At 39.3% G+C, this 57,671-nt stretch carries 59 protein-coding genes, 1 tRNA gene, 1 riboswitch and 3 other annotated features (2 of these 64 only partly in view); of the genes, 51 read left to right on the forward strand and 9 right to left on the reverse strand.

What is annotated here, in order from left to right; translation table 11 throughout:
* Nucleotides 1–420, forward strand: the end of a protein-coding gene (locus F0342_RS09025; protein ID WP_149155626.1) for an ABC transporter ATP-binding protein. The gene continues 1,386 nt to the left of window position 1, outside the view; 420 of the gene's 1,806 nt are visible here — the last part of the coding sequence; its start codon lies off the left edge, out of view; the stop codon is at nucleotides 418–420.
* A gap of 90 nt (nucleotides 421–510) precedes the next feature.
* Here the strand turns inward: F0342_RS09025 and F0342_RS09030 are convergent, their stop codons facing one another.
* A complete protein-coding gene (locus tag F0342_RS09030; protein ID WP_149155627.1) occupies nucleotides 511–687 on the reverse strand; it encodes an aspartyl-phosphate phosphatase Spo0E family protein in 177 nt (58 codons plus the stop codon).
* Nucleotides 688–953: 266 nt separating this feature from the next.
* Here F0342_RS09030 and F0342_RS09035 point away from each other — a divergent pair, with 266 nt between their 5' ends.
* The 4 genes from F0342_RS09035 to F0342_RS09050 all read left to right on the forward strand — a co-directional run bounded on the left by F0342_RS09035 (nucleotide 954) and on the right by F0342_RS09050 (nucleotide 3,394).
* Entirely contained in the window at nucleotides 954–1,661 is a 708-nt protein-coding gene (locus F0342_RS09035; protein WP_149155628.1) for a cytochrome c biogenesis protein CcdA, read from the forward strand.
* A 123-nt stretch (nucleotides 1,662–1,784) separates the two neighbouring features.
* Entirely contained in the window at nucleotides 1,785–2,144 is a 360-nt protein-coding gene (locus F0342_RS09040) for a response regulator (protein ID WP_149155629.1), read from the forward strand.
* Nucleotides 2,145–2,264: 120 nt separating this feature from the next.
* Entirely contained in the window at nucleotides 2,265–2,744 is a 480-nt protein-coding gene (locus F0342_RS09045; protein WP_149155630.1) for a CcdC family protein, read from the forward strand.
* 170 nt (nucleotides 2,745–2,914) lie between these two features.
* Nucleotides 2,915–3,394 carry a site-2 protease family protein gene (locus F0342_RS09050; RefSeq protein ID WP_149155631.1) on the forward strand — a complete coding sequence of 160 codons (480 nt, stop codon included), beginning with the start codon at nucleotides 2,915–2,917 and terminating at the stop codon, nucleotides 3,392–3,394.
* A gap of 145 nt (nucleotides 3,395–3,539) precedes the next feature.
* On the opposite strand, the gene F0342_RS09055 is transcribed toward F0342_RS09050, so the two are convergent.
* Nucleotides 3,540–3,965 (reverse strand): DUF2621 domain-containing protein, encoded by a 426-nt coding sequence (locus tag F0342_RS09055; protein ID WP_149155632.1) that lies wholly within the window; start codon nucleotides 3,963–3,965, stop codon nucleotides 3,540–3,542.
* 200 nt (nucleotides 3,966–4,165) lie between these two features.
* Between F0342_RS09055 and F0342_RS09060 the strand changes: the two genes are divergently transcribed.
* Entirely contained in the window at nucleotides 4,166–5,491 is a 1,326-nt protein-coding gene (locus F0342_RS09060) for an ATP-binding protein (RefSeq protein WP_149155633.1), read from the forward strand.
* 51 nt (nucleotides 5,492–5,542) lie between these two features.
* On the opposite strand, the gene F0342_RS09065 is transcribed toward F0342_RS09060, so the two are convergent.
* Nucleotides 5,543–5,639: transfer RNA gene (locus F0342_RS09065), tRNA-Sec, on the reverse strand.
* 303 nt (nucleotides 5,640–5,942) lie between these two features.
* On the opposite strand from F0342_RS09065, the gene F0342_RS09070 reads away from it, so the two are divergent.
* The 22 genes from F0342_RS09070 (at nucleotide 5,943) to metH (ending at nucleotide 30,962) form a co-directional block, all read left to right on the forward strand.
* On the forward strand, nucleotides 5,943–6,470 hold the full coding sequence (locus tag F0342_RS09070) for a hypothetical protein (RefSeq protein WP_149155634.1): 528 nt from the start codon (nucleotides 5,943–5,945) through the stop codon (nucleotides 6,468–6,470).
* 107 nt (nucleotides 6,471–6,577) lie between these two features.
* Complete coding sequence (locus F0342_RS09075) at nucleotides 6,578–6,715, forward strand: YvrJ family protein (RefSeq protein ID WP_148969227.1); 138 nt, start codon at nucleotides 6,578–6,580, stop codon at nucleotides 6,713–6,715.
* A 455-nt stretch (nucleotides 6,716–7,170) separates the two neighbouring features.
* A complete protein-coding gene (locus tag F0342_RS09080; protein ID WP_149155635.1) occupies nucleotides 7,171–8,316 on the forward strand; it encodes an exonuclease SbcCD subunit D in 1,146 nt (381 codons plus the stop codon).
* A complete protein-coding gene (locus F0342_RS09085) occupies nucleotides 8,313–11,447 on the forward strand; it encodes an AAA family ATPase (RefSeq protein ID WP_149155636.1) in 3,135 nt (1,044 codons plus the stop codon). The genes F0342_RS09080 and F0342_RS09085 overlap by 4 nt, the downstream gene beginning before the upstream one ends.
* A gap of 123 nt (nucleotides 11,448–11,570) precedes the next feature.
* Nucleotides 11,571–11,918 (forward strand): Ger(x)C family spore germination C-terminal domain-containing protein, encoded by a 348-nt coding sequence (locus F0342_RS09090; protein ID WP_149155637.1) that lies wholly within the window; start codon nucleotides 11,571–11,573, stop codon nucleotides 11,916–11,918.
* Between the two features lie 113 nt (nucleotides 11,919–12,031).
* The gene (locus F0342_RS09095; RefSeq protein ID WP_149155638.1) at nucleotides 12,032–12,328 is read left to right on the forward strand and encodes a hypothetical protein; all 297 of its coding nucleotides are present in this window, start codon (nucleotides 12,032–12,034) and stop codon (nucleotides 12,326–12,328) included.
* Nucleotides 12,325–13,146, forward strand: a complete 822-nt coding sequence (coaW, locus tag F0342_RS09100; RefSeq protein ID WP_149155639.1) for a type II pantothenate kinase — start codon at nucleotides 12,325–12,327, stop codon at nucleotides 13,144–13,146. Before F0342_RS09095 ends, coaW begins: the two co-directional genes overlap by 4 nt.
* 82 nt (nucleotides 13,147–13,228) lie before the next feature.
* Nucleotides 13,229–13,825: an SCO family protein gene (locus F0342_RS09105; RefSeq protein WP_149155640.1), complete on the forward strand. Its 597-nt coding sequence runs from the start codon at nucleotides 13,229–13,231 to the stop codon at nucleotides 13,823–13,825.
* A 402-nt stretch (nucleotides 13,826–14,227) separates the two neighbouring features.
* A complete protein-coding gene (gene selB / locus F0342_RS09110) occupies nucleotides 14,228–16,114 on the forward strand; it encodes a selenocysteine-specific translation elongation factor (protein ID WP_149155641.1) in 1,887 nt (628 codons plus the stop codon).
* A gap of 7 nt (nucleotides 16,115–16,121) precedes the next feature.
* Entirely contained in the window at nucleotides 16,122–16,595 is a 474-nt protein-coding gene (locus F0342_RS09115; protein WP_149155642.1) for an NUDIX domain-containing protein, read from the forward strand.
* Between the two features lie 78 nt (nucleotides 16,596–16,673).
* Entirely contained in the window at nucleotides 16,674–17,231 is a 558-nt protein-coding gene (locus F0342_RS09120; protein ID WP_149155643.1) for a VanZ family protein, read from the forward strand.
* A gap of 146 nt (nucleotides 17,232–17,377) precedes the next feature.
* Complete coding sequence (locus tag F0342_RS09125) at nucleotides 17,378–18,100, forward strand: phospholipase D-like domain-containing protein (protein WP_149155644.1); 723 nt, start codon at nucleotides 17,378–17,380, stop codon at nucleotides 18,098–18,100.
* Nucleotides 18,073–18,591: a phospholipase D-like domain-containing protein gene (locus F0342_RS09130; RefSeq protein ID WP_188048459.1), complete on the forward strand. Its 519-nt coding sequence runs from the start codon at nucleotides 18,073–18,075 to the stop codon at nucleotides 18,589–18,591. The genes F0342_RS09125 and F0342_RS09130 overlap by 28 nt, the downstream gene beginning before the upstream one ends.
* A 101-nt stretch (nucleotides 18,592–18,692) precedes the next feature.
* On the forward strand, nucleotides 18,693–18,860 hold the full coding sequence (locus F0342_RS24775) for a hypothetical protein (protein ID WP_188048460.1): 168 nt from the start codon (nucleotides 18,693–18,695) through the stop codon (nucleotides 18,858–18,860).
* A 263-nt stretch (nucleotides 18,861–19,123) separates the two neighbouring features.
* On the forward strand, nucleotides 19,124–19,780 hold the full coding sequence (locus tag F0342_RS09135) for an HAD hydrolase-like protein (RefSeq protein ID WP_149155646.1): 657 nt from the start codon (nucleotides 19,124–19,126) through the stop codon (nucleotides 19,778–19,780).
* A 13-nt stretch (nucleotides 19,781–19,793) separates the two neighbouring features.
* Entirely contained in the window at nucleotides 19,794–20,420 is a 627-nt protein-coding gene (locus tag F0342_RS09140) for an NUDIX hydrolase (protein ID WP_149155647.1), read from the forward strand.
* Between the two features lie 96 nt (nucleotides 20,421–20,516).
* Nucleotides 20,517–21,143: a metal-dependent hydrolase gene (locus tag F0342_RS09145; protein WP_149155648.1), complete on the forward strand. Its 627-nt coding sequence runs from the start codon at nucleotides 20,517–20,519 to the stop codon at nucleotides 21,141–21,143.
* Between the two features lie 66 nt (nucleotides 21,144–21,209).
* Nucleotides 21,210–21,452 (forward strand) — a binding site (T-box leader).
* 60 nt (nucleotides 21,453–21,512) lie between these two features.
* Nucleotides 21,513–22,511 (forward strand): tryptophan--tRNA ligase, encoded by a 999-nt coding sequence (locus tag F0342_RS09150; protein WP_149155649.1) that lies wholly within the window; start codon nucleotides 21,513–21,515, stop codon nucleotides 22,509–22,511.
* Between the two features lie 123 nt (nucleotides 22,512–22,634).
* Nucleotides 22,635–22,744, forward strand: a riboswitch (SAM riboswitch).
* Nucleotides 22,745–22,834: 90 nt separating this feature from the next.
* Nucleotides 22,835–23,959 carry a methionine biosynthesis PLP-dependent protein gene (locus F0342_RS09155; protein ID WP_149155650.1) on the forward strand — a complete coding sequence of 375 codons (1,125 nt, stop codon included), beginning with the start codon at nucleotides 22,835–22,837 and terminating at the stop codon, nucleotides 23,957–23,959.
* Nucleotides 23,952–25,136, forward strand: coding sequence for a cystathionine beta-lyase (gene metC / locus F0342_RS09160; RefSeq protein WP_149155651.1), 1,185 nt, complete (start codon nucleotides 23,952–23,954; stop codon nucleotides 25,134–25,136). The genes F0342_RS09155 and metC overlap by 8 nt, the downstream gene beginning before the upstream one ends.
* A 548-nt stretch (nucleotides 25,137–25,684) precedes the next feature.
* On the forward strand, nucleotides 25,685–27,535 hold the full coding sequence (locus F0342_RS09165) for a bifunctional homocysteine S-methyltransferase/methylenetetrahydrofolate reductase (RefSeq protein WP_149155652.1): 1,851 nt from the start codon (nucleotides 25,685–25,687) through the stop codon (nucleotides 27,533–27,535).
* Nucleotides 27,516–30,962 carry a methionine synthase gene (gene metH / locus F0342_RS09170; protein WP_149155653.1) on the forward strand — a complete coding sequence of 1,149 codons (3,447 nt, stop codon included), beginning with the start codon at nucleotides 27,516–27,518 and terminating at the stop codon, nucleotides 30,960–30,962. Before F0342_RS09165 ends, metH begins: the two co-directional genes overlap by 20 nt.
* A gap of 210 nt (nucleotides 30,963–31,172) precedes the next feature.
* Here metH and F0342_RS09175 read toward each other — a convergent pair whose 3' ends face one another.
* On the reverse strand, nucleotides 31,173–31,370 hold the full coding sequence (locus F0342_RS09175) for a hypothetical protein (RefSeq protein ID WP_149155654.1): 198 nt from the start codon (nucleotides 31,368–31,370) through the stop codon (nucleotides 31,173–31,175).
* Between the two features lie 415 nt (nucleotides 31,371–31,785).
* On the opposite strand from F0342_RS09175, the gene F0342_RS24780 reads away from it, so the two are divergent.
* The 4 genes from F0342_RS24780 to F0342_RS09190 all read left to right on the forward strand — a co-directional run bounded on the left by F0342_RS24780 (nucleotide 31,786) and on the right by F0342_RS09190 (nucleotide 34,580).
* Complete coding sequence (locus tag F0342_RS24780; protein ID WP_188048461.1) at nucleotides 31,786–31,968, forward strand: hypothetical protein; 183 nt, start codon at nucleotides 31,786–31,788, stop codon at nucleotides 31,966–31,968.
* Entirely contained in the window at nucleotides 31,961–32,806 is an 846-nt protein-coding gene (locus tag F0342_RS09180; RefSeq protein WP_149155655.1) for an STAS domain-containing protein, read from the forward strand. Before F0342_RS24780 ends, F0342_RS09180 begins: the two co-directional genes overlap by 8 nt.
* A gap of 172 nt (nucleotides 32,807–32,978) precedes the next feature.
* Entirely contained in the window at nucleotides 32,979–33,959 is a 981-nt protein-coding gene (locus F0342_RS09185; protein WP_149155656.1) for a ring-cleaving dioxygenase, read from the forward strand.
* A 15-nt stretch (nucleotides 33,960–33,974) separates the two neighbouring features.
* Entirely contained in the window at nucleotides 33,975–34,580 is a 606-nt protein-coding gene (locus F0342_RS09190; RefSeq protein WP_149155657.1) for an alpha/beta hydrolase, read from the forward strand.
* A gap of 44 nt (nucleotides 34,581–34,624) precedes the next feature.
* Here F0342_RS09190 and F0342_RS09195 read toward each other — a convergent pair whose 3' ends face one another.
* Complete coding sequence (locus F0342_RS09195; RefSeq protein WP_149155658.1) at nucleotides 34,625–35,542, reverse strand: hypothetical protein; 918 nt, start codon at nucleotides 35,540–35,542, stop codon at nucleotides 34,625–34,627.
* A gap of 244 nt (nucleotides 35,543–35,786) precedes the next feature.
* On the opposite strand from F0342_RS09195, the gene F0342_RS09200 reads away from it, so the two are divergent.
* The 3 genes from F0342_RS09200 to F0342_RS09210 all read left to right on the forward strand — a co-directional run bounded on the left by F0342_RS09200 (nucleotide 35,787) and on the right by F0342_RS09210 (nucleotide 38,438).
* Complete coding sequence (locus F0342_RS09200) at nucleotides 35,787–36,860, forward strand: bifunctional transcriptional activator/DNA repair enzyme AdaA (RefSeq protein ID WP_149155659.1); 1,074 nt, start codon at nucleotides 35,787–35,789, stop codon at nucleotides 36,858–36,860.
* A 51-nt stretch (nucleotides 36,861–36,911) separates the two neighbouring features.
* Nucleotides 36,912–37,619 (forward strand): DNA alkylation repair protein, encoded by a 708-nt coding sequence (locus F0342_RS09205; RefSeq protein WP_149155660.1) that lies wholly within the window; start codon nucleotides 36,912–36,914, stop codon nucleotides 37,617–37,619.
* Nucleotides 37,620–37,832: 213 nt separating this feature from the next.
* A complete protein-coding gene (locus F0342_RS09210; RefSeq protein WP_149155661.1) occupies nucleotides 37,833–38,438 on the forward strand; it encodes a YitT family protein in 606 nt (201 codons plus the stop codon).
* 38 nt (nucleotides 38,439–38,476) lie between these two features.
* Here the strand turns inward: F0342_RS09210 and F0342_RS09215 are convergent, their stop codons facing one another.
* Entirely contained in the window at nucleotides 38,477–39,253 is a 777-nt protein-coding gene (locus tag F0342_RS09215) for an MBL fold metallo-hydrolase (protein ID WP_188048462.1), read from the reverse strand.
* Between the two features lie 176 nt (nucleotides 39,254–39,429).
* On the opposite strand from F0342_RS09215, the gene F0342_RS24785 reads away from it, so the two are divergent.
* The 9 genes from F0342_RS24785 (at nucleotide 39,430) to F0342_RS09255 (ending at nucleotide 47,980) form a co-directional block, all read left to right on the forward strand.
* Nucleotides 39,430–39,606, forward strand: coding sequence for a hypothetical protein (locus F0342_RS24785; RefSeq protein WP_188048463.1), 177 nt, complete (start codon nucleotides 39,430–39,432; stop codon nucleotides 39,604–39,606).
* A gap of 162 nt (nucleotides 39,607–39,768) precedes the next feature.
* Nucleotides 39,769–40,065, forward strand: a complete 297-nt coding sequence (locus F0342_RS09220) for a TIGR04104 family putative zinc finger protein (RefSeq protein WP_188048464.1) — start codon at nucleotides 39,769–39,771, stop codon at nucleotides 40,063–40,065.
* A 107-nt stretch (nucleotides 40,066–40,172) separates the two neighbouring features.
* Nucleotides 40,173–41,174 (forward strand): DUF3231 family protein, encoded by a 1,002-nt coding sequence (locus F0342_RS09225; RefSeq protein WP_149155664.1) that lies wholly within the window; start codon nucleotides 40,173–40,175, stop codon nucleotides 41,172–41,174.
* Between the two features lie 327 nt (nucleotides 41,175–41,501).
* Nucleotides 41,502–41,735: a hypothetical protein gene (locus tag F0342_RS09230; protein WP_149155665.1), complete on the forward strand. Its 234-nt coding sequence runs from the start codon at nucleotides 41,502–41,504 to the stop codon at nucleotides 41,733–41,735.
* Between the two features lie 317 nt (nucleotides 41,736–42,052).
* On the forward strand, nucleotides 42,053–42,850 hold the full coding sequence (locus F0342_RS09235; RefSeq protein WP_149155666.1) for an alpha/beta fold hydrolase: 798 nt from the start codon (nucleotides 42,053–42,055) through the stop codon (nucleotides 42,848–42,850).
* A 254-nt stretch (nucleotides 42,851–43,104) separates the two neighbouring features.
* Complete coding sequence (locus tag F0342_RS09240; protein WP_262481682.1) at nucleotides 43,105–43,869, forward strand: YwaF family protein; 765 nt, start codon at nucleotides 43,105–43,107, stop codon at nucleotides 43,867–43,869.
* 58 nt (nucleotides 43,870–43,927) lie between these two features.
* Nucleotides 43,928–44,479 (forward strand): glycerol-3-phosphate acyltransferase, encoded by a 552-nt coding sequence (locus tag F0342_RS09245; RefSeq protein WP_262481683.1) that lies wholly within the window; start codon nucleotides 43,928–43,930, stop codon nucleotides 44,477–44,479.
* 34 nt (nucleotides 44,480–44,513) lie between these two features.
* Complete coding sequence (locus F0342_RS09250; RefSeq protein WP_149155669.1) at nucleotides 44,514–46,124, forward strand: aminotransferase class V-fold PLP-dependent enzyme; 1,611 nt, start codon at nucleotides 44,514–44,516, stop codon at nucleotides 46,122–46,124.
* The gene (locus F0342_RS09255; RefSeq protein ID WP_149155670.1) at nucleotides 46,121–47,980 is read left to right on the forward strand and encodes an LTA synthase family protein; all 1,860 of its coding nucleotides are present in this window, start codon (nucleotides 46,121–46,123) and stop codon (nucleotides 47,978–47,980) included. The genes F0342_RS09250 and F0342_RS09255 overlap by 4 nt, the downstream gene beginning before the upstream one ends.
* Nucleotides 47,981–48,262: 282 nt before the next feature.
* On the opposite strand, the gene F0342_RS09260 is transcribed toward F0342_RS09255, so the two are convergent.
* Nucleotides 48,263–49,516, reverse strand: a complete 1,254-nt coding sequence (locus F0342_RS09260; protein ID WP_149155671.1) for an ATP-binding protein — start codon at nucleotides 49,514–49,516, stop codon at nucleotides 48,263–48,265.
* 400 nt (nucleotides 49,517–49,916) lie between these two features.
* Between F0342_RS09260 and F0342_RS09265 the strand changes: the two genes are divergently transcribed.
* The 7 genes from F0342_RS09265 to F0342_RS09295 all read left to right on the forward strand — a co-directional run bounded on the left by F0342_RS09265 (nucleotide 49,917) and on the right by F0342_RS09295 (nucleotide 55,899).
* Nucleotides 49,917–50,819, forward strand: a complete 903-nt coding sequence (locus F0342_RS09265) for a YitT family protein (protein WP_188048466.1) — start codon at nucleotides 49,917–49,919, stop codon at nucleotides 50,817–50,819.
* Between the two features lie 200 nt (nucleotides 50,820–51,019).
* Nucleotides 51,020–51,331, forward strand: coding sequence for a hypothetical protein (locus tag F0342_RS09270; protein WP_149155672.1), 312 nt, complete (start codon nucleotides 51,020–51,022; stop codon nucleotides 51,329–51,331).
* A gap of 45 nt (nucleotides 51,332–51,376) precedes the next feature.
* Nucleotides 51,377–52,198 (forward strand): undecaprenyl-diphosphate phosphatase, encoded by an 822-nt coding sequence (locus F0342_RS09275; RefSeq protein ID WP_149155673.1) that lies wholly within the window; start codon nucleotides 51,377–51,379, stop codon nucleotides 52,196–52,198.
* A 71-nt stretch (nucleotides 52,199–52,269) separates the two neighbouring features.
* Nucleotides 52,270–52,491: a binding site (T-box leader), on the forward strand.
* Between the two features lie 34 nt (nucleotides 52,492–52,525).
* Nucleotides 52,526–52,748 (forward strand) — a binding site (T-box leader).
* 50 nt (nucleotides 52,749–52,798) lie between these two features.
* Complete coding sequence (gene thrS, locus F0342_RS09280) at nucleotides 52,799–54,022, forward strand: threonine--tRNA ligase (RefSeq protein ID WP_149155674.1); 1,224 nt, start codon at nucleotides 52,799–52,801, stop codon at nucleotides 54,020–54,022.
* Nucleotides 54,023–54,217: 195 nt separating this feature from the next.
* Nucleotides 54,218–54,946: a UMP kinase gene (gene pyrH, locus F0342_RS09285; RefSeq protein ID WP_149155675.1), complete on the forward strand. Its 729-nt coding sequence runs from the start codon at nucleotides 54,218–54,220 to the stop codon at nucleotides 54,944–54,946.
* A 45-nt stretch (nucleotides 54,947–54,991) separates the two neighbouring features.
* Complete coding sequence (locus F0342_RS09290) at nucleotides 54,992–55,480, forward strand: GNAT family N-acetyltransferase (RefSeq protein WP_149155676.1); 489 nt, start codon at nucleotides 54,992–54,994, stop codon at nucleotides 55,478–55,480.
* Nucleotides 55,480–55,899: a GNAT family N-acetyltransferase gene (locus F0342_RS09295; protein ID WP_149155677.1), complete on the forward strand. Its 420-nt coding sequence runs from the start codon at nucleotides 55,480–55,482 to the stop codon at nucleotides 55,897–55,899. Before F0342_RS09290 ends, F0342_RS09295 begins: the two co-directional genes overlap by 1 nt.
* 46 nt (nucleotides 55,900–55,945) lie before the next feature.
* On the opposite strand, the gene F0342_RS09300 is transcribed toward F0342_RS09295, so the two are convergent.
* Nucleotides 55,946–56,239 (reverse strand): 4a-hydroxytetrahydrobiopterin dehydratase, encoded by a 294-nt coding sequence (locus tag F0342_RS09300; protein ID WP_149155678.1) that lies wholly within the window; start codon nucleotides 56,237–56,239, stop codon nucleotides 55,946–55,948.
* A protein-coding gene (locus F0342_RS09305) for an aromatic amino acid hydroxylase (RefSeq protein ID WP_149155679.1) crosses the window boundary here: on the reverse strand, nucleotides 56,236–57,671 show its 3' portion. The gene runs 292 nt beyond the window's last position; the window shows 1,436 of its 1,728 coding nt (coding positions 293–1,728); its start codon lies beyond the right edge, outside the window; the stop codon is at nucleotides 56,236–56,238. Before F0342_RS09305 ends, F0342_RS09300 begins: the two co-directional genes overlap by 4 nt.

The following is a 57,671-nucleotide window of genomic DNA, read 5'->3' on the forward strand; positions in this document are numbered from 1 at the left end:
ACATTCGTTCAAGCCAATACTTTTATAGAAAAACTACCTGATGCATATAGGCATCCAGTGGTTGAAAGGGGATCAACATTTTCGAGTGGCCAAAGGCAATTAATCGCATTTGCGCGAACCATCGCAACCCGACCGAAAATCCTTATCCTGGATGAAGCAACGGCCAACATCGATACGGAAACGGAAGAAGCTATTCAAGAGGCGTTATCAAGGATGAGAAAAGGAAGAACAACGATTGCCATTGCTCACAGGCTTTCTACCATTCAAGATGCAGACCTGATCCTGGTCCTTCATCAAGGAGAGATTGTAGAGAGAGGAAGTCATCAGGAATTACTTGTTCAAAAAGGCATTTATCATAAAATGTATCTTCTACAAAATGGTTTAGCAGATGGCATAGAAGATGCCGTATCTGGTTCTTAAACGTATAAAAGGCAGACCATATAGATGAAGAGTCTGCCTTTTGATCGTTAATATTTATATTAGAATAGTATAATTGTAATCAATAATGCTTTAGCTTATTTGAGGTGAGCATTTTTTTATGTATAGGGAGTTGTAGCTATTTAACAGACGATCAAGTTCCTGACTAAATTGAATAGCTTGAGGTGACGTGAGTCCATTTTCAGCAACAATATCAATTAATTGAGCACGCTTTTTTTCAATTCGTTCGAGAAGCTCTTTTTTAGACACGGCTGTTTCCTTTCTTTTGTATTTCCTTACAAAGGGAATACAAAACTAGTAATAACTGTAACTTTTTATTAGTATAACGAAAATCGAACTGTTTTTCAAAGCAAAATTATTGGTTTTTATAAAAAGAAAAGAGAGTTTAACACATTTGAAAAAGTAAAATGTGCATGTAATATAATGGTCACAAATCTTTCACACAAACATTCCTCATAGAAACCGGTTTTGTTTGATAGAATAGAGATATATACTGAAATGTAGGAGTTGTAAAAATGTCTGATATTAATATTTTCTTAGCATTTGGGGCTGGTTTCCTAAGCTTCATCTCTCCATGCTGCCTTCCATTATATCCCGCTTTTCTTTCTTATATAACAGGAATGAGTGTTAATGAGCTCAAAACGGATAATGCGATGCTTCAAAGAAGAAGTTTATTACATACGTTATTTTTCTTAGTCGGTTTCTCGGCAATCTTTATAGCAATCGGTTTCGGCACTTCCCTTATCGGAAACTTCTTTTTGGATTATAAAGATCTCATTCGTCAGCTTGGGGCTATCTTCATTGTCGTATTTGGATTGGTAGTCGTCGGAGTATTTACCCCTGAAACATTGATGAAGGACCGTCGCATTGAATTCAAGAATAGACCGGCAGGCTTTTTTGGCTCCGTATTAATCGGAATGGCATTCGCGGCCGGTTGGACACCATGTACCGGACCGATTCTTGCTTCCGTTCTGGCCCTTGCCGCCTCTAATCCAGGTTCGGGCGTTATGTATATGACAGCTTACGTATTAGGATTTGCCATTCCGTTTTTCATTCTGTCATTCTTTATCGGAAGAATGCAATGGATCAGAAAAAACAGTGGGAAGATTGTAAAGGTAGGAGGGTATGTGATGATTGTGGTAGGGGTCATGCTGTTCTTTGATTGGATGACTGTCATTCTAGCTTACCTTACTTCTGTATTTGGAGGGTTCACTGGGTTTTAAACCAACAATGTAATAGAATTGAATATACAGTTCATTACGTTTTATGGTATAGTTAAAATGGATGAAACAGGAAATAATATTCAACAATAGACACCGGGTAGCGTATACGAGGAGGAAACATCTGTGGCAACGATACTTGTAGTGGATGATGCGAAATTTATGAGAATGACACTTGGAAGCATGCTTTCCTCTGGCGGTCACGAAGTCATAGGAGAAGCAGAGAATGGACTTATAGCCGTAGAACAGTATCGTGAGCTTCAGCCCGATCTTGTGACAATGGATATCACGATGCCTGAACTAGATGGAATAGAAGCGGTTAGGAGAATTTTATCCGAGTTCCCCCAAGCTAAAGTAATCATGTGTTCAGCTATGGGACAGCAAAAGGTAGTGGTGGAAGCCATTGAAGCGGGAGCAAAGGACTTTATTGTGAAACCCTTTGACGAAGTACGGGTAGAGGAAGCCATCAAAAGAGTATTAGGATGATAAAATCGAAAGAGAGGTTAAGGACTATTTAATCTCTCTTTTTTGTGTTTTCGTTTTTCTTTCATTTGGGCTATAATAGGGAAGGTATGAAAGTAGAAAATAAAAGGTTGATGATGGTTTATGATGATTGCTTCATCCATTGTTGCGATTTGCATGGGTTTTATGGTGATATTTATTAGAATGAAGGCTCAGAAAAAGCCTGTTAGCAGCAAGAAGATTATCTTACCTCCTTTGTTTATGAGTACAGGGGCGTTAATGTTCTTATTTCCTGTTTTTCGAGTCACTTTAGGAGAATTTCTAGAAGCGATTACCGTAGGAATGATCTTTTCTATATTGTTGATTAAGACTTCCAAATTCGAAATTCGTGATAATGATATTTATTTAAAACGGTCTAAAGCGTTCGCGTTTATTTTGATAGGACTCCTATTAATACGAATTCTCGCCAAGTCCATTCTTAGTGCATCGATTGATTATGGTGAACTTAGTGGAATGTTTTGGATTCTTGCCTTTGGTATGATTGTCCCGTGGAGAATCACCATGTATCTTCAGTATAGAAAGCTGCACCAGGAGCAACAAGACGTAACAACGAATTCAATTTAATTCCTAAGGAAAAAAAGCAGGGTGATTCCTATCACGCTGCTTTTTTTTTGTAAATTTCTTCACATAAGATTACGATTTCTTTACAAAGCAAACCAATATGCTTAGGGTTGAATCATTTAGGGCAAAGAGAGAGATGAAGAAAATCACAAGAGATATTGGTGGGATAAGTATTGTTTACGCTGGCAGATATTTGGACGTTCTTCCTTGCATTCTTTTTAACATTGCCATTGGTCACCATCGTCCACGAGGCAGGTCATATCTTCGTCGCTCGCATATTTGGTGCAAAGATAAAATTTTGCATTGGAACCGGAAAGCATTTAATGAGCATTGGTCCATTGGAAGTGAAGAGAATGTATTTTATGGAAGGTTGGTGTCAATATACAGAATTGAAGTATAACAAGGTGTGGGTTCATGTGTTTATTTATATGTCTGGGAGTTTATTTAACCTGTTTGCAATTTTAGCCATTAACTTCCTGATATTTGAAGGGGTCATTCCTGTTCACATCTTTTTCTATCAATTTGTGTATTTCTCCGTTTATTTTATATTCTTTTCATTGTTTCCGTTTCGGAATGGAGAGGGGAAACCAAGTGATGGACAAGCAATACTTGACGTCATTAGATACGGAAAGGCAGAGGATCCCATTGATTAATCATATAAAAAGGTAAACGACTATCGTTTACCTTTTTTTTGCTTTCTTCCATTTGTAAAATAGAAATGCCGCACCTATGATAAAAATTAAATATAGCACAATCGGAATAATTAGTATCGATCCCATCCTTTTTCCTTCCTGTCACCTAGAATAAATGTTCGTAAGGGGTTACATCTATTTGCATTTCGTTTAGTTTTTTTCGAAGAAACTTATGATCCCGTTTCGGAGTCGCCAGGATATACCCTCTTATGACTAATTCCTGAGTAATGGAAGAGGCTCTGTCTTTTAAAGCCAATTCTCCAATTTTACCTGCAATTTTTTGCTTCGCTACGTCTCTAAATAATTCGGGTACGGGTGTGACCAACTCATTGAGCATTTTCTTTTCCTCATCACCCCATAAATGGATGGTTTCATTCACATAATGCTCTTCCCAGTCCAAATCGGATTTTCCATCCTCTTTAGGAAATCTCTTTAAGAATTTCCTGAACATAAAGAATCCACCAATAGCAAATGAAGCCACTAAAAATACGACCCAAAACAGTATGAAATATAAGAACCAACCTTCAAGCATGCTTTCACCTCAATTTTTCAAAAAGCGTATGTATCGTATTCATTATAGACAAGGGAAAAGCTTGTGACAAGAATATCGCTGTTTTTACAAAAGAAGTCTATACTGTTCTTAATTAGAAATGATATACTATTAAATAACAAATATCGCGAAAATTCTTTCTATTTCGATTCTCGTGCTTGGATGGATAGGGGGCTCACAGGATGATATATAGAGGGAGAATAGTATCAGTGCTCATTGGACTTTTACTAGTCTTGACATGGGATTTTATTTATTACTTTGTTCTGCATTATCCAGTGGATTTGAAAGTGGATTTGGTGTTCACTCTATTAATTCTCTTCATTAGCTACTATATGGGGAAAAATTATGACACAAGCTATAAAACTTTAGCTGCCCTGCGAAAGAGTGAGGAGAGAGTGAAGCTTCTAAATGAAGAAATGCAGCATGTGCTTCAGAGCATCGATGAAGTTGTCTTTCATACCAATTCCAAAGGAGAGTTTCAATTTCTGAATCAATCCTGGGAAGACTTCACGGGGTATACGGTTAAAGAAAGTTTACATAAGAATGCACTTCATTTTATATCCCTACATGAACGTCATGAAATCCTTCGAATGATAAGACAAAGTATAAGCATGAAAAAGGAGAAAATGAAAATGGACTTCTCTTATCAGAAGAGGGATGGTCAGTTTCGTTGGGGTGAAGTGAATGTTAAGTTAAACTACAATGAATACGGTGAACTTCTTGGAACGGTAGGAACCATCTCAGACATTACCGAAAGAGTACATAATGAAGAAGAATTGATTGAAATGAATGAAACGTTAGCCATAGAATCTCAAAAACTATCAGTCGCCGGGCAATTAGCAGCCGGAATTGCACATGAGGTACGTAATCCCCTAACGTCGATCAACGGTTTCTTACAGTTATTAAGAGATGATGCCGATGAGAAGACGAAGGAATACTTAGGAATTGTCTTTTCTGAAATTAAGAGGATTGAACTTGTGCTCAGCGAATTATTGATTCTCGCAAAGCCGCAATCCGTTACATATAGACGAATCAATATTATTGAGACCCTTGATCATGTTGCGAAATTATTAAATACGAATGCCATTTTATATAATATTGAAATCCAAACCGATTTTCATGAAAGGGAGCTCCATATTCGTGGAGATGAAAATCAGCTAAAGCAAGTATTTATTAACTTACTTAAAAACGCCATAGAAGCGATGCCTCATGGAGGAACGATTACGATAAGTGCAGACTTGACCTCTTATAACAAGGTTCAATTAACCTTCAAAGATGAGGGAGTAGGCATGAAAAATGAAACGCTGGATAAACTCGGGGAGCCTTTCTTCACAACGAAGACGAAGGGCACGGGCTTAGGCCTCACCATATGTTTGAGAATTCTTCGTGATCATGGAGCGGATATCAGGGTGCAAAGCGAGCAGGGAGAAGGAACCACCTTCCATATCATGTTTGAAGCTGTTCAAGCTTCAGAGAGAAAAAGGAGGGAAACCTTACAAAACCAATGAAATAAGAGCCCTTATGGAACGATCATAAGGGCTCTTTCATGTGTGAAGATATGGCGGGACTGCCTGGGAATCGAACCCAGCGGAGACGGCACGCGCCTCCCAAGAGGTTTTGAAGACCTAGGCATGCACCAGCTCTACAATCAGCCCCGAAAATAAGTATATATATGTTATACCATGGAAGAAAAACTTGTTCAAATGTTTTTAGAATCTATAGGTACCATTGGCCTGTGTGTAAAGTGTGATAATCAGATAGTAAACAAGCTATATATTTGAAAAATTTATAAGATTTAAACTTTGGAGAAATTAGAAAATTCTTCTTTACCAGTCGATTCTCCCCGTGATAAGATACTTTTTGCCGGCTTATCATAAATTGAAGTAAGCGATTTCCTATAGGAATTGCTTACCTTCTATACTTGAACATGTTGAATGAGACAGAGAGGGGAAAACAAGTATGAAAAAAGTATGGTTTTTAGGTCTGGGTCTATCATTAGCACTGGTTGGATGCTCCGATTCAGGTTCTGATGAAGCTAAAAAAGAGGAAACAACAAATGCGAAGGAAGAAAACGCAAATGTTGCTGGAGATTTAATGGATTTTTATTTGAATTTAACAACAACCGTCAATGGTGTTGATATTGATCTTAATGGATATGAAAAAGCGATTGCAGGAGAAGAGCCTCCTGCAGGAGAAGAGTTGGAAAAAATGAAGGAGGCTGCTGCAGCATCTGCAACTGATTCTGCTAAAGCAGTAGAAGGCATGGAGATTCCAGGAAGTCTTGGTGATCATAAAGATGCGGTGGAATCATTCCAATCGACCTTGACAGAATCATATAATATGAAAGCTGAAGCACTCTCTAAAGAAGGCGAAACAGATTTAACGGCAGCCAATGAAAAATTAAACGAAGCAGAAATCCAAATCAAAGAAATTCTTGATGAAGCTGGGTTAGTAAGCTCAAGCTTAATCAGTGATTTAAACGGGTAATCAAAAAAAGCGAATCCAGAACCTTCTGGATTCGCTTTTTTTCGATAAACAATACGTAACCTTTTCCTTATAAATTTCCTATATTAAAGTCGAGAGGAGGGAAAGGGATGGAGACCATTATCGCTTTTGTGTCTGAGGTGGGGTTTCCGATAGTTGTCACAATGTATCTCCTGTATCGTATTGAGACGAAGCTGGATGCCGTGATTACATCGATCCAAACACTGCCACAGCAGTTAAAAGAATAATAGAAGAGGCTGGGACAAAAGTTTTTTATCCTAAGTCAAACCCGAACAAACCTGCTTCTTAGTGTGCAGAATTGTTCGGGTCTATTATTTATTTTCGAATCATTTGATTTTAGCTGTTTCCAGCGGTTGATTGGAGTGCAAGACGAAGACTCCTGCGGGAAAGTAGCTTATGTGAGACCCCGCAGGCTTGCCGAGGAGGCTCACGGGCTACCCGCGGAAAGCGTAGTCTTGCACGGAAATCATTAGCGGTATGAAGAACCTACACTTCTATTGTTTGTCTTTTTATCGTGGTTTTTTAGTTTTGTCCCAGCCTCTTTCTTGTTTTTGGAAATCCATTAAGGTATAGGTTAAAGTGAGAACAAATGTTCCTTGGAAAGACATTTCCTTTCACGTATAACTTCATAGTTTGATATAATTTAAGGAGATACTCATTGACCGGAGAGGAGACAACAGTGATGAAATTCATTCACACCGCCGATTGGCATTTAGGTAAATTGGTTCATGGCATATATATGACAGAAGAACAACGATACATATTAGAGGAGTTTATTGAACTTGTGAAAAAGGAAGAACCTGATGCAGTTGTCATTGCAGGTGATCTTTATGACCGATCCGTTCCTCCTACAGAAGCTGTAGAGTTGTTGGACGAAGTTTTATACCGAATTAACGTAGAATTAAAGACACCGATTGTAGCTGTTTCTGGAAATCATGATAGTGCGGAACGACTATCATTCGGTTCATCATGGTACAAGCACAGTCAATTTCACTTAAAAGGAAAACTGACAAATGACTTTACTCCAATCACAATTAAAGGGGTTCATTTCCACTGCGTTCCTTATGCTGAACCTGGTAATGTCAGACAAATACTAGAAGACGATTCGATTAACTCCCATCATGCTGCGATGGAGGCCATTGTGAAGAGAATCGAAGAGAAAATGAAACCAGATGAGCCGCATGTTTTTGTTGGTCATGCGTTTGTGCTGGGAGGGAAAACCACAGATTCAGAGCGAACCCTTTCTGTTGGGGGATCTGGCTGTGTCGGTGCAGATGTGTTTAAGTCCTTCCATTATTCAGCACTGGGTCATCTTCATAGTCCAGATGCTATAAAGCATGAAACAATTCGATATTCAGGGTCTCTATTAAAATACTCATTTTCTGAAGCGAGTCAGCGAAAGTCAGTGAGCATCGTAGAGATGGATGGGGATGGATCCTTCCGTTTGCGGGAAGAAGTGCTAAAGCCGAAGCAAGATATGAGAGAACTCCAGGGACTGATGGAAGAGCTTCTGGACCCTGCATTCTATCAATCCCAGAAAGTCGATGACTATCTAAAGATCACGTTACATGATGAAGGTACGTTAATCGATCCCATAAATCAATTGCGACAAGTCTATCCGAACGTCTTACATCTGGAAAGGAAAATGGATCTCACTGATGCCAAAAAGAAAAATACTTTCAAAGTATTGGAGGATAAGAAAAGGTCGGAACTGGATATGTTTAAAGAATTCTACGGAGATATGACCACAGGTGAATTTACCAATGAAAAGGAAGAAATCCTTAAGAACGTTATTGATAAAGCCAGAAAGGAGGTCGATCAAGTATGAAGCCTCTTCAATTAGTGATGCAAGCCTTTGGACCCTATGCAGGCAGAGAAACGATTGATTTTCGTTCGTTGGGGAACCGCACAATGTTCGTGATATCAGGGAAGACAGGGTCAGGGAAGACGACTATCTTTGATGGAATTTCCTATGCCATTTACGGTAAAGCAAGCGGTGAAGATCGCAGTCCGACTGAACTGAGAAGTCAATTTGCAAGTAATGATGTTATTACGGAGGTAGAGCTTACATTCAGTTTAAGAGGCAGATCGTATCGTATTTGGCGCTCTCCTCAGCAGGACAAAAAGAAAGCAAGAGGAGAAGGCTACACAACCATCAATGCCCGGTCTGAATTATACGTATATGATAAAGATGGGAAAGAACAGCTACTAGCGGCTAACGTCAGAGACGTGGATGAGAAAATCAAAGGGTTAATTCAACTAGATGCCAATCAATTCAGGCAGATTCTTATGATTCCTCAAGGAGAGTTTCGAAAGCTCTTAACTTCAGACAGTAAAGATAAGGAGCTTATCCTGCAACGTCTATTCCATACAGAGCTTTATAAGACCATCCAGGAAAAACTGAAATCTGAGGCAGACGATTTAAAAAAGTCGGTAGAATCCTCTATGGAAGAACGAATAAGGGAATTACTTAAAATTCATTTTGAAGAAAATGAAGAGCTTCATTCACTATTATTAGAAAATCCATTGAGAGACCACCATATTCTTCAACTTCTCCCTGCTCACATAGAAAGCATGGAAATAAGGGAGAAAGAAGTGCAGCTTAACTATGAAAGTGTGCAGGAAAAAAGAGATGCCCTCAAAAAGCAGCTTCAAGAGGCAGAAGGATTGGTCAATCAGTACGAACTTCAAGAAAAACTAAGAGCTGAGAAAGAATCCCTTTTAAAATTAAAGCCTGAAATCGAATCAATCGATAGGGGCATTTTATTAGCCCAGCGAGCCTCCCGTTTAGTTCCACAAGATGAGTATTGCCATAAACTTAATCGAAACTTGAAGGAACTGAAGGGTCAATTAGCTCAACTTATAGAAGAAAAGAATGAAATTTCAGAAAAGCTTATATCAGCTAAAGAAACATTCAAGGAAGAAAAAAATAACGAAAATCTCAGAGACGACATTTCAAAGAAAATCACTCAACTTGAAGAAATGGAAAAAGATATAGATTCTCTGGATATGTTGATGAAAGATACTAAAGAAATGAGAGAAAGATATGAGCAACAGCAAGACATCGTCCAAAAACTGACAGAGCAGATTTCATTTTTACAAGAAGGTATAAAATCCAGGGAGAATCGACTTGAAGAAGGCGAAAATGGTCAAGCAGATTTATTTCAATTTGAAAAATCTTTGCAAGAGAATCAATCCTTTTTAGAACAGGTAAATGAAATAGAGAAGTTGGATCAAAAATTTCAAATTGTCTATATTCAAGAGCAAAAATTAAAAGAACAGTATCGTCACCTTCAGAGACAAAGGTTGGATGCGTCAGAAACTCTGGCTCATTTGGAAGAAAAGTGGCACTCTGCTCAAGCTGCACACCTCGCAAAAGGGCTGGTTGACCACGCTCCTTGCCCCGTTTGTGGCTCAGAGCATCATCCTCACCCAGCCGCCAGTGTTGATTCGTTACCCTCTCAGGAAGATTTGAAAGTGGCGAAGGAAAAGCAGGAGGAACTCAACCAGAAAGAGAAAAGGATGAGCCTTGCGATCGCTCAAGAGGAAACAAAAATGCAGGGTATTCAGGAACAGATAGACGATTTCGTTCGAAAAATTCGTGAAAAGAAAAGCGACTTTAATCGGAACGAAATAGATGATACTCTATCTCAAGTGAAATCAGAGATTGAAGCCTTGAAAAGTACAATGGCTGAAAAGAAAAGTGAAGTCGAACAATCAAAGGTAATGAGGGAAGAAGTAAGAAAAGGAAGGGAAAAGCTAGAAGAACTGGACGGCTCAAGATTGAAAAATCTAGACAAGCTACAGGGGCTGAACACTCTGTTCCTTACGAAGGATACTACCCTTCAAAAAGTGAAGGAAGATATTCCTTATGAGCTCCGATCAAAAGATCAATTTAACAAAGTGTTAAAAGAGCAGAAGCAAAAAAGAGAAGAATTGAAGACGGCATACGAGCGTGCCCAGAAGCAATACTATGAGCTTGAGAACATGTATAGCGTAAAAGAGTCACAAGTGAGTGACAATGACACCCATATTGAAAAAGTTAATGCAGAGTTGAAAACAGAACGTGAAGCATTTCTTACGCTTCTTACAGAACAAGGTTTTTCAAACTATAAAGCATTCCAGGAAGCTAAAAAGTCTGAAGCAGAAATCCTGGGTCTTCAAGAAAAAGTGAAGACGTATGGTGAAGACCTGCGTTCCGTTTCCGATCGTCTACATGACATCGAAAAGCATTTACAGGATAAACATAAGCCTGATGTGAAAAGCATTGAAGAAAACATATCTCGTGTTACCGAGGAACTTAAGCTTGTAAATGATAAACTTAATAAAATCATGACAAATACGAAAGAGAATAAGCTTATTCTTGCAAGGGTGACATCCATTAATGAAGGAATAAAGCATTTAGAATCCAGATATCAAATGGTCGGGCATCTGGCAGAAGTGGCCCGGGGGCAAAATGCAAATCGCATAACATTTGAAAGATATGTGCTTGCATCATTCCTCGAAGATATTCTTCAAGTGGCAAATGAACGATTAATCAAAATGACGTCCGGGCGATATCAGCTGATTCGAAAAACGGATAGAAGCAAAGGAAACGTCCAGAGTGGTTTAGAGCTTCTCATATTTGATCAGTACACAGGTCAGGAACGACACGTTAAAACGTTATCCGGAGGGGAGAGCTTCAAGGCATCGTTAGCATTGGCCCTCGGACTTGCAGATGTCGTGCAGCAGTATGCAGGTGGCGTCTCACTTGAAACAATGTTTATTGATGAAGGATTTGGAACACTGGACCCGGAATCTCTGGACCATGCAATTGAAGCACTGATGGACATTCAAAGCAGTGGCCGACTAGTAGGGTTGATTTCACACGTTCCAGAGTTAAAAGAGAGAATCGACGCCAGATTAGAGGTCATATCCTCTCAAAGCGGAAGCATGACGGAATTTCAATTTCTTGCTTAGGCTTATAGTTTAATGCATTTCTTAAGGGGATACTATGAACCGATGGGCACAGCATTCATCCCAAATATAAGTATTGATAAAAAATCCTGGACTACATTTAAACTTTTGACGAAGTAGCCTAAAATAAAATATAAGAAAGAAAAAGGTGATTTTCCCACATTTTCACTTGAAGTCAGCGTGAAAGCAGAGCTAATTGAAAAATTACAGGAGGCTCCATATAAAGAAGTGAAAAGTACACTGGAAAAGTCTTTGGAAAATGAAATTGAAAAAGTGTATAACATTGGGCTGGACAAACAAGTGGATTTACTGAATGTAGGTGAAAAATGGTATAGGTACCATCCACCAAAGTTTAGGAAGCTTGAAGAACAGCCTTCATTTTATTTAACAGGCAATTCATTAGACAAAGTGAAAGTAAAGGTGGATATCACTCATTTCAACGCATATCGTTACGATCACAAAAGCTTGGAATAAGATTAAGGCGGAAAAACACCAAAATAAATTGGTGTTTTTCCCATTTTCTCTTTTATTTTCCAGATCAATTGAATACCATGGAAATAGTAATAATTTGAATGGAGGCATCATTGATGAAAATAAGTATTTACATATTATTATTGTTAGTATCTGCCGTAGTTGCAATTGGATGGAGCTGGAAGAGACTGTTGGATTTCAATACCTATAAAAAACCATTCTTGGAGGGAGTCGCTCTTCAATTTTTATTTCTTCTTTTTGCATCGGTATGGTGGCTCATTACAGAGGATACTTCAGATGGTGTCATAGGTGTTTTCTATTATTTTCTTGCTTTCCTTACGATAATGGTCGTTCATGGTTTTACCCTGCACTATTTATTTTCTAAGAAAAAAATGCAGGAACGGGAAGAATGAGTGTGATCGGGGTCGATGCTGGTGGAACGTTAACCAAGATCGTGTATGAGGAAAATGGCGGGCTTCATTTTAAAACCTTTTCTAGTGAGCAGCAAGAGAGTGTGCTGCAGTGGCTTACAATCCTGGCCCAAAATCATAAGCTTTATATAACGGGAGGAAAAGCAGAGAAGTGGGGAGAAACCTTTCCTCAAGCACGTATTGTTGGAGAATTCGAAGCGGTATGCAGTGGAGCTAAACTTCTCCTTAAAGAGGAAAAAAGTGACCTGAAACAGTTCATCCTCATAAATATAGGTACAGGGACGTCTTTTTTTAAGGTTGATGAAAACGGATGTGAAAGATTACTTGGTAGTGGATTAGGGGGAGGAACCTTTATGGGATTGGGAGGTTTACTAACTGGAGAATCTGACTATCACGAGCTGGTACGATTATCAAAAGAAGGCAAACGAGAACTAGTTGATTTATCAGTGAGAGACATTTATGAGGCAATGAATTCTCCAGTGCCTGAACATTTGACAGCTGCTAATTTTGCTAAAGGGGATTCATCTTTTAAGAAAACAGACAAACTGCGGGCTCTATCGAATATGATAGCAGAAACCATTATTCTACTTGCATCTCAAGCGTCTCAAGCAAATAAGTTAGAGCATTTCGTGTTTATTGGAAGTACGTTGAAATCAAATCCTGCTTTAAAAGAGGACCTTTCACAATTTCAAGATATGTTATCCTACACCCCTATTTTTCCAGATAAAGGTGCATACGCTGTAAGTCTGGGAGCCTTTAATGTTGGATGGGAAGCAGAGCATTCACAAAATAGACAATGAATATTGCCTCTGCTGATTGTTTTTTAATCCCCTTTTTACTAACATAGAATGGGAGATATAGATAAAGTCGGAGGAGATAAAGATGTCAAAAACTAAACCATTCATTGTGGTGATGACCCTCATCGGTATTCTCCTTGCAGGTTGCAGTAATAGTAACTTTCAAGCAGAAACAGATTATGAAGTGAAAGAGTTTTCTTATACTAATCAAAATAATCAAGAAGTCGGTTTGAATGATTTGAAAGGACAAGTCTGGATCGCAGATTTCATATTCACGAATTGTGAAACAGTTTGTCCACCAATGACATTTAATTTAACGAAGCTTCAAGAACAGCTGAAAGAAGAAGGGGTAGAGGACTACAAAATCGTTTCCTTTAGCGTGGATCCTGAAAATGATACACCGGACGCATTAAAAGAATATATTTCAAACTTTGAAGCAGATACAAGTAAATGGGAACTACTTACAGGCTATGAATTTGACGAGGTAAAGGACCTTGCGGAACATTCCTTCCGCTCGATTGTAGCCGACGATCCTAATTCCGATCAGATGATTCATAGTACCAGCTTCTACTTGGTGAATCAAAAAGGTACAGTTGTCAAAACGTATAGTGGCAATAGTGACGTCCCATACGATGAAATTGTCGGAGATATGAAAACATTGATTGATGAGGGATCTGAATAGACTTTTTCGAAGGAGAATCACAGCATGAATGGTGATTCTCTTTTTTCTATTGAATTCCAATTCCAAAATCAGGGTTTTAAGGTATATAATGATGGAATAAGAGCCGTTATGTTGTGTATTTTGTATTTCAAAGTTTAGACCTAATGGAATGGTGAAGCAGGATTGTGATAAAGTAAAAGAAACGCAACTAAATTAAAGGGTAGCAGGTGAAGTAACATTCGAAACTCAAAAGGTATGATGATGTTTGATATAGCCATAACGCTATTTATATTGATATGGGTATTGAAATCCTTTTCAGATGGAGATGTATGGAAGGGGATCTTATTCACCATTTGTTTTGCCATAATGGGCGGCGTCCTATTTTTCCGGTTCAAAAAGAAACGATAGAAAGAAGGTGAGAGGATGGGGAAACAATATTATACGATTGGAATGGCCGGACATATTGATCATGGAAAAACCACTCTCACAAAGGCACTGACTTCTGTCGATACTGATCGATTAAAGGAGGAAAAGGAGCGCAACATCTCGATTGAACCCGGGTTTGCCCCATTATATCAAGATGAAGATATGGAAATTTCTGTAGTAGATGTGCCTGGTCATGAGCGGTTTATTCGCCAGATGATCGCAGGTGTGGCCGGCATCGATCTCGTTGTGTTAGTGGTAGCCGCAGACGAAGGTGTGATGCCGCAAACGAAGGAACACCTTGATATACTGGCGTTACTAGGAATCACTAAAGGCATTGTTGTGCTGACGAAAATATCGAAAGTTGAGGAAGAACTAAGGGATATGGCTCTTGAAGAAGTGATAGATGAGTTGAAGGGAACAGTGTTTGAAGGTGCCCATGTCTTGATGGCAGATAGTATATCAGGAGAGGGTGTCCAAGAGCTAAAACAGAAAGTCGTTAATGTATTAAAGAGCATGACTTCAAGAAGTATCAGAGGAGATTTTCGTCTGCCGATTGATCAAGTTTTTACTGTAAAGGGTCAGGGAGCAGTCGTAAGAGGGACTGTTTTTGAAGGAACCTTGGAAACTGGAGAGGGAATAACCATATTACCTCAAGGAATACATACGAAAGCGAAACAAATTCAAGCCCATCATATGAAAGAGAGTAGTGCTTATGCTGGTCAGCGTGCAGCGATAAATCTTTCTGGAGTGGATTACAAAGAATTGAGAAGAGGAAATGTACTCGTCACATCCACACATTTTACCGTGACCAACACGATTGATGTGTGTCTCGAAGTATTACATACAGTAAACCATCCTATAAAACAAAGAATGCCAGTTGTGGTTCATGTAGGAACTTCCGAAGTGATGGGGAGGCTCGTTTTTTTCGATCGAAATAAAGTCATTTCGGAAACCGACCCTATTCTATGTCAAATCCGGCTTAATGAATCGATTGTTGCCAAAAGAGGAGATCGTTTTATATTAAGAAGACCCTCTCCAATTGAAACTATCGGGGGAGGCTGGATTATTCAGCCGAATGGTGGGAAATACAAGTTCGGAAAGGAAACGATGGCCTTTCTTCAGTCTGAACGGCACGGTACACCTCAGGAAAGAGTTCTAAGGCTGGTTGAACAATACAAATGTGTGGATGAAGATTTCATCGTTAGAGAAGCATCCATAACTCATAAAGACCTGCATGATATGCTGCAGGTTGATGATGAATGGATTGTATTTTCACAATCAAAGGTTACGCATATGAAAATAGTGGATGAATGCGTGAAATCGATCGACCAGATTCTTCGAGGATTCCATGAGGAGTTTCCTTTATTACAAGGGATCAATATTGGTGAGTTGAAGCAATCTTTAAAAAGGTACACAGGAGCTTTAGTGGACTATGCGATTGAGCAAAAACATTGGAAGCGAAACAGTGGTTTTCTTTGCTTAGAGGAATTCATTCCTCATTTACCACCTGAATGGGAGAAACGATGCAATCAGCTCATTACCTTATTAGAGGCTGATGGTACACAAGTAAAAGACAAGGAAGAGTATTTTCATCAAGTAGGTATTCCTCTAAAATGGCAGACTGATTTTTATCACTTTTTTATCCAGGAAAAGAAAATCGTGCCATTGGATGATAAAAAATCCTATTCCTATCAAGTTTTTATGAAAGCTGTTGAAGAATTAAAAGAAAAAACCGGCGATTTATTCGATATAGCAGATGCCAAAGCCGCTCTAGGATTATCCAGAAAATACTTGATCCCCTTTTTAGAAAAGCTGGATAAGGATGGTCTGACTTTAAGGACCCAGGGGATTCGTAAATGGATTGGAAATAGTATAAAGGGATGAAGAATGAATGAAGGTAGAAACAGTGATGTATTCGTTAGTAATGATACAGCGTGGGGACAAAGTGCTGTTATTAAATAGGCCGGCGAAGAAAGAATATCCTGGTTACATTGCACCGGGAGGTAAAATTGACTTCCCCGAAAGTCCTGCAGCAGGTGCAATCCGAGAGGTAAGAGAAGAGACAGGTTTACAGGTAGAAAAATTAAGGTATAAAGGGTTAGATGAATACGTTGTACCAGAAAAGGGATTTCGATATATCGTGTATAATTACCTTGCCTATGAAACCACAGGTGAGCTCCTCGAAAACCCTCCTGAAGGTGAATTGGTTTGGGTCTCAAAGTCAGAAGCCTTAGATTTACCGATGCAGCATTTTTTTAAACGAAAATTCCCTTTGTTTTTCGAGACAGGGACTTTTGAAATCCACACCTCCTGGAATGGAATCGATAAAGAGACTGCTGAGGTGACGATTCGCCAATTGTCATAATGCTTCTCTTTCAAACAAATATCATCGTAAATAAACTAAAACATCGTTGTAGATTAGAGGAAAGTAGGAAAAAGAATCATGAAAGAATTATGGAGCGCATTTGGATGGGTTCTTCCAATTATTATGGTTGTGACGATTTCCCTTATCTTTGCGGTCTCCTTTTGGAAGAAAAGAAAGGGTAAGGGCAGATGGATGAATTTACTGCCTGTTCTGTTTACGTGTATAACGATTGGAGCGATCTGTTTAATCACCTTGACCCCTTTGACAGGTGGAAATGTTTCAGAGGGATCCGTGAATTTTGATCCATTTTCTAATTTGAAGTTGAATTTAATTTACCGGAATCATTTAGATGTGCCCATTCGAAACTTGATGGCCAATATATTATTGTTCATTCCATTAACCTTTTTTATTGCTTGGTGGATGAGGCGGTCGAAGCAGATTATTCTGATGGTTACATTTATCGGAGCACTTTTCTCCTTTGGAATTGAGTTTGCTCAATACTATCTTCCATTAGGAAGAGCAACCGATATTGATGATTGGATAATGAATACATTTGGTTCATTTATTGGTGGACTCCTTTTTGTGTTCGCACGCTTAATCTATAATCTATTGAGAATCAATAAGAAGATAAATTGAGAGTATTAACGTTATGTTAATGCTCTTTTTTTCGGTAAATACTATGAAGGAACAAAAGATGCCTGGAACTTAGATATATTTTGGATGGAAATGTATAGTCCTTCTCCTTAAACAAATGCTAACACATATAAAGGAGGTGAGTTCTCTTGCTGAAAATAGGATTTAAAGCAATCGTGATCACGGCTCCTTGTATCTCGATTTTGTTCTTCATCATGCACTGGGACGTGAAACAAGGTGTAAAAAACTATTCGAGAACTCACCCCATTACGGAAACCCTCTCTCATAAAGCTGCAATCAATGTCTACAATTCGGGGAAGGATTTATATGAAAAATTGTTTGAGGATATTAAAATAGCAAATGAGCTGGTTTGGATTCATTTTTTCATTATCAGGGACGATCAGATTTCCAACGAGTTTTTTGATTTGCTGATTGATAAGGCTAAGGAAGGGGTAGATGTTCGATTGTCTGTTGACTTCCTTGGTTCAGATATTAAGAAGGAAAGTATAAAGAGGATGGAAGAAGGAGGGATGAAGATTGTCAAAAGCAGGCCTCTATCCCCAAAGAACTTCTTTTATTCCCTTCATCATCGGAACCACCGCAGGCTCATTTCCATTGATCAAAGAATTGCCTATATTGGTGGCTTAAATATGGGTCATGAATATTTAGGGAAAGACCCTAAACTTGGGTACTGGAGGGACTATCAGATACGGTTGGAGGGTGAGGCAGGAATTGAGGTGGCCCAGCAGTTTAAAAGGGACTGGATCGAGGATGGGGCAGAAAGTATGGAAGCGTACACCTTTCTCTTCCTTCAAATGAAAATGAGGGGAGCAGCGTTCAATTCTTGTTCTCAACAGGAGACAGTATTGTAGATAAGACAGTAAACTGGATTAACAGTTCGGAAGAGAGTGTCACAATTACAACGCCATATTTTTTACCAAATGGGAAACTTATTTCAGCTTTAAAGAAAGCAGTGAAGCGTGGGGTAAAAGTGAAGATCCTTATTCCGAACGATACAGATGCTTGGTTCACAAAGCCGCCTAGTTACAGAATAGAGAAAACCTTGATAGAGAGCGGAGTGGACTTTTATTTATATGAAAAAGGATTTTTCCACGGTAAAGTGCTTGTCATTGATCATCAATGGGCAGATATAGGTACAGCCAATTGGGATTCACGGAGCTTCTACTTAAATGATGAAAGCAACTGCATCATTATCGATGTAAGAGTTGCTGCCGAACTAGAATCACTCATACTAAATGACATTAATGATAGTGAAAAATTGACCATTAAGGCTTTTAATGAACTCCCTGCCTGGCAAAAAGCGCTCCGTAAAACGCCTGAATGGGTGTATTATTATTTCTAAGAATCAATAATTTTTATTGAATAAGAAAATATGGTAAAGTGATTTCATATCCTATAAAGAATACACCTTACTGAAGAAAGGGATTGTCCATGAGCGAGCTCTTGTTTGTATCTTTGTTTATTCTTTCGTTATTGGCTTTTAAGTTTTTTAACGTGTTAAAGAAGAAACATGTATCAAAGTCTCACAAGTCTGTAGCAGTTAGTATCGTGATCTTTTCTGTTATCGGTATGATGTTGACGGTCCTCTTTTATCTTCCAAATGCATCTTAGAAAGCAACCTCTATAAACTGATTTAAGGAATAATCACACGAGAGAAGCGTTCTCGTGTGTTTTTTGTTAATAAAAGAATTGGTGCTTACTAAATGGACAGCTATAATCAGTAAGGAGTTGTTCGTCTTTGTAATAAACGTATCTGCTTTCTTTCGGCCGTGAATTTGATATGATAAGAGAAGGTTTGTTTCATGTAAGTAAGATTGTGACTTAAGCATAAATGTCGAACATAAATGTACGAAAGGCAATAAAGGAGAATATAGATGAAAGCTGCAATAATTTTTGACATGGATGGAACGTTATTTCAAACGGATCGTATTCTTGAAGCTTCACTTCATGATACCTTTCAACGACTAAGAGATGAAGGAATGTGGAAAGCTGATACACCTCTTGTTGTATACAGAGAAATAATGGGTGTCCCTCTCTCTGTTGTGTGGAAATCACTTTTACCTCATCATCCCTTACATGTACATGGTAAAGTGAATGATGTATTTCATGAAAAACTGATTGATAATATTCAGAAAGGAAATGGAGCCCTCTATCCACATACGGTGGAACTATTAACTTATTTATCAGGGAGAGGGTTTCCGATCTTTGTGGCAAGCAATGGATATCCTCAGTATTTAAAGACGATCGTGGAGTACTTTCGTTTGGATCAATGGATCTTGGACTGCTACAGCATTCAGGAAATACATTCAGATGACAAAGGGGAGTTGATTCGAAAAATCAAGGAAGATCATAATCTGACACATGGGATTGTGATTGCAGATAGATTGTCTGACTTTAAAGGAGCAGAGGCAAATCACTTTCTTTCGATAGGTTGTGCTTTTGATTTTTCTCAGGAAAAAGAATTAAGTGAAGCGGATATTGTGGTTGAAGATCTCTTGGAGGTTAAAGAATATCTGGAGGAAATGAAATAAAGGAGGGATCCGGGTGGAGGATGAACAACTAGCCGTATTTGATGAATACGGTAATAGAATTGGAATAGCCAGTCGTTCCGAGGTGCATAAAAAGGGATATTGGCATGAAACCTTTCATTGCTGGCTTGCGCATATTAATGAAAGTAGTGGAGAGACCAATATTTATTTCCAACTGAGAAGTGATAAGAAAAAGGATTTCCCCCGCTTACTTGATGTTACGGCCGCTGGACATATCTTGTCACAGGAGAATATTGAAGACGGTGTGAGAGAAGTTCATGAAGAGCTTGGACTTCCTATCACGATAAATGAACTGCGATCATTAGGAATTGTAAAAGGTCAGTTAATTCAACGGGGTATGATCGATCGGGAACTGACTCACGTATTCCTTTATTCCAAGCCGGTTGCATATGACGAGTTTCAACTTCAGTTAGAAGAAGTGTCCGGTATTTTCCATTCAAGTATACAAGACTTTAAAGCGCTCCTTCAACAAACGAAAGAGGAAATCGACGTAGAAGGATTTCTTGTTACTGGTACAGGGGAAAAGGACTTCATTAAGCAAAGGGTGAGTTACCATCACTTTGTTCCACATGAAAGGTCCTACCTTCTTGAAATTATTGAGCGCATATCGGCTCATCTTTAGAAATTAATTCGTCCTTCCCATAGTCAATGTGGATAATAAAGGCTATTATAGTAATCTAGTACATACATAATGTGAAAAGAGAGTAGGAGGACACACTTGAACGGCACAGCACATATGGCAATTGGAGCAGCAACAGGATTTATTGTGGCCAACTCATTTGGATCTGGTCCTGACATAACGGCCGCACTTGTGGCAATAGGCGGAATATCCGGACTCATGCCTGATATGGATATTGACGGAAAGCTTAGTAACAAGGTTACTATTTCACCTAAAATGATCAGAGCAGTGGCACCAATCATTGGGTTTCTAATGATGGTATACAGCTATCTGGAAGGAATCGGAAAAGAACGATGGCTTGGTATTGGATATGGTGCAGGAATGATGATTCTCGCAAGTTTCATTACCCAGAGAAGAATGCTGATGATTACGGGCATCGGTGTGACAGCATGCGGTTGGCAGTTGAATGAAACATGGTTATGGTTGTTAGGTATTTATATTTTCATTGCCTCATTCGTTTCACATCGAAGTTATACTCACTCTGTACTTGGAATTGTGTATTATGGCATGATTGCTCATTATCTAGAGTCATCTTTAATGATTGATGGGGTATTTGAAGCATGTGTAATTGGATATGCCAGTCACCTGATCGCGGATATGAAATTTCTTCCTTTCAATAAGAGAGGCGTAAAGCTTTTCCTTCCCCTTTCATCCAAAGAAATTTAAAATGTGTTTACACCCACTTGACCATTATTTCCCGATACATTAAAATAATGGAAACATATTAAATAGTTAAATGCGATGAGGAAGAAGAGTAGACGAACGAAACATTTCAGAGAGCTGATGGCTGGTGAGAATCAGTATGGTGAAATCGTTGAATGGGCTTTTGAGCATCCAGGCTGAAATTAAGTAGGTTATGGCGGAAGGTCTCACCGATAAAAGAGACGATGTATCGAAGGCGACTTCTGTACAGATGAGTGCGTTTACTAAAGTGTAAGCGAATAAAGGTGGCACCACGGGTTTCCCGTCCTTTTTTAGAGGATGGGAAGCCCTTTTTGTGTTTATATTTATTATTTTTCAGCGGAGGGAATTGTTATGAAAAAACAAGTTCTGACTGGTATTAAACCAACAGGCCGTATTCATTTGGGGAATTATATTGGTGCAATCAAACCGGCATTACAATTGGCAGAGAACCAATCCTACAACACAGCTTATTTTGTAGCGGATTATCATGGTTTAACGAAAATAAATGATCATAATGAAATGAAACAATTATCTTATGGAGTAGCAGCAGCTTGGTTAGCATTAGGCTTGGATCATGAGAGAGCGGTCTTTTACCGTCAATCCGATGTACCTGAAATCTTTGAATTGAGCTGGATCCTGTCTTGTTTTGCACCTAAAGGATTAATGAACAGGGCCCATGCATATAAATCATTGGTCGAAGAAAATGAAAAAAGCGGCAAAGATGTAGATGCTGGAGTCAACATGGGATTATTCACTTATCCAATTTTAATGGCAGCTGATATTTTACTCTTTCAAACCGAGATGGTCCCTGTTGGAAAAGATCAGATACAACATGTTGAAATCGCCCGTGACATAGCTGAAAGCTTTAACAAACAATATGGAGAACTATTTGTCATCCCTGAATATGTCATTCAAGAAGAAACGGCCGTACTCCCGGGACTCGACGGACGTAAGATGAGTAAAAGCTATAACAACACCATTCCATTATTTGAAGAACCAAAAAAGCTTCAAAAATTAATCAATAAAATCAAAACAGATTCTACACCCCCTGAAGAGCCTAAGGATCCTGACTCCTCCATCATTTTTACGCTATATAATGAATTTGCAACCTCCGATCAAGTTGAAGAAATGAGAAGGAGATTTCAAGAAGGAATAGGGTGGGGAGAAGCGAAAAAAGAGCTATTCCAAGTAATGAATTCTTTTATCGAAGAACCAAGATCGAAATATGAAGAACTGATGGCGAGTCCCCATTTGCTGGATGCAATCTTACAAAATGGAGCAAATGAAGCACGGGAAAAAACAATTCCATTCATGAAAGAGATTAAAAGGAAAATAGGAATTTATCATTGAAATAGAACAAGGTAGTAAAGCGCAATAGTCATTTTGTTTTTCAGATAATTCATAATTCTCATTGACATTTCTTCTTCTTTGTTATAAGTTATGGGAAAGTTATTTTTCACAAAATCATATAGTTTCTTATCAAGAGAGGTAGAGGGACTGGCCCGAAGACACCTCAGCAACCAGCCAAAGTTATAGGTATGGTGCTAATTCCAGCAAGTTGATGTCAACTTGGACGATAAGAGGGAGAACGAACGTATAAAACCTTCTTATTTTCATTAAGAAGGTTTTTTGTTTTTTCCCTTTTCGTATTCAAGATAGAAAAGGAGAGAAGAATGTTGAAAAAACATATTGATACAATGCTTGTCCAGGCAGGAAATCGGAAAGATCCTGCAACGGGTGCTGTCAGCCTGCCCATCCATTTATCGACTGCCTATGAACATAAGGGGATTGGGCAATCGACAGGCTATGATTACACAAGAACAGGAAATCCAACCCGTGCCACCTTAGAAGACACTCTCACTCAATTGGAGGAAGGGCACAGAGGGTTTGCCTTCAGCTCGGGGATGGCAGCGATTCAGGCAATCCTTAGCTTATTTTCCAGCGGGGATGAATTGATTGTTTCGAAAGACCTATACGGCGGGAGCTACCGTTTATTCGTGCAATATGAAGCACAATATAGCATCAAATTTCATTTCGTCGATACCAGTGATGCCGGCTCCATAGAAGAACAAATTTCTAAGAGAACAAAGGCCATTTTTCTTGAAACGCCAACCAATCCAATAATGAATGAAGCAAGTATTTCTGAGGTTGCTGGACTCGCTAAGCGTAACGGATTGCTTTTAATTGTAGATAATACCTTCTACACACCTATTCTGCAGAAGCCACTTACTGAAGGAGCAGACATTGTTATTCACAGCGCTACGAAATACTTAGGGGGACATAATGACGTGCTGGCAGGTGTTGTGATCGTAAACACAGAGGAGTTGGCGGAAAAGATCTACACCATTCAAAATTCAATCGGTGCGGTTCTCGCCCCTTTTGATTGTTGGCTCTTATTAAGAGGGATGAAAACCCTAAGTCTCAGAATGGCTCAGCACGAAAAAAATGCAAGAGAATTAGCGGAGTATCTTGATGCGCATGAATGTGTAACAGATGTTTTATATCCGGGAAAAGGCGGCATGCTTTCCTTTCGTATAGCAAAGGAAGAATGGGTTGCTCCCTTTCTCCAATACTTAAAAATTATTACGTTTGCTGAAAGTTTAGGAGGGGTCGAAAGTTTTATCACCTATCCCGCTACTCAAACGCATGCAGATATTCCTGAAGAAAAACGAAATAAGTTGGGTATCTGCAACAGACTCCTGCGGTTTTCTGTAGGAATTGAATTTATTGATGACCTGATTGAAGACCTGGAGAATGTTTTTCAACAATTGGAAAAAGAGGTGCTTACGTATGAGTAAAAAACCATTTTCACTTCAGACGTCACTCATTCATTCTCACGGAGTTGATAAAGAAACAGGAGCGGTCTCTACGCCGATTCATCATGCTACAACCTTTCATCAACAGGATTTTGATCAGTATGGCACATATGACTACAGCCGTTCAGGGAATCCGACGAGGGAAACAGTAGAAGAAACGATTGCTGAATTAGAAGACGGGGTAAGGGGCTTTGCCTTTTCATCTGGAATGGCGGCAATCTCAACAAGCTTCTTATTATTGTCGAGTGGAGATCATGTTCTCGTTTCAGAAGAAGTATACGGTGGGACATACAGAATGATCACCGAGGTCCTCACTAAGTTTGGAATTGAATATTCATTTGTGAACATGAAGGATCTACATGAAGTGGCTTGTTCAATCAAGCATAATACGAAAGTGATTTATATGGAGACACCATCCAATCCGCTTCTGAATATCACCGATATTGAAGGAGTCGTAAAGCTTGCCAAGGCAAATGGATGTCTAACGTTTCTTGATAATACATTCATGACTCCCCTGCTGCAAAGACCGATCAGTCTAGGTGTGGATGTTGTTCTACACAGTGCCACAAAGTTTCTTGCCGGACATAGTGATGTCTTGGCAGGTCTTGCCGTAACGGGAAATGATGAGATTGCCAGGCAACTTGCTTTCTTGCAGAATTCGTTTGGTTCTGTCCTCGGTGTTCAGGATTGCTGGCTGCTTTTAAGAGGACTGAAAACACTGCATGTACGATTGAAGGAATCATCAGAATCAGCGTATAAGATTGCGACCTTCTTAGAAAAGAGAAAGGAAGTAGAAGAAGTGTATTACCCAGGATTGAGCTATCATCCCGGTCGTGAAATTCAAGTTCGACAAGCAGAGGGTCCTGGAGCGGTTCTTTCCTTCCGGTTAAAAGGGGCAGAGGAAGTGAAGCAACTCATACAAAATGTAAACATTCCCGTATTCGCCGTCAGTTTAGGAGCTGTCGAATCAATTCTATCCTATCCATCAAGGATGTCACATGCTTCTATGCCAAAAGCAGAACGGGAAAGAAGAGGTATTACAGATGGTTTATTACGGTTATCAGTAGGACTTGAAAACGTGGATGAATTAATTATCGATCTTCAAAAAGGTTTAGATAGTATACAAAAGATCAATCGAAAAAACGTGATAAATTTATAAAGGCTGTTTGCGTAAACTTTGTTGCTTTTAAAGGAGAGTGGTGGTTGATTTCCGCTCCAGGTGCTCGCTTTCCGCGGGGCGTGAGTTGAGCCTCCTCGGGCTTGCCCTGCGGGGTCTCAACTTTCCCGCTATTCCCGCAGGAGTCGAGCACCTACAGCGAGAATCAATTTTCAAAGCGTGAGTTTCTGAAAATAGATAAATATAAATACATGCACGTTTTAACTTTAACAGCCTGCTTTTTTCGAAGTGTTGAGCGATTGATATTAGCTATAGCAGATATCCTTTTCTGTCGAATGCTTTTTGTCACTTTTGAGCTCTGTCATGCAAATTTTGTTTAGATGGTGAGGGGAACTGCGTAGACTCCTGCGGAAGAACGGGCGTGCCGAGACCCCGTACGGCTAAGCTGAGGAGGCTCGGCCGTACGCTAGCTGCAAGCGGAGCAGTTCCCTTCACCATCCAGCACACACCGGTTGACAGAGCCTAGGCAGACAAATTGTTCAAAACAACAATCTTTACGAAAAGAGCCTATATAAAAAGGAGGGAATGTCATGAAGCCGTTGCTGGAAGCACTGAAAGAGAGAATCTTAATTGCAGATGGGGCCATTGGAACGTTGTTGTATTCATATGGAGTGGACAGATGCTTTGAAGAACTGAATCTTTCTCACCCAAATGAAGTGTTGAAAGTCCATAAAGAGTATATTGATGCAGGAGCAGATATCATTCAGACGAATACGTATGGAGCCAATTATCAAAAGCTTTCCAGATACGGGTTGGAGGATTCGGTTAAGGAAATAAATACAGCTGCAGTGCGTCTAGCAAGAAAAGCCGCGGGTGAAAACACCTATATTCTTGGCACCATCGGTGGAATCAGGGGCATTAAACAAAATGTGTCGCTGGAAGAAATCAAAAGAAGCTTTCGGGAACAGCTATACTGTTTATTATTAGAGGGTGTAGATGGCATTCTGCTTGAAACCTATTATGATTTCGAAGAATTAACCACTGTATTAAACATTACTAAACGTGAAGCAGACATTCCTGTCATAGCTCAAGTTTCTCTACATGAAACGGGAGTTCTTCAAAATGGAATGGAGATAAAAGATGCTCTTCAACAATTAGAATTATTGGGGGCAGATGTTGTCGGCATCAATTGCCGCATGGGGCCATTTCATATGGTGAACTCATTAGAGGTAGTTCCATTACCTAAAAGGGCATTTCTATCCGTCTATCCCAATGCCAGTCTGCCAAACTATGAAGAAGGTCGATTCTATTACTCTGCTGAGCCTGATTACTTTGGAGATATAAGCAACGAATTACGACTGCAAGGTGCAAGAATCATTGGGGGATGCTGTGGAACTACACCTGATCACATCCGTTCTGTAGCAAGCAGGTTAAAAAGCCGGGAGCCTGTGAAAGAAAAAGTGGTGAAAGCAAAAAAGGTAGTTCAGTTATCGTCACCTTCTATCAGGGGAAACTTGCTGCATGAACAAGTAAGGGAAAAGAAATCGATCATTGTTGAACTCGATCCACCTAAGCATCTCGACACGAAGTTGTTCTTCCAAGGGGCTGAAGCATTAAAGGAAGTTGGAATTGACGCACTCACGCTTGCAGACAATCCGTTAGCATCGCCTCGTATTAGTAATGACGCCATTGGCAGCCTGGTCAAGTCCAAATTTGATCTTACGCCTTTAGTTCACATCACTTGTCGGGATCGAAACCTGATTGGACTTCAATCCCATTTAATGGGGTTACACACGTTAGGAATACACAATATATTAGCCATTACGGGAGATCCGGCCAAGATTGGAGATTTTCCTGGGGCAGCATCCGTTTATGATTTATCTTCACTTGAACTCATTGAATTGATTAAACAGAACAATGAGGGGATATCCTTCTCAGGTAAATCACTCCGGGAATGTACTCAATTTTCAGTTGGTGCAGCCTTTAATCCAAATTTCCGTCATTTAGACGCTTCTGTAAAAAGGCTTGAAAAGAAAAAGAAAGCAGGAGCCGACTATTTCATTTCTCAACCGATCTTTGGGAAAGAACAGCTGATTCAAGTACATGAAGCTACGAAGTATTTAGATGTTCCGATCTTTATCGGAATCATGCCATTAATCAGCCCAAGAAATGCAGAGTTTCTCCATCATGAAGTACCGGGAATCAATGTTCCAGAAGAAACAAGACAAAGAATGAAGGAAGCGGGAAGTGATCCCGTAGTTGCAAGAACAGTTGGAATGGAGATAGCAAAAGACTTACTTGACACAGCAATAGATCTTTTTAATGGGATATATCTTATCACGCCTTTTGTCAGATACGATATGAGCATTGAACTGATTCATCATATACAAGCGAAAACTAACACAGAAAGAGAGGTTCCCTATGGCCATCACTTTGTTTGAAGAACAGCTTAGGAAAAAAATACTCGTACTCGATGGAGCAATGGGAACGATGCTTCAACAAGCGAATTTATCCCCGGAGGATTTTGGAGGAGAGGAGCTTGATGGATGTAATGAAAATCTGGTTCTAACAGCACCGGAGGTAATCTATAAGATTCATCTGGAATATTTGAAAGCCGGAGCTGATGTGATTGAAACGAATACATTTGGTGCAACTCCCATCGTACTGGACGAGTATGATATAGGTTCTAAAGCATACGAAATCAATAAAGTAGCGGCTGAAATCGCCAAAAAAGCAGTTAAAGATGTTTCAACTCCCGAGTGGCCCAGATTTGTTGCAGGATCTCTAGGTCCCACTACCAAAACCTTATCTGTTACAGGAGGAGTAAGCTTCGATGCGTTAGTAGAAAACTATCGTGTTCAAGCGGAAGGTCTTCTCGATGGAGGAGTTGATGTATTGCTGCTTGAAACGAGTCAGGATGCTTTAAATGTAAAAGCAGCAAATCTCGGAATTCGAACTGCTTTTGAATCCAGAAGAAAAGAGATCCCCATTTTGTTATCCGGAACCATTGAGCCTATGGGCACTACACTCGCCGGGCAAACAATCGAAGCATTTTATTTATCCCTTGAACATTTAAACCCTTTGGTAGTTGGTCTAAATTGCGCAACCGGACCTGAATTTATGCGCGATCATATTCGTACCTTATCAAGTCTGGCCACTACCTATGTAAGCTGTTACCCAAATGCAGGACTTCCTGATGAAGAGGGAAATTACAATGAGACCGCTGATTCACTCAGTGTAAAGATGAGAGGTTTTGCTGAGAAAGGATGGCTGAATCTGGTTGGAGGGTGCTGTGGAACGACACCGGAGCATATTCGTGCCCTTTCAGAAGTGGTGAAGGGCTTACCTCCTCGTAAACCCAATGAGTCTCACCCTCATGCAGTGTCAGGAATTGAAGCGTTCGTCTATGAGGATACAGACAGTAGACCGATCCTGGTCGGAGAACGGACGAATGTCATCGGTTCGCGTAAATTCAAACGATTGATTGCAGAGAATAAAATAGAAGAAGCTTCAGAGATTGCGAGAGCACAAGTGAAAAATGGAGCTCAGGTAATCGATATCTGCCTTGCAGATCCCGATCGTGAAGAAGTAGATGATATGAATGTCTTTATCCAAGAAGTGGTGAAAAAAGTAAAGGTTCCACTTGTCATTGATTCAACGGATGAGAAAGTGCTTGAGACCGCCTTGAAATATTCTCAAGGGAAAGTGATTATAAACTCTATTAATCTCGAAGACGGAGAAGAGCGGTTTGAGAAGATAACAAAGCTTATGAAGGAATTCGGAGCGGCGGTTGTGGTAGGAACGATTGATGAAAAAGGAATGGGAGTGTCTGTAAAGCGTAAGGTAGACATTGCCATCCGCTCACATAAACTGTTAACAGAGAAATATGGGATAGCTTCAGAAGACATCATTTTTGACCCTCTCGTTTTCCCTGTGGGAACAGGGGATCAGCAATATATAGGATCAGCCAATGCAACCGTTGAAGGGATAAGACAGATTAAGGAAGCCTTACCTGAATGCCCTCATATCTTAGGGGTTAGTAACGTTTCTTTTGGACTGCCTCCTGTCGGAAGGGAAGTCCTAAATGCGGTATATCTTTACCACTGTACCAAAGCGGGGCTGGATTACGCCATAGTCAATACGGAAAAATTAGAGCGTTTTGCGTCTATTCCTGAAGAAGAAGTTCGAATGGCGGAGAAACTCTTATTTGAGACGACTGATGAAACACTGGCTGAATTTACAGCGTTTTATAGGGGGAAAAAGAAAGAAGTAAAGGTACCAGTCAACACTATGAATCTAGAGGAAAGACTGGCTCATTATGTGGTAGAAGGGACGAAGGAAGGACTGATTGCCGATTTAAATAAAGCCTTGGAAAAATATGACGCTCCCCTTGAAATCATCAATGGCCCCCTTATGGCTGGAATGAGTGAAGTCGGAAGGTTATTTAATGATAACCAGCTGATTGTAGCGGAAGTATTACAGAGTGCAGAAGTCATGAAAGCATCCGTTGCTCATTTGGAACCACATATGGAACAAACGGAAAGTTCATCTTCGAAAGGCAAAGTGATCTTAGCTACGGTTAAGGGGGATGTTCATGATATTGGTAAGAATCTCGTAGATATAATCCTCAGTAATAACGGATATAAAGTAATTGATTTAGGCATTAAAGTAACACCTCAGGAATTAATCGAAGTCATACGGGAAGAGAAGCCCGATATCGTAGGTTTGTCCGGGCTCCTTGTGAAGTCTGCCCAACAAATGGTCATTACTGCTCAAGATTTGAAACAGTCTGATATATCAGTTCCTCTTGTAGTAGGAGGTGCGGCCCTCACCCGAAAATTCACTACAAATAAAATTGGCCGGGAATACGATGGGCTGGTTCTTTATGCGAAGGATGCAATGGATGGCCTTGGCATCATGAATGGGATTCAACATGAAGAAACGAGGCTGCAGCTGGAAGAAGAGAGTCGTGTAAAGTTAAGTAAGGTCGTTTCGGCTGAAGACTCGCCGAATCTAAATACATCTTCTGTTGCGGTGAAAGTACGTTCTACTGTTGCGAAAGATGTAAAAGTTCATGTCCCTTCTGACTTGATTCCGCACACCATTAAAGAATTTTCACTTGATCAAATTCATCCCTACATTAATCAGCAAATGCTGCTTGGGCATCATTTAGGGATCAAAGGGAAAATTTCAAGATTACTGGAAGAAGGAGACGAACGAACGGTCGGCCTTAAAGCAGTGACGGATGATTTATTCCAAAAAGCAAAAAGGGAAGGGATGATTCAAGCATCTGCACGATATCAATTTTTTCCTTCTCAATCAGATGGTGATGATGTTGTTATATATCACCCGGAGGATTCTTCCACAGAGATAGAACGATTTCATTTTCCAAGACAAGCTGGAAATCAGCATTTATGTTTAGCAGATTACTTGCGGCCTGTAGAAAGTGGAGAAATGGATTATGTAGGTTTCTTTGCCGTAACGGCCGGTGTGAAAATCAGACAGTGGGCAAGAGAGATGAAAGAAGAAGGCAGATTCCTTGAAAGTCACGCCCTGCAGGCTCTTGCCTTAGAAACAGCAGAAGGACTGGCTGAAAGAGTGCATGAAATGATGAGAAGCAGGTGGGGGTTCCCTGATCCAGTTGATTTTACGATGCAGGACCGGTTCCGAACTCATTATCAAGGACAGCGTTTTTCATTTGGGTATCCCGCCTGTCCCGAACTTGAAGATCAGAAGAAGCTGTTTAAGCTTATTCAACCAGAAAGAATCGGAATCCAATTAACAGACGGATGTATGATGGAACCGGAAGCATCGGTGACAGCGATGGTCTTCGCTCATCCGGAAGCAAGATATTTTAATGTATTATAAATACCATACTAAAAAGGCAACTCCCCAAAGTGGAGTTGCCTTTTTGCTTTTGTGGCGAAAGTTTAGCAGTTTATTCTTATTGATTTTTGGGCAAGACCGACAGAGGTCCACTAATTCAATATAAAAATGAATATTTAGGTAATGAAAGGATTTAATGGTTAGGGGATGAAGGATAATCGGCTTGTAGAGTAATAAAGGGGAAACACAGAGTCAAAAAGAGTGATCTTCTGTTTTAACACTTTGATTACTAAACTTGGTTTCGAGAAATTCCAGTATTCTTTCTTCTGAGAATCCTGTGACCATCGATAGATTGAGTAAACTGGGCTTGATGCCTATTGACATACAGAAATGATAGGCACTTTGGATAGCAAGTGTTTCAATACACCTTCTTGTCAGATTATTTTTCATTCTCTCATCAGCTCCCAACTATTTTGACAAATGGCTAAGTAGTAGGATTACGACATCATATTAAGATTTGCGGTTGGTTTCTAGTAGGAGATTCATATTCATCAAAATAGTATATCGAGGCATACCTGCTGTCTCTTTCTCTGTTAATACCCTCATTATACACTTTATATTGTGAATTGTAGAGATGATTATACAAAAATATGTAATGTTTTCAGAATATACTTATAATTTTTTTGGATTTATATATTTTATAGAGTGTAATAAATGGTATTACTTTGGGGAAACGTGATGAAATCTATAAGATTTAGCCTGATGTTGATTTTGTTTCTTGCTGCGTCTATTGACAGGGGGACGGACCTGTAATGCTCATAAAGAAGTGTGTCTGAATGGAAATTTTGTATGAATATGATATATAATGAAGAATGGTAATAGAAAAAGTCGAAAGCGGATTGGTCGACTCAACTTTAAAGGCATAATCATTAATAAAGAAGAAACTAGAGAAAAGGGTATGATTTCCCAACTACTCTTTGCATCAGACAGAGAAGAAGAAATTGATATAAATTTGTTGGATATCATAGGAGGAATCATACATGCATAGAAATCAGGAACTACATACATTTTTATTAAGTAAGGCTCGTCAATTAACGGAAGATTGGTATAAATCCCTGGATAAAAGCACAACAGGTGGTGTTTATTCTTCCTCAGATCCCAAGGTGATAGAAACTTTAAAAAATCAAAACTTTGAGTTTCACGGCATTCTTTGTAATGTGTTTGCTGAGGAAAAAGAAGCGTTTAATAAGAAAATCGATGAATGGGTCTTGACCATTGCAGAGGATAAGGAGCATTTAGAAACCCCAAATCACTATATTCTTAGAGAATTCATGAGGGTTAGACATCAATACCTGGAATTCTTGAAAGAATATGCCGAAACTCATATGGAAGAAAACATCTTCGAACAATTTAGCCGTTGGAATCAAGTTATTATTGAAGCATTTGATCGGGTTATGTTGCGTTTTGTTGAGCTGCAAACAGAAGTGGTGGAGCAGCAGATCCAATCCCAGCAGGAAGTGATCAATGAATTAAGTTCACCTGTCATATCCTTGAATGGACATACAGCGCTTTTACCCCTTGTAGGTAATATCGATCCTACACGTGCGGAATTAATATTAGAGAATGCTTTGGAACAATGTGTTCATAAGGAAGTTTCTCAATTGTTCATCGACTTATCAGGAGTTGTATTAATAGATACGATGGTAGCCCATCAAATCTTTCAACTAATCGATGCACTTCAGTTGATCGGTGTTAAGCCAATTCTATCTGGGTTACGACCTGAGATCGCACAAACAGCTGTTCAGCTGGGATTGAATTTTGACAACCTGACGATTACTTCTACGTTGTCACAAGCCCTGACTATTAAAAATAATGAAATCGAATAATTAATCATATTAAAACATTCGTACATAGTGTACGGATGTTTTTTTGTGGGGATATTGAAGAGTGTAGAAAAGCAAAAAATATTTCGAAATAAAGTATCTTGAATTAAAGATACTTTTCGTGTATGATAAAGATAGAAACTAAGCAAGAATAATACTAAGGAGTGAATCCATTATGAACTTAAAATCACTTAAAGGGCAGCATCACGTTTCTGCCATTACAGCAAATGCAAAGAAAAATTATGAATTTTACACAAAAACACTAGGACTTCGACTCGTGAAAAAATCAATCAACCAGGACGATACATCCGTCTACCATCTTTTCTATGCAGATGAAAGAGGAAATCCAGGGACGGACCTTACATTCTTTGAAATTCCACATGCGGGTAATACGTATAAAGGGACGAATAGTATTTCATTAACAGCACTGCGAGTGAACACGGATGAGTCGTTAGCTTATTGGAAAAAACGCTTTGAAGAGATGAGCGTTGAGCATGACGAAATTTCTCACCATAGTGGGCGGGCAACACTAAGCTTCCGTGATTTTGAAGGACAGCGACTCATGCTTGTGTCAGATGAAAAGAACGAAGGAGTTCCTGGAGGGAAGCCTTGGGACAAGAGCCCGGTACCCGCCCAGCATGGGATTGTTGGTCTTGGTCCGATTACGCTGACGGTTGCCCGTGGGGAAGATACGGCAATGGTACTGAAAGACGTATTAGGGTTTAGAGAAATAAGGACTTTTCCTTCAGATGTAGATGGACAACCGGATATCCGTGTGTTCGAAACAGGGGAAGGCGGTACTGGTGGAGAGGTTTATCTTGAAGAAAGAAATGATCTTCCACAAGAAAGACCGGGAAGAGGAAGTGTTCATCATGTAGCCTTCCGTGTTGAAGATGAAGATGAATTACGTAAATGGGTAGATTGGGTCACACAAAACCGCTTGCCGAACTCAGGTTTTGTTGAAAGATACTATTTCCGTTCCCTTTACTTCCGTGAACCAAATGGCATTCTCTTCGAACTGGCTACAGACGGACCAGGCTTTGAGACTGATGAAGATTTTGAAAATTTAGGTGAAAATTTATCACTTCCACCATATTTTGAAGCGCAAAGAGATTCCATAGAAGCGAAATTAAAACCATTAAATACAAAAGAGTAACAGGAGGAAGTCAGCTTGAAACATATATTTAAACAAGGAAATAAAGACTTACCCACACTTCTGCTCCTTCATGGAACAGGTGGAGATGAGCGTGACCTATTAACGCTTGCTGATATGATTGAGCCAGATGCTTCTGTATTAAGCGTAAAAGGGAATGTGGATGAAAATGGAATGGCCCGCTTTTTTGCACGCATACGGGAAGGTGTCTTTGATGAAGAGGATTTAGTATTCCGAACGAAGGAATTGAATGAATTCATTGATGAGAGTGCTAAAAACTACGGGTTCGATCGTCAAAATATTGTTGCGTTAGGATACTCCAATGGTGCGAATATCGCGGCAAGTTTAATGTATCATTACAAGGATGCGTTAAAAGGTGGAATTCTGTTTCATGCTATGGTTCCTAGACGAAATGTCAAGCTTCCAGACTTAAGTGACTCACTTGTATTCATTGGTGCAGGAAAGCGAGATCCACTCATCCCCATGCAAGAAACAATGGAACTCGTTAAGAATCTTCAAGATGCCCGAACACAGGTCAGAGAGTTCTGGACAGAAGGTGGACATGAGCTTCGTCGTGAAGAAGTAGATGAAGCGAAAAGATGGTTTGAAGAAAACTTTAAATAATTTTCAGAATCCGGAAGGGGAAATTCTTCCGGATTTTTTTATAATCATTTATAATTAACGCCTTCATACGCATCGAACACTCTTAACATTCCAAGGGTCAATATTCCCTTCCATTCTTCTTGGGCAATAGGCCAGGTCTCGTCATATTGACCGAACCAGGACCAATTCGGCTGCCAATAACCTTTCTGGTGTTGAGTTTCAATTTCGACATTCAATTGCATATGTACCTCCTCTTTTAAGGCTTCATAAAAAGGGGAAGCAGGATGACTGGCTATATGTAATGGTTTCGCTACATATTCATTCCAGCGTGATGGATCGGTACAAACCGTCTTTCGAACGGAAGAAGAAAGAATCTTATAAAGAATGGATTCCGTTTCCCCTTTCACCTCAGAAAGGAGTCGATCATAACAGAGAAAATCATGCATCTCTATTGGGTGTGAAAGTTTGTTTAACTCTGTGGCGGCTCTCTCAGTCCATTCTTTTAATCGAGGGTGTTCTGGACAAAACGAATGGAAATAACCTACTATTTCAGCATTAGGGTTAGCCCAAGTCGTTTGAACGCCGCTATGTCCCTTTTCAGAATCAAAATGCCACCATGGAGCATGGGGAACCAAATTAACCTCTTCAGGCACGGCATGCCAGCCGTTGATTTCCTCATCGTATGTGTCTTGTAGGTAGCTCATCGCTTTTTGAACGATAGGGTGTTCGGCTGAAAGCTTTAAATCCTTTGCATGCTGTAAACCAACGGTTGTTGCCATTGGAGATGAACTGTCCAGGCGGAAATCTGGCTCTAAAGAGCGGCCGAATCCTCCGTCACGATTTTGGAAACGAGATAATTCTTTGATTGCTTCCTCTTTACTACCTTCTTCAAAATAAAAGCTAAATAGCTTTTGTTCAATTGGTCTTGCATGGGTTTTGATATAGGTAGCTGCTGTATTCCATTGTTGTGTTGTCAGTTTCATTAGAGATGCTCCTTTATCGTAATTTAGATTTGAATGATAATTATTCGCTACCATAATACATTATCTATTGGGTGAGAGAATCCCTGCTTGTTACGATAATTAGTTGGAATACAAAGGTCCGTCCCTCAAAAAGGGAGAAGAATAGAAACTTCTATTATTATAAAAATTGATGCCTGATTTTCGGCGGCATCGTTGTTTTATTGAGGTTATAATAAAGGAAGAATGAAATAGTGGAGGAATGAGGATGATTTCAGTCGAACTACAAAGTGAGTATTATCAAGCGTTAGTAGAAAAAAGATCGGAATACGAAGGGGTTTTTTATGTAGGTGTTATAACGACTGGTGTGTTTTGTCGCCCGACTTGTCCGGCTAGAAAACCTAAATTTGAGAACTGTGAATTCTTTGAAACAGCTCAACAAGCCCTTCTGGCGTCGTTTCGACCATGTAAAAGATGTAAGCCCTTATCGCACCCCAATAGTATCTCAGATGTTGTAAAGATGCTGGTAGAGGCTGTGGAAGAAAATCCTGTAAAACGTTGGAAGGATAAGGATTTTCAGGAGCTATCCATAAATGCATCTACTGCACGGCGTCAATTTAAGAGGAGGTTCGGTATGACCTTTGTAGAATATGCAAGAGCTCGCAGGATGGGGATTGCCATGAAGTACATCAGATCAGGATCGATGGTGATGGATGCTCAACTTTCAACGGGATATGAATCAAGCAGCGGTTTCAGAGATGCTTTTTCGAGAATTATGGGAACGCCACCAGCTTTGTCTCATCAACAGCACATACTAAAAGCAGCTTGGATTGATACGAAACTTGGACCGATGATTGGAATTTCCGACGAAGAGGCTTTATACCTGCTGGAATTTGTTGACCGACGCGGTCTCGAGAAAGAAGTGGAGAGAATGAGGGAAAAAACAAAGGCGGCGATCGTTCCCGGATCTACCGGGCCACTTCGTTCCATCGAAAAGGAATTGAACGCCTATTTTGAGGGCACGTTATCAGCCTTCCAAACCAAGTTGAAAATCAACGGCACACCTTTTCAACAAAACGTTTGGAGAGAATTGCAAAGAATACCTTTTGGACAAACCAGATCCTACACTGAGATCGCTCAAAATATTTCCAGTCCGACAGCTGTTCGAGCAGTCGCAAGGGCCAATGGGTGTAATCAGCTTGCGATCATCATTCCTTGTCATCGAGTGATAAGAGCGAATGGAGATCTTGCCGGCTATGCAGGTGGTCTTAACCGGAAAAAATGGTTGATTGATCATGAAAGCAAGATGAATAAAGGAATGAAGGAATCATTCACCAACTAACTCCTTTGAGAAGAATACAAATGAACAAATATGATGAAAAGGTGGTCAAACATGAAAAATGATGAAGTAATGGCAGCACTTGAAGAGATGGGAAACGAACAGACCAAAAATACATATTTACGTCACGGCGCACATGAACCATTATTCGGAGTGAAAATTGGGGATATGAAAAAACTGGTGAAATATGTGAAAAAAGATCAAGGTCTTGCACTAAGCCTGTTCGAATCGGGAAATTTCGATGCCATGTACCTGGCAGGATTATCTGTAAATCCTAAAAAAATGAATAAAGGAATTTTACAGGATTGGGTCAATAAAGCAGATTGGTATATGCTTGCTGAATACACTGTTGCTAATATAACCGCTGAGAGCGACTACGCTATTGAATTAGCGAATGAGTGGATCAAATCGGAAAATGAAATGACGGCAACGGCTGGCTGGAGTGCCTATGCAGGGTATATTAGTATTACCCCAGACCAAGAAATCAATATTGACGAAATTAAACAGTATCTGACACATATTGAAAAAACGATTCATGAAGAGAGAAATAGAGTACGTTACGTAATGAATGGATTTGTCATTTCTGTTGGAGCACATGTAGCTCCGTTGTTAGATGAGGCAAAACAAGTGGCGGAAAAAATTGGGAAAGTAAATGTCGATGTTGGAAATACAGCATGTAAAGTACCTGTAGCCACCAGCTATATAAAGAAGATAGAAGATAAAGACAGAGTCGGAGTGAAAAGAAAGACATGCATCTGTTAATTAGGTAAAGTGAGGTTGGAAAAGAGCTCATATTGAATTTATTTGGCCGGGCTGACGGTATTATTACTATATTTTCAATGAATTTATGCTACTCATAATTGAAGAATTTCAATTAGTCCATAACAAGTCATTTTCATTTCTCTGTTGCAGAAGAAGTGTATAGCTACTAGACTATGAAATAGAGTCCTTTACAGAATCGGGAGCAATGTACAAATGAATGTTGTGAGAAAAGGTACTATTTTAGGTATAGCAGCTAGCATACAAGGGTTGGCAATGGCTATGTTTTTGTTTCCCCATTTTATCCCTTCAGGTGGCGCTGCAAGTGTGAGTGTGCTATTAAACTATTTGTTGCATGTCCCATTTGCCATTACGCTATGGGTGTTAAATGCTGCTCTTTTACTAGCTGCGGTTAAATGGTTAGGAAAAGAGAATGCACTTTGGACCATGTATTGTGTGACAATCACGTCGTTTGTAGTTAATTTCTTGAATTCTCATTTAATCGGAACAGTTTCATTTGTTTTCGTCGATCTATTGATTGGCAGCATCCTTTTCGGAATCGGAATAGGGATCCTTTTCAGGATGGGAGCATCCTCTGGAGGGATGGACATTTTAGCACTTATTATTTCAAAGCTAAAAGGGTACACCCCAGGGAAGACTTTATTTGTCATTAATGGCAGTGTGTTACTTCTAACAGGAATCGTAGTAGATTTAAAAATCATTCTTTTTGCCTTAGCCTGCCAATTCATTGGAACAAGAATCCTGGATATTATTTGTCAGGTGGAATACAAACGAAGCCTCAACCGCCTTGAAAATCAGTAAACAGAAGGTCCGTCCCTATTGAGGGACGGACCTTCTGTTTACGATATTTCTTTGATGATGGATTTGACTGTGTGTTCTGGTGAGTTTTCGAAAAGTGAAATATATTGAAAAAGTTTGTTTTTGGGAAGCAGGTGCTTTCTAATTTCTTTAGCCGTTTTTCCCTCCAGGTGTGCTTTCGTAACGGCTTCTTGAAGGTTTTGAAGATAGGCGAGTTTCTTCTCTAAAAGCTTTCTTCCTTGCTTCAAGTATCCTTGATGCGAACAATACACTTCTTGAAAGGAATACTGCAGGGTTCTGTCAATTGATCGAATGAGCTCAGGTACAGATTCAAATGAAAAATTAGAAGTAGGAGAATGGAATAAGTATAAATCACCTGAAAAGCAAATGCCCTTTTCTTCATCAATGAGAACGATGTGATCATCAGCGTGTCCTGGTGTATGAACAATTTGAAACGAATGCTCGGCCGTTTTAAATACGTCTTCTTTAAGTGGCAACGGGTGAAATGCCTGGCGGTTATGCCAGAACATAGCTCTGTAAAAAGGCAGTTTAGTGCTGTGAGAGCACTTTTGTACCCCTAACGGATGAATCCATTGAGGAATGGAGTAAAACCTTTCAATCCATGAACTGTTACCCGTGTGATCCTCATGATGATGAGTATGAATCACTCGTTGGATAGGTAGCTCTTTTACAATATTCCTCACTTCGTTTTTCATACTGTAAGGTCCTGTATCAATAAGGACATCGTCGACTCGAAAAATGTATACCGGCATTTTTTGACGCATTGTTTGAACGTTTAATTTAAATGATTGTATCAATTCAGTTACCCCTTTTGATTTAGTGTTATAGTACATAGTTCGAATGAAAGTTGAGAAATCCTGCATGAATTCATTTTTTTGAGGGGAATATCCTTAACCAAGATAACTAAATGGATGTACATGGTATAATTTACTATAATTGGTGTATCAAACGATTTTAAAGGGGTTTTTAATGTATGAAAGGGAAACAGAAGTCCTTGCTCTTAATCCTGACCATCATGATGGTGATCACCATTATATTGCTGGATAAAATGGGCTTGAAAAAAGCAATTGAGTCTTGTGAGAACCATGGCACTGTAGCAGAGGTGGAAGAGGGAATCCTGTCATGGAATGTATCATGTGAAGAAAAATAATAATGATATTGAATTAAATAATGTTTAATTTTGTAAAAGGGGTATGGGTTTGCGGACCCTTCCATGAATTACGAGGGACGGACCTCATTAACATCTACTCCTGAAAGAGTTATAATGGTAAACTAGAGAAAAAAGCAGATAATTTACATAGGGGGAAATGCTTTGCAGAAGTGTAATGTATGTAAGAATCAGTTTCAATGGAAAGAGTTATTATTCTCCATTTGGAGGTCTTATAAACCTATTGAATGCAGTCAATGTGGTAAAAAACATACGATTAATTTCACCTCGAAATTTATTGTTACTTTTCTCATCATTGTTCCAGCGGTTGTATTCGGATTATTGGTTGCGCCCGAACAGGGGTTATCAAAGCCGCTCACGTTTGGTTTAATCGTATTATTGGCCATTATTATTTCACTATTTCTTCCGTTATTTGTGAAATATGAATATAGGAACAGATAAGAAAGAGAGCTGCCGGTCACAGGCAGCTCTTTTCCATTACCATAAATTATCCAGTATAATTTACAAGATTAGGAAAACGCTAAGAGAAAAAGAAAAGGAGTCGTAACATGGAGGACAAAGACATAAGATTGACTACCGCAGAAATCTCCGCTTTGTGGACGACTTATATTAAGTGCTCGGCTTTAAATTGCTTTTACACACATTTCCTTACATACCTGAAAGACGAAGGAATCAAATTCATCATCGAAGAAAGTCTACAGACAAACGTAGAGATAATGAGAAAGATTAAGTCTCTTTTTATGTCCGAAGGATTTCCTGTACCAAAGGGCTTCACTGATAGGGACATAGATACAACCGCACCACCCTTATATACTGATTTGTTTGCTCTTAGTTTCGTTTACCGCGGAGGTCAGGTAACGAGCAGTCATTACACTACTATAGTGGGGGCCGTTGCCCGTAATGATGTATATGACCTTTTTGAAGAAGCGGTCACGAAATCATTATCACTATATAAACAATCATTACAATTAATGTTGGAAAAAGGGATTTATGATCGTCCACCAAAAATGAATTATCCCCATTCGATAGAATACATTTCAGAGCAGCCATCTTTATTGGAGAGCTGGTTAGGTGAAACAAGGCCACTTAATGCATTGGAATTGAGCGAATTATTCTTTGTTATTGAGAGAAATTGCATCGGAATCATTCTATTGAAAGGATTTATACAAGTTTCAAAAGATATCGAAGTGAAGAACTATCTCAAAAAAGGAAAAAAATTAAGTGAAAAGCAGATTACCACTTTTAATAATGTCCTGGTAAAAGATGATTCATTTCCCACTTATCCAGTATCCATGGAGGTAACAGATTCAAATGTGGCCCCATTTTCAGAAAAATTGATGCTTTTTTTTATCTCTTCTTCAAACTCAGTGGGGCTGTCAACACTTTGTCACGCCATCACGATGTCTACAAGGAAGGATTTAGCCGTTCATTATACACTTTTTGTGACAGAAATCATGAAGTATGGTGCAGATGGTCTTAAACTGTTAGTTGAACGTGGATGGATGGAGCAGCCACCACAGCAGAAGAGTCGTGAGGACTTGAAGGATTGAATTCGATATGATTTGGAGGTATGTTGATATGGTTTCGAAGATTCTATTTATTTTTCTAATTGGAATGATAACGCTGCTGAAGGTTGATTTAATAAAAAATCGGGTTATAAATGCAGTGCGTTATAAGCTTTCTAGTGTGGTATCGGCATTTTATATGGTGCGGTAGTAAGACATATTAAAGAAAATGTATCCAAATCTTATATTTAGGTTTGGATCTTTTATTTTGTTTTAGTAAAATCTTGAGAGTGAATTTATTCAAAGTTACACTGTTAATATGGAAAGAGTGTGTAAAATAAAATCCAACTGGAAAGCGGAATGATTGGCGTCATGGGTATAACAATACGTGAAGATACAAAGTATAGTGAAGTATTGTCATTTGGGATTTTACAAGAATTCAAGATTCATAAGGGTAAAATGATTTGTGTGTTAATGAACGAGGCAAGGTCAAGGGGAGCCGATACAATTACGTTTCATGCTTCAGATATTCCTGAAAAGGATATCCAAAATGAGTTGGGTTTAAGTGAGTTTACGAAAGATATCATGTTGGTGAAGGAAATTTAGGCTTCTTGTTACCGAGGTAAAAACCATGATGATAGAAGGGCTGTAAATGTAAGGGATTTCTAAAATTGTCAGGTAATCTCCCATTCATCACAAAATGTTCGGAATTTCTTCAGCTATTATATGACAAAGCGACTTCAGATAGTATAGAATAATAGATAATTAAGGTAAGGCTTCAAGAGCATAGAGTGCATCATGCAATTGTTTTGAAAATCGATTTTCACATTAATGATAGTTAATAAAAGTAAAACGGTTCTCGAATAATTGGCCTGATTCATTTCATTCTTTTGGTAGGTTGTGCTGTTTTAAGGAGAGAATTGATGCTAGAATACAACGTTCATCAAGGAGTCGGCAAAGAGTATGTGGTGTTTCTCCATGGAATTGGGGGAAACTCAAGAATTTTCAGCAAGCAGCTCGATATATTCAAGAAATCTTATAATGTAATAACGATTCATTTGCCGGGGCATGGAGAGTCCCCCAGTATTGAATCATATAATGAAAAATTCACAATTGATTTAAATGTGCGTGAAGTTCTTAAGGTACTTGATCATCTGAAAGTGGAACGGGCTCATTTTATCGGCATTTCCCTGGGCTCGGTTCTAATACACGCTTTGCTTCAAACTGCTCCAAATCGCGTAAAAAGTGCAGTTTTAGGAGGAGGGATAACAAGGTTTAATTTACTTTCCAATACACTTCTTAAAATTGGTGATGCAGTAAAAAATATGATTCCATTTATGTGGTTATATATAATTTTCGCCTATATTATGATGCCTAAAAGCAATCACAGAGTTTCACGAAAATTATTCATCCGCGAAGCAAAGAAAATGAACCGTAATGATTTTCTCGGGTGGTATCGGCTTACCCCTTATGTGAAATCAACATACGCTTCTGTACAAGAAAGGGCTTCTCATATTCCCAAGCTTTACATATCCGGGAAAGAAGATCACCTATTTGTACAGTCTCTTGATCAGGATACAAAAGGAGACCCATCTGCTACGAAAGTGTTCATTGAAGATTGCGGACATGTTTGTAATGTTGAGAAGCCAAGGGAATTTAATCGACTGGCACTTGATTTTATTTATAAGAACCAGGGTGTACAATTACGCAAGGTTCAATAAAAACAGATGTTTCCCATTTCCTTATCGAGATGGGAGTTTTTTTGTGAATGCCTGTATTCTCATGGAATGAAAATTAGAGTGTAGAGAAATCTCTGTTAAGTAATCTGATGGTTCTTAGCAGGGATTTTTTTGTCTATGGTTAAGGATTTAGAGCGAGGGAATAGGGAGTGATGGAGGGCAATGAGTGGGTGATATTCTTTTGGGAGGTCCGTCCCTTAAAGGAATTGATGAAGTATTAAGAGAATATAGTAGCTATGCGTGTGCTAAAGGCGGGTGAGGGTTTCGTGAAAGAGATGTTGAATTTCAGGTATGAGGAGTATCCTTTTGAGTTGTTTTCGGTATCCCATGTGGCAGCAATGATTGTCTCGTTCGGATGTATGATCGGTTTGTATGTGCTTAGAAATCGATTTAGCTGCAGAGGTAAGGGTGTGCTGAAATGGCTTCTCGTGGTGCTGCTGGTTTTTAGTGAAGCATTATTTCAGATTTGGTACTTTATTAATGATCATTGGGATGTAGCCATTAATTTACCGTTTCAATTATGTTCCATCTCATTGTATTTGTGCGCGGTCATGCTTATTACGAAAAACTATAGAATCTTTGAAATCAGTTTTTTTGCCAGTATGGTAGGTGCTTTTATTGCCATCGTGACACCTGAGTTGTTTTTTGGATTTCCCCATTTTCGTTATTTTCAATTTTTCTTAGCCCATTTGGCGATTGTATTATCCTGTTTGTACATGGTATGGATCGAAGGCTTTACATTGACGTTCCGGTCTATGGTGAGGGCATTCATTGCTTTAAATCTGATCGCTGTCATCGTGTTCATGGTGAATAGATTGGTAGGAGCAAATTATATGTTTCTTTCTCATAAACCGTATAATGCAAGTCCCATAGACTATTTAGGCGAGTATCCCTTCTACCTCCTGGCTCTTGAAGGTGTCGCCCTTATATTATTCAGCCTTCTTTATTTACCGTTTTATCTCATTAAAAATAGGAAAAGTGGAAGAAATGTAAATAAATGAAACTTTCCTGGGTTTCAATCCGTCTATTAACATATAAGAAAAGTCAGGTGTAGGAATGATGAGTAATAGTATTATCATAAGTATTATCATTTTGGTTTCTTACGGTTTAGGAAGTATAACAGGTGCTTATTATATAGTGAAAATGTTTACCGGTGAAGATATTCGTAAATTGGGAAGCGGAAATGTCGGAGCGACGAATGCGGGTCGAGTTATAGGGAAAAAAGGTTTTCTTCTGACGCTGCTGATAGATGTCGGGAAAGTAATTCTTGCATTAATGATTACGGCACAACTGGCAGAAGGTGAGAGTTACTTTGTTCTCAGTTCTATATTTGTTATGATCGGACATCTGTTTCCAATCCAGCTTGGACTTCACGGTGGAAAGGGAGTAGTTGCTTATTTAGCATCTGCATTATTTCTTAATCCCCTTACCATTGGGGTTTTCGCCATCACTATGGGAATTTCATATATGATTCTGAGAAAATACACCATTGCCGGATTTCTTTCAATGGCAACCATTCCGATTACGGCATATGTGATTGAGGGTTCATTCACCATTTTTATCGGATTATTGTCACTTTTTGTGACCGTTCTGTTGGTCCATAAACGCTGACTGCAGTAATCTGTCGATCATAGGAGGTACGAGAATGGAAAACCTTTCTCTTCAGTATAAAATTGCAAGTGAATCAAATGAGTTTCAACAAATCTATACATTAAATTATCAGACCTTTGTAGAAGAAATACCTCAGCACGAAGGAAATTCAGAACGCAAACTGATTGATAAGTTTCATGATGAAAATACATATGTTATTGCTAAAGATGAAGCTGAAGTTGTGGGCATGATCGCAGTTCGTGCCAAGCGTCCCTTCTCTTTGGATTTAAAACTGAAAAATCTTAATGAATATTTGCCGGCTGATGCCGTTCCTTGTGAAATTCGCTTATTATCTGTAAAAGAAGCATATAGAAGTACGAGGGTATTTTATCAATTATGTGAGCGATTAGTATCTTATTGTTTGGAAAAAGGATATACGATGGCTCTCATTTCAGGAACGGTTCGTCAGCTGAAGTTGTATAAACGAATCGGTTTTCAGCCTTTTGCCGATCTCGTGGGGGAGGAAGGGGCAAAATTTCAGCCAATGTATTTAACCCGTTGTAGCTTCGAAAATTCGACGAAAGCCTTTCAGCGATTAATGATTCGCATAAAAGAAAGTTCAGTTCCACTTTCTTTCCTTCCTGGGCCGGTTCCACATCATGAAAAAGTAGAAAAAGCTTTCAAAGGAGAAGCCGTTTCTCATAGAAGCATCTCGTTTATTGATGAAATGGAAGAAGTAAGAAGATCATTATGCGAGATAACAAACGCAAACTATGCAGAAGTTGCAGTGGGAACGGGCACCCTATCTAATGATATGGTTGCAGCTCAGCTGAAATGTTTGTCTGGCAGTGGCCTAATTCTTTCAAACGGAGAATTTGGGTCCAGGTTGATTGATCATGCAAACAGATTTGGTTTACATTTTCATACGTTCGAAAAGGCTTGGAATGAAGCAATTTCTTTAGGCGAAGTGGAAAGCTTACTCCAGGAAAAACAAAATATAAAATGGCTTTGGACGGTTCATTGTGAAACGTCGACAGGCTACCTGTATGACCTGAACGGGCTACTTTCTCTTTGTAAAAGGTATGGAGTGGAGCTATGCATCGATGCCTGTAGTTCTGTTGGGACCATTCCAGTTGACTTTAAGGAAGTGTACTTTGCCACAACGGTCAGTGGGAAGGGATTAGGCTCTTATCCCGGTCTCGCCATTGTATTTCATCGAGATGAAATACAGCCCAGCCCATCAATTCCAAGGTACCTGGATATCGGAATGTACCGGGTGAATGGAAGCATCCCATTTACCCATTCATCTAATCTAGTAAGTGCTCTAAGTAAGGCACTGCATTTTATTGAGTATGAAATTCATGAAAAATTAGCTCTGAGAGTAAGGTGTGTGTTAACTCAAGGAGGATTTCATATACTAGGGGATGAAAACTATTCTCCTGGAGTGATTACAATTGCACTTGAGAGGGAACAGTGTAGTAGACTGTTTGGGGATGTTTGTAAAGCTAGAGGTATTTTATTAAGCTACGAAAGTGACTATTTAGTTAAGAGAAATTGGGTGCAGGTAGCACTTATGGGAAGACAGGATGAACGAAAGGTTTTGGAAGCAATGAAGATACTCAACAAAGAATATCAAAGTAATATCGATTCAAGGGATATGAAATGAGTAGGATATCCCGTATTATATCTCGATTTAAGACTTATAAATTAATTGGTTTTGCACTCGTATCCTTATGGTTAAAGACCGTGTTAGTTTCTTTTATTGGGTTTAATTTACGTATCGAATCCTTATTGGACTTATTACTCATCATATTCAATCCTCTTGGCTCGTTAATGCTATTAATTGGATTCAGTTTTTACTTCTCAAAGAAGATAAAACCCGCTGTTGTAGTCCTTGTTATGGGGATTGCAACCGGGCTCTTATACGGCGATCTATTATATTTTCGATTTTACTCAGATTTTATTACCGTTCCGATTTTATTTCAGTTTAAAAATGTGGGGGGGATCGGACCAAGTACCTTTGAACTGATGAGTCCCTGGGATCTCCTCTTAATTGTAGATTTCCTTCTTGTCGGGTGGTTATTAAAGAGAAAGTGGACGGCTACTTCTTCCATAAAGGTCTCAAGGAGGTGGAAGCTTTCATATATCGGGTTGAGTCTAGTTTTACTGCTCGTAACTGTAGGATTGGGGCTGATGAAATCTCCATATTTATTTGCTGAATCCTATGACAGAGAGCAAATTGTCAAATCAGTGGGACCATACAATTATCACCTATATGATATTGGGGTTGAAGCTACGGTACCTTTCACCAAGATGCTTGCCAGTAAATCAGACACAGAAGCGTCCATTAAATATACACAATCCAAGAAACACAACAACTCAGATTTGTTCGGTGTTGCTGACGGAAAAAATGTTGTATTGATCAGTATGGAATCTACCCAAAATTTTGTCATCAACCAAAAAGTCGACGGAGAAGAAATCACACCTTTTTTAAATTCTTTAATCAAGGATAGTTTTTATTTCAATCATATTTATGATCAGACTGCTCAAGGGAAAACCTCAGATTCTGAATTCATGATCGATACAGGTTTATACCCTCTAGCAAGCGGTTCAGCATTTGTTCGCAAACCGGATAACCGTTACAAAAGCATGCCCAATATTTTGGAAAAGAAAGAAGATTATTATGCGGCAGTTTTCCATGGCAATGATCGTACTTTTTGGAATCGTGAAATAATGTACGAATCGTTAGGCTACAACCGTTATTTTTCGAAGAAAGACTTCAATGTTACGGAAGAAAACTCTGTTAACTACGGATTAAAGGATATCCCGTTCTTTGAGCAATCCATTTCGTATCTTGAGAAATTACCTCAACCGTTTTACACGCGTTTCATTACGCTGACCAATCACTTCCCTTTTTTATTAGAAGAAGAGGATAAACTTATTCAAGAGGCTACAACAAATGAGGATGTTGTGAACCGTTACGTATCAACCATACGTTATGAGGATGAAGCGATTAAAACATTGTTTAACAGGCTTAAGAAAAACGGAATGTATAAAAACACGATTTTTGTACTATATGGAGACCATTATGGCATCTCCGAAAAATATGAAAATGGAGTGTTCGAGCTTTTAGGGCAGGAAGACACTCCAGTGAATCATGTGAAACTTCAACAAGTTCCACTCATTATCCATGTGCCTGGTGAAAAGGGAAAAACGATCGAAACGATAGGCGGAGAAATCGATATTCGTCCAACTATTCTCCATTTATTAGGGATTAAAACGAAGGATAATCTTTCATTTGGACATAATCTATTCACTCGAAAAGAAGATCATCCTGTTATTTTCAGGGATGGTGATTTCGTAACTGAAGAGTACGTCTATAAAGACAATATTTGCTATGATAAGAGCAGTGAAGCATCGACTTCTGAATCATTATGTGAGCCGTTTAAAGAAACTGTAAGAAAAGAGTTAGGCATGTCTGATGATATTATTTATGGAGATTTGTTGAGGTTCTTAGATTAGACGAAGAAAACCCGGCTCTACTATAGAGTCGGGTTTTGTATTGGATAATTGATTGTCTATAATATTATTATGTAAACTTAAGGTCATTCTTTTTTCGTTCACGATTTTCAAAAAGTCCTATTCGAAGTAGGAATGTCCATCTTTTGCTCATTGTATTTAGCCTCCCAGCAGGTTGCTGAGAACTGGGAAATCTTGATAGATTAAGTGTATCATAGATTAAGAGAGATGAGATTATTCCAATAAAAAAGCTCAGGATTAAATTCCCTAAGCTTTTGGTGATGATTATTGTTTGGTTGTGAGAGGTAGACGAATCTTCACGACAGTACCCCTATTTAACTCACTTTCGTACTCGATCATTCCACCCATTTCACGAATGATTTTATTCGTCACCATGCTTCCGAGACCGGTGCCCTTTGTTTTCGTAGTGTAAAAAGGTAAACCGATCTTTTTCAACTCATCCCCAGTCATTCCTTTTCCCGTGTCTGAAATATTGATTACCACACTGTCCCTGGAAAAGTCTTCTTTTAAAAAGAGGGTGATTTCTCCATGTTCCTCAATGGATTCAATTCCGTTCTTTATGACGTTCATAATTGCTTGCTTCATATGATGCTCATCACCCTTAATATAATGGGTTCCATCTTGGTTAAATAGTATCGAGGTATTCGAATAGGAGGCAAATGGTCTTAGTAAGTCGACACAGTCCTGAAGCACTCTTTCAAGGTTGAGTGTAGACAGCTGAAATTCACTTGGTCTTGCTACGCTAAGGTAGTCTGTGATGATTTTATTCGTACGATCTAATTCATTCAGAATAAGAGGGGAGTACCTTTTAAACTGTTCATCATCAGAGTCCTCGCTTAGATGCTGTATGAATCCTCTTACAGTTGCAAGGGGATTGCGAATCTCATGGGCAATAGAAGCCGCCATCTGTCCCACCATATTCAATTTGTCAAGATACACCATTTCTTCGATCTGCCTGTTCGTGTGAATCAAATGTTCAATAATGAATACCAGAGCCACAAAAGTAAAATAGAAAACAGTGAAATAAATAAAATAAAACGGCAAATGGAGAATAGGAATAAAGCTGTTGATAATCGTGATGTAAAACAATGAATGGAACAGGAAGATAATTGTACTCCCCAGTAATTTATATTGTGTCTTTAATAACATCTTACGAAAGAGAATACCAATTACAAACGCCAGGACGGAGACAGCAATTCCAACCATGACATATGGACCGCCTATTAAATAGCGGAAGATGATCACGCACCCTAAAACGATTGATCCTGATAATAATCCGGCGTATATCGTTGCTATTAAAATGGCGATCATGCGTAAGTCAAAATGAGTTTTTCCAAGGGTTTCAATCGGATAAAGCATACATAATAAAGCCCCAAAGGATGCGATCAGACCATAAGTGATTTTATGTTTAAAATGTGGAACTTGTTTTTCTTTAAATGGAAATAATACGTTAGCATTATACGTAAATGAAAACAAAATTGTAATATTGACCAACAAAGTTTTGATTAATGTAATCAAAGAAAAGCCTCCAAAACCTAATTTACCTGGAAACAGAAAACAGTTCCAGCCTATCCAAAATATGAATATACAAGTATTAAAAATACTTCATTTTCCCCTTTGAGTCAAATTTAATTGGCTGAGGGACGGACCTTGAAATGATAAATAGAAAATGGCTGGATAACTTGATTAACATGATTAAAACAAGGTATTCGTAATGCCAATGAAAGTTGGATGGTGCTCATATAGAGGTCCGTCCCTCACTATAAGCAGGTATTTTGAAGCTGATAATAGAATATATAAGTTATACAAGCTGGTTTTAGTGCACTTTAGGGTATGTTTGTTACATAGATCATTTTGATTCCAGTGAGATGAGTTCAGTAGTTGTCGCGGGATGTTTATCTTTGGAGGAGGGATGAAGATGATTGAAGGACAGGGAATAAATCAATTGCAGCAAGTGAAAATAAAGCATAAGAAGATTCCTCTTAAAGAGGTAGTGAAAAGAGCTGTCCTCATTACCATCGGGGCGATGATCATGGCGGTTGGCCTTGAAATATTTCTAGTCCCGAACCAGGTCATTGATGGAGGAATCGTTGGTGTCTCGATTATGCTCTCCCATATTACAGGCGTTAAGCTTGGTCTTTTCATCTTTATCCTTAATATCCCCTTTTTCTTCATCGGATATAAACAAATCGGAAAAACCTTCGCATTCTCTACACTATACGGAATTATTATACTATCGATTTCAACCACATTTCTTCACCCGGTAGCTGCCTTCACCCAAGACATTCTGCTGGCTTCTTTATTCGGCGGGATCGTTCTTGGAATAGGAGTGGGTATGGTCATTCGTTACGGCGGATCTCTTGATGGAACGGAAATCCTTGCTATTTTATCAAGTAAAAAGCTTCCCTTCTCTGTCGGTGAAATCATCATGTTCGTCAATCTGTTCATTTTGGCTTCCGCGGGATTTGTATTCAGCTGGGACAGAGCCATGTATTCACTTCTGGCTTATTACGTAGCTTTTAAAATGATAGATATTACCATTAAAGGACTGGATGAATCCAAATCGGTTTGGATCATTAGTGAAAATTACAAGGAAATCGGTGATGCCCTCTTACACCGACTGGGTAGAGGAGTGACCTATTTAAAAGGAGAAGGCGCATTTTCAGGAGATGATAAGAAAGTGATATTCTGCGTCATCACTCGTCTGGAGGAAGCGAAACTGAAAGACATCGTTGCAGAACATGATCCGTCCGCCTTTCTAGCCATCGCTGATATAGCAGAGGTAAGAGGTGGGAGGTTTAAGAAGAAAGATATTCATTAGACGTAAGAGAAAAGCGCGATAGAGGGTAGCCTTTATTGTGCTTTTTGTTGATTTGAACCAGGAAATTGATCGATTATGCTTTTTTCGTGAAAATTCGGATTCATTGGAAGTGCTCTGTTCAGAAGCGTATATTTCCTTATTGTCGTCCCCTCCCGGTTATAGTATGATAAGCTAGATTATCACGAAAGGGGGGGGAGAGAGTGAAGAAAATTATGTTGCTTGTGCTATTTTGCAATTTTGGATTTTTCCAGCAGATTAACGATATTCAGGCTCATAGGGGGGAAGAAGTCATTCAAGATCAAGCTCAGATTGCCTATCTTGACGATGATTCTTTCTCATTAACTCCTTCTCTTGTGACGAAGAAAATAGAAGATAAAAGCAGAATTCCTTTTAAAAGAATTCTGACTCTACTTCCTCCCACTCTTTCCAGTGACGGATCATGTTCCCATTATCGTGGGGATTCAACCGGGTTTGGGGTCATCGTGAAATACCACTCCAACTATCTTTCTTGACTGTCATATTCACAGTCTGATTAAACGATAGAGGAGAAATGATAAATGGACGTCATCATGTTAATAAAAGCATTCATATTGGGTATGGTGGAAGGGTTAACGGAGTTTGCTCCTGTATCTTCCACTGGCCATATGATTGTAGTAGACGATTTATGGATCCAATCGAAAGAAGTATTGGGTAAATATCCGGCAAATACGTTCAAAGTTGTGATCCAACTAGGCTCAATTTTAGCAGTTGTCATTGTATTTAGAGAGAGATTTAAAGATTTACTCGGATTGAATCAACGGACCGCAAGTAAATCATCCAATTTAAAAGTAACCCACATACTGGCTGGATTAATTCCTGCAGTGATTCTAGGCTTGTTATTTGAGGATTATATCGATGAGCATCTTTTTTCGCTTAATACAGTTCTGGCTGGTTTAACGATCGGTGCTTTCCTCATGATTGCAGCGGATTTGTTTCGTCCCAAAAGCGCCACAGTGGAAAACGTCGACCAGATAACACATAAAAAAGCGCTGGTGATCGGGCTTATTCAATGCTTATCATTATGGCCAGGTTTTTCGCGGTCAGGATCCACCATTTCTGGAGGAGTGTTACTTGGATTAAGCTACCGGGCAGCATCAGATTTCACATTCATTATGGCGGTACCCATCATGCTGGGAGCAAGTTCGCTTTCTCTTATGAAGAACTGGATGTATTTTACCCCTGAGTTTTTACCGTTTCTTTTGGTAGGGTTCTTAAGTGCATTTCTATTTGCTTATCTGTCGATTCGCTTTTTCCTAAAGGTGATTAATAAAATCAAGCTAATTCCTTTTGCGATCTACCGACTTGTTCTAGTCGCGATTATTTTTCTTGTTTTTATCTAATCACTATTGACAGTTAGAAAATACTACCATATAATTTCAATAACAAATTTCTTCTATTTTGAATATACTATACGAAAGCAAAGATGAGGACATGATTCATTCCGTTTTTTCTTGATCAGAGAGCAGGGTCACCGGCTGAGAGCCCTGAAGAGAAAAGAATGATTTACCACCTCGGAGCTATTATGGTGAAATGTCAGTATCCATAATCGGGAAAACCGTTATCTTACTTAAGCGAAGAGTAATATTTTACACTTCTGAATTAGGGTGGAACCACGACCGCACTCGTCCCTTGGTTAGGGATGGGTGCGGTTTTTTTATTAATTGAATAATAAAGTGTTGAAGAGGACACGAATCATTTGCTGTTTTTCTTACCAGAGAACAGGGTCACATGGCTGAGAGCCCTGAAGAAAAGGAAATGATTTACCACCTCGGAGCTATTATGGTGAAATGTCAGTATCCATAATCGGGAAAACCGTTATCAACTTTGAGCGGAGAGCTATGTTTAGCACTTCGGAATTAGGGTGGTACCACGACCGCATTCGTCCCTTGTTAGGGATGAATGCGGTTTTTTATATAAAAAAATGAATAGGAGGAAACAAAATGTCAATTCAATCTGAAGTAGAAAAAAGAAATCACAGGAAACTAGGTCAGGAGCTGGAGTTATTTGTATCGATGGAGGAGGCACCCGGGATGCCCTTTTATTTACCGAAAGGGATGCTATTACGGAATGAGTTAGAAGACTTTTGGAAGAGGGAACATAGGAAAGCTGGATACCAGGAGATTAGAACTCCCATTATGATGAAGCAGGAGCTATGGGAAAAGTCAGGCCACTGGAATCATTACCATGAGAATATGTATTTCTCAGAAGTAGATGATCAGAAATATGCAATCAAGCCAATGAGTTGTCCAGGGGCAGTATTGATCTATAAAAACAAGAGAAGAAGTTATCGGGAATTACCCCTTCGTTACGGTGAACTGGGTTTAGTTCATCGACATGAGCTATCGGGTTCATTAAGTGGATTATTGAGAGTCCGTTCCTTCACTCAGGATGATGCTCATCTATTTGTAAGGGAAGATCAGATTCGGTCGGAGCTTCATAAAGTATTGGATCTTATTGATCTCTTCTATAGTAAATTTGGGTTTGACTATAAGGTTGAGCTTTCGACTCGTCCGGAAGATTTTATGGGCTCCGTTGCATTATGGGATAAAGCTGAAGGAGATTTGGAAGGTGTGTTGAAAGAGAGAGGAGTCAACTATCATGTTAATAAAGGAGACGGTGCGTTCTACGGACCAAAAATAGATTTTCATATATTGGACGTTATTGGTCGAAGCTGGCAATGTGGTACGGTTCAACTTGATTTCCAAATGCCTGAAAAATTCGAGTGTGAATATATTGATGAAGACAATGAAGCAGTCAGACCGATTATGATTCATCGAGCGATTTACGGTTCGATCGAACGTTTTATGGCAATCATCATTGAACATTTCGGAGGGGATTTTCCACTTTGGTTAGCTCCCCACCAGGTCAAAATCCTTCCTATCTCCGACGCACATTTCCAATATGCTCAAGGAGTGAAATCACAGTTAGAAAGAGAAGGCTTTAGGGTGGAAGTCGATGATCGTGTAGAAAAAGTAGGTCTGAAAATCAGGGAAGCAGAAATGCAAAAAGTTCCTTATATGATGGTAATAGGAGACAAGGAAATCAAGGGTGAAGTCATTTCATTACGTAAGAGAAGGGGAGGAAATGTTGGTATGTTAAGAATAAAAGAAGTTATATTGAAATTACAAGAAGAAGTAAACGGCTTAAATAGTAAGGCAAACTAAATTAAAAAGTCCACTTGACTATTTCCTGTATTTTCTATACAATTAGAGAAGGAAAATTCTGAATAGTGCGAGAGGGGGAGGAGGAATGTTTATTAATCATCAATTATATTTCGGCATTTCTTCTCCTATATAAAGAGCTAAAAGGGTATTCATAACCTTTTTAGTTCTTTTTTTATGTCCGGGGGAGGAATATAAATGAGATACAAGCGTGTGTTAATTAAATTAAGTGGTGGAGCGCTAGCGGATAAGGAAGGGAATAATTTTGGTACTGAAGAGCTTGATCACATTGCGGGCGAAATAATGTCGATCGTCAATATGGGGATTGAAGTTTCCTTAGTTGTGGGTGGCGGCAATATTTTTCGAGGAAGCTTGGCGGATACATGGGGAATAGAGCGGGTAGAAGCTGATAGTATTGGGACTCTCGGAACCATCATCAACAGTTTGATGCTTAGAGGAGTGTTGAAAAGTAAGACCGACAAAGAAGTTCGAGTGATGACTTCTATCCCTGTTTCAACGGTTGCCGAACCATATATTCGCCTTCGAGCCGTTCACCATCTTGCCAAAGGATACATTGTGATTTTCGGTGGAGGAAACGGTCAACCCTTCGTAACGACGGATTACCCCAGCGTTCAGCGAGCCATCGAAACAGATAGTGATGCCATCCTGGTAGCAAAGCAGGGGGTCGATGGTGTTTTCACGAGTGACCCTAAACGGGATAAAAAGGCGAAGATGTACCACAATTTAAATTATGATGACGTTGTAACGAATAATATTAAAGTCATGGATCAATCAGCTCTGCTGTTAGCAAGGGACTATAATATCCCTGTACACATATTTAACTTCGACCAGGTAGGAATCATGGAGAAAATATGCTCCGGTCAGAAGCAGGGAACACTGATTAATCATGAAGAGACGAGACTTTGATCATGGCCATTTCATTTACAAAAACAAAGATGGGGGGAGCAAAAGATGGATTTTTCTTTTCAAATCATAACTCAGGAGCAAGCTGAGCATATTGCCTATAACTGGAAATATGATAGGGAATATGCATTTTATGATCTTACAGCGGATGAAGAGGATTTGGCGGAATTTTTAGATGGAGACCAACGCGGAAACTCAACCTATGCTGTGCTTCACCAAGGGGAAATGATTGGTTTTTTCACATATACTGAATTAAATGAGTCGACTATTGATATCGGTTTAGGCATGCATCCGAATCTAACAGGAAAGGGAAAAGGAGAGGAGTTCACCTGGGCTGGTGTAGATTTCTCAATCGAAAGGTATGCTCCGGAAACCTTGACTTTGTCAGTAGCCGCATTCAACAATCGTGCGATCAAGGTGTATAAGAAAGTGGGCTTCGTTCCCATAGGAACATTCATTCAAGAAACAAATGGAAGTCGCTATGAATTTATGAAAATGAGTTATTCCCTTAATAAGCAAAGAATAGGGAGAGCATAATGGATATCAAGATTCATAACAGATTTGATCCGGATAAGCTAGATGAGATATGTGCAGTGTACCAGTCTGCAGGGTGGTTGAATCATTCAAATGATGTAATCACCAAGGTTTTTCAAAGAAGTGATATCGTAACTTTCGCTGTAAGTGAGAGTAGGATTATTGGAGTTGGAAGAGCTCTAACGGATGGTGTGTTCAATGCCGCAATATATGATGTGGTCGTTCATCTAGAGTATCAACAAATTGGAATCGGCAGTCTCATCATGAGTGATCTTTTAGAGCAGTTAAAAGATGTTTCATGCGTTCAATTAATCTCCACAACCGGTAAAGAAGAGTTTTATAGAAAACATGGAATGAAGAAACTGAAAACGGGTATGGCTAGATATTTGAACTCAAGTTTGACGGATGAGTATTTGGAATAAGGTCTTATGGACAAAAGAGACAGCCGATAGGGACCGTCTCTTTTGTTTACACCATTTCCTTATACAGTTTTTCATACTGTTTGGCCACATCAAAGTCCAAATTCGTCAGGCCATTTTCACTCCAGGAAGTCAACTCTACAATAACTAATTTGTATTGAATCGTAATAAAAGGATGGTGATTCACTTCCTCGGCTGCCTCTGCCAGTTTGTTGACAAACCGTATTCCTTCAAGGTAATCCTTGAATCGATAGCGCCGTTCAATCCATTTCTCTTCTATTAAGCGCCATTTCTCAAGAGTTTCAAGATTTTGATAAATGGCAACTTCACTTAACTTCTTCATACCGTAACTCCTTTCCTGCCAAAAATGACATCAAGGCCATTTTGAATGAGACGTGCAAACCGATCCTGCTTCCTTAAAACGAATAAGTCTTTCAGAAGATCTTCCTTTAACTGAGATTCTGGCTCGTGAAACTGTAGAAGTTCAATAATTTCAAGTCTAAGCAGCCACTCTTCAGGGAAATCCTCTTTCAGCCTGCCTACTATGCTATGAATAAGATCTCTGGAAAAGGCTACTTCTCTCAGTTCTCTGACCTCACTGAAGAGGCTGTCCAATGGTGTAAGATCACGAGATTCGCCATCCTCTTCTTCAATTAGTGGGGTATCCCCGAAGAAAGCATCATAATCTGCCGCATGTGGCCGTGCTGAAACGATTTCACTGCCTACTGCCAAATCGTATGTTCCCCATGAAGGGTGGAATAAAACGAGGTCACCCAGAGTCACCATACATTCATTAATTGATATGAGGACAAGATGATGGTGGTGAAAGACGAGATTCGTCACATGTCCAGAGACTTCAATCCCACCATCAAATGTGATTTGCATCATTTTATTCATCTCAATGCCAAGCTTCCTTAAATCCGCTTCGGACTGGTTCTCAAGAATGGTACCGTCCTGAAGGATACCTATAGGAGCACCGAAGCCATCAGCATGATGATCTGTCCCGTGATGATCCAATTGCTCGTTCTGGATGGAAAGGGAAGTAGGTCCTACGGTTTTGACGTAGATAGCTTCACCTTGCTCATTTTTTATGACTTCTTTGAAAGTGCCAGTAACTTGTAAACCCGAATTGTATTCGATATGAGCAAGTTGATTCGAACGAATAGCTTTATCAATAGCTTCTGTTCCTCCTTTACGGAAAGCCATGGTCTCTCCGAATTTCACTACTTCTTCAATGAGTTGTTCGAAACTTTCACAAACAAATAATTGAGTTTGCATGGAGGTAACATCATAGCTGGTATGGATGGCGTCTTCGATTGAGAAAGGCCTTTTGATCACTTCACTTGATAAACAGTGCTTGCCTTCTCCAACTGATGAAAGCAGTCCTGCACCGAAGATCTTCGGTTGATGAAAATCACCGATTAAACCGAATTCCACCGTCCACCAAAAGATTCGTGAAATTTGTTCTGCTTCAGAAAGACCGGAAACGGCCTCTTGCTTTTCAATTAACACCTGCTTTGCTTCTTCAATTTCTTTCTCAGTGGAGCTTGGATCCTCCATCACAATGGATAAATGCCTGGTTGCCTCAAATGCTTCGTGTTCTTCTTCAGTGGCAAAAGCGTTCGCTCCGATATTGCCGATTATCTTTACAAATCGGGAATAGGTTTCATCAAACAGAATGGGAGCGTGTCCGGCTGCTTCATGCAATATATCAGGAGCAGGGGTGTATTCAATATTCGATTTTTGACGAATATCCGTCGCTATTGGAAGAATAC

It is taken from the genome of Bacillus sp. CH30_1T, assembly GCF_008364765.1.
Taxonomy (GTDB): Bacteria; Bacillota; Bacilli; order Bacillales; family Bacillaceae_B; genus Rossellomorea.

Excerpts from the sequence above, each read along its gene's own strand:
- F0342_RS09035 (WP_149155628.1), top strand. The coding sequence starts at position 954 with ATGTCTGATATTAATATTTTCTTAGCATTTGGGGCTGGTTTCCTAAGC.
- F0342_RS09045 (WP_149155630.1), top strand. The coding sequence starts at position 2,265 with ATGATGATTGCTTCATCCATTGTTGCGATTTGCATGGGTTTTATGGTG.
- F0342_RS09055 (WP_149155632.1), bottom strand. The coding sequence starts at position 3,965 with ATGCTTGAAGGTTGGTTCTTATATTTCATACTGTTTTGGGTCGTATTT.
- F0342_RS09060 (WP_149155633.1), top strand. The coding sequence starts at position 4,166 with ATGATATATAGAGGGAGAATAGTATCAGTGCTCATTGGACTTTTACTA.
- F0342_RS09070 (WP_149155634.1), top strand. The coding sequence starts at position 5,943 with ATGAAAAAAGTATGGTTTTTAGGTCTGGGTCTATCATTAGCACTGGTT.
- F0342_RS09075 (WP_148969227.1), top strand. The coding sequence starts at position 6,578 with ATGGAGACCATTATCGCTTTTGTGTCTGAGGTGGGGTTTCCGATAGTT.
- F0342_RS09080 (WP_149155635.1), top strand. The coding sequence starts at position 7,171 with ATGAAATTCATTCACACCGCCGATTGGCATTTAGGTAAATTGGTTCAT.
- F0342_RS09085 (WP_149155636.1), top strand. The coding sequence starts at position 8,313 with ATGAAGCCTCTTCAATTAGTGATGCAAGCCTTTGGACCCTATGCAGGC.
- F0342_RS09095 (WP_149155638.1), top strand. The coding sequence starts at position 12,032 with ATGAAAATAAGTATTTACATATTATTATTGTTAGTATCTGCCGTAGTT.
- coaW (WP_149155639.1), top strand. The coding sequence starts at position 12,325 with ATGAGTGTGATCGGGGTCGATGCTGGTGGAACGTTAACCAAGATCGTG.
- F0342_RS09105 (WP_149155640.1), top strand. The coding sequence starts at position 13,229 with ATGTCAAAAACTAAACCATTCATTGTGGTGATGACCCTCATCGGTATT.
- selB (WP_149155641.1), top strand. The coding sequence starts at position 14,228 with ATGGGGAAACAATATTATACGATTGGAATGGCCGGACATATTGATCAT.
- F0342_RS09115 (WP_149155642.1), top strand. The coding sequence starts at position 16,122 with ATGAAGGTAGAAACAGTGATGTATTCGTTAGTAATGATACAGCGTGGG.
- F0342_RS09120 (WP_149155643.1), top strand. The coding sequence starts at position 16,674 with ATGAAAGAATTATGGAGCGCATTTGGATGGGTTCTTCCAATTATTATG.
- F0342_RS09135 (WP_149155646.1), top strand. The coding sequence starts at position 19,124 with ATGAAAGCTGCAATAATTTTTGACATGGATGGAACGTTATTTCAAACG.
- F0342_RS09150 (WP_149155649.1), top strand. The coding sequence starts at position 21,513 with ATGAAAAAACAAGTTCTGACTGGTATTAAACCAACAGGCCGTATTCAT.
- F0342_RS09155 (WP_149155650.1), top strand. The coding sequence starts at position 22,835 with ATGTTGAAAAAACATATTGATACAATGCTTGTCCAGGCAGGAAATCGG.
- metC (WP_149155651.1), top strand. The coding sequence starts at position 23,952 with ATGAGTAAAAAACCATTTTCACTTCAGACGTCACTCATTCATTCTCAC.
- F0342_RS09165 (WP_149155652.1), top strand. The coding sequence starts at position 25,685 with ATGAAGCCGTTGCTGGAAGCACTGAAAGAGAGAATCTTAATTGCAGAT.
- metH (WP_149155653.1), top strand. The coding sequence starts at position 27,516 with ATGGCCATCACTTTGTTTGAAGAACAGCTTAGGAAAAAAATACTCGTA.
- F0342_RS09175 (WP_149155654.1), bottom strand. The coding sequence starts at position 31,370 with ATGAAAAATAATCTGACAAGAAGGTGTATTGAAACACTTGCTATCCAA.
- F0342_RS24780 (WP_188048461.1), top strand. The coding sequence starts at position 31,786 with ATGAAGAATGGTAATAGAAAAAGTCGAAAGCGGATTGGTCGACTCAAC.
- F0342_RS09180 (WP_149155655.1), top strand. The coding sequence starts at position 31,961 with ATGCATAGAAATCAGGAACTACATACATTTTTATTAAGTAAGGCTCGT.
- F0342_RS09185 (WP_149155656.1), top strand. The coding sequence starts at position 32,979 with ATGAACTTAAAATCACTTAAAGGGCAGCATCACGTTTCTGCCATTACA.
- F0342_RS09195 (WP_149155658.1), bottom strand. The coding sequence starts at position 35,542 with ATGAAACTGACAACACAACAATGGAATACAGCAGCTACCTATATCAAA.
- F0342_RS09200 (WP_149155659.1), top strand. The coding sequence starts at position 35,787 with ATGATTTCAGTCGAACTACAAAGTGAGTATTATCAAGCGTTAGTAGAA.
- F0342_RS09205 (WP_149155660.1), top strand. The coding sequence starts at position 36,912 with ATGAAAAATGATGAAGTAATGGCAGCACTTGAAGAGATGGGAAACGAA.
- F0342_RS09210 (WP_149155661.1), top strand. The coding sequence starts at position 37,833 with ATGAATGTTGTGAGAAAAGGTACTATTTTAGGTATAGCAGCTAGCATA.
- F0342_RS24785 (WP_188048463.1), top strand. The coding sequence starts at position 39,430 with ATGAAAGGGAAACAGAAGTCCTTGCTCTTAATCCTGACCATCATGATG.
- F0342_RS09225 (WP_149155664.1), top strand. The coding sequence starts at position 40,173 with ATGGAGGACAAAGACATAAGATTGACTACCGCAGAAATCTCCGCTTTG.
- F0342_RS09230 (WP_149155665.1), top strand. The coding sequence starts at position 41,502 with ATGGGTATAACAATACGTGAAGATACAAAGTATAGTGAAGTATTGTCA.
- F0342_RS09235 (WP_149155666.1), top strand. The coding sequence starts at position 42,053 with ATGCTAGAATACAACGTTCATCAAGGAGTCGGCAAAGAGTATGTGGTG.
- F0342_RS09240 (WP_262481682.1), top strand. The coding sequence starts at position 43,105 with ATGCGTGTGCTAAAGGCGGGTGAGGGTTTCGTGAAAGAGATGTTGAAT.
- F0342_RS09245 (WP_262481683.1), top strand. The coding sequence starts at position 43,928 with ATGAGTAATAGTATTATCATAAGTATTATCATTTTGGTTTCTTACGGT.
- F0342_RS09250 (WP_149155669.1), top strand. The coding sequence starts at position 44,514 with ATGGAAAACCTTTCTCTTCAGTATAAAATTGCAAGTGAATCAAATGAG.
- F0342_RS09255 (WP_149155670.1), top strand. The coding sequence starts at position 46,121 with ATGAGTAGGATATCCCGTATTATATCTCGATTTAAGACTTATAAATTA.
- F0342_RS09265 (WP_188048466.1), top strand. The coding sequence starts at position 49,917 with ATGATTGAAGGACAGGGAATAAATCAATTGCAGCAAGTGAAAATAAAG.
- F0342_RS09275 (WP_149155673.1), top strand. The coding sequence starts at position 51,377 with ATGGACGTCATCATGTTAATAAAAGCATTCATATTGGGTATGGTGGAA.
- thrS (WP_149155674.1), top strand. The coding sequence starts at position 52,799 with ATGTCAATTCAATCTGAAGTAGAAAAAAGAAATCACAGGAAACTAGGT.
- pyrH (WP_149155675.1), top strand. The coding sequence starts at position 54,218 with ATGAGATACAAGCGTGTGTTAATTAAATTAAGTGGTGGAGCGCTAGCG.
- F0342_RS09290 (WP_149155676.1), top strand. The coding sequence starts at position 54,992 with ATGGATTTTTCTTTTCAAATCATAACTCAGGAGCAAGCTGAGCATATT.
- F0342_RS09295 (WP_149155677.1), top strand. The coding sequence starts at position 55,480 with ATGGATATCAAGATTCATAACAGATTTGATCCGGATAAGCTAGATGAG.
- F0342_RS09300 (WP_149155678.1), bottom strand. The coding sequence starts at position 56,239 with ATGAAGAAGTTAAGTGAAGTTGCCATTTATCAAAATCTTGAAACTCTT.